59 protein-coding genes and 1 tRNA gene (1 of these 60 running past the window's edge) are annotated in these 57671 nt (G+C 45.8%); 30 read left to right on the top strand and 30 right to left on the bottom strand.

Going from position 1 to position 57671, the window contains the following annotated elements:
- The 6 genes in view from purQ to QW087_06590 are tightly spaced (at most 49 nt apart) and all read right to left on the bottom strand, a layout consistent with a single transcriptional unit that may run on beyond the window.
- On the bottom strand, positions 1–514 hold the 5' portion of the coding sequence (purQ, locus tag QW087_06615) for a phosphoribosylformylglycinamidine synthase subunit PurQ (protein ID MEM2944392.1). The gene continues 323 nt to the left of window position 1, outside the view; the window shows 514 of its 837 coding nt (coding positions 1–514); it begins with the start codon at positions 512–514; its stop codon lies beyond the left edge, outside the window.
- An 11-nt stretch (positions 515–525) separates the two neighbouring features.
- Complete coding sequence (purL, locus tag QW087_06610) at positions 526–2856, bottom strand: phosphoribosylformylglycinamidine synthase subunit PurL (GenBank protein MEM2944391.1); 2331 nt, start codon at positions 2854–2856, stop codon at positions 526–528.
- Between the two features lie 6 nt (positions 2857–2862).
- Entirely contained in the window at positions 2863–3102 is a 240-nt protein-coding gene (gene purS, locus QW087_06605) for a phosphoribosylformylglycinamidine synthase subunit PurS (protein ID MEM2944390.1), read from the bottom strand.
- Positions 3103–3151: 49 nt separating this feature from the next.
- Positions 3152–3805, bottom strand: a complete 654-nt coding sequence (locus tag QW087_06600) for an NAAT family transporter (protein ID MEM2944389.1) — start codon at positions 3803–3805, stop codon at positions 3152–3154.
- Positions 3802–4602 (bottom strand): tRNA (adenine-N1)-methyltransferase, encoded by an 801-nt coding sequence (locus QW087_06595; GenBank protein MEM2944388.1) that lies wholly within the window; start codon positions 4600–4602, stop codon positions 3802–3804. The genes QW087_06600 and QW087_06595 overlap by 4 nt, the downstream gene beginning before the upstream one ends.
- A 49-nt stretch (positions 4603–4651) precedes the next feature.
- Positions 4652–5071 (bottom strand): hypothetical protein, encoded by a 420-nt coding sequence (locus QW087_06590; protein ID MEM2944387.1) that lies wholly within the window; start codon positions 5069–5071, stop codon positions 4652–4654.
- Positions 5072–5398: 327 nt separating this feature from the next.
- On the opposite strand from QW087_06590, the gene QW087_06585 reads away from it, so the two are divergent.
- Complete coding sequence (locus tag QW087_06585; GenBank protein MEM2944386.1) at positions 5399–5605, top strand: hypothetical protein; 207 nt, start codon at positions 5399–5401, stop codon at positions 5603–5605.
- 182 nt (positions 5606–5787) lie between these two features.
- Here QW087_06585 and proS read toward each other — a convergent pair whose 3' ends face one another.
- Together proS and QW087_06575 are read right to left on the bottom strand one after the other, a co-directional pair.
- Positions 5788–7185, bottom strand: coding sequence for a proline--tRNA ligase (gene proS / locus QW087_06580; GenBank protein ID MEM2944385.1), 1398 nt, complete (start codon positions 7183–7185; stop codon positions 5788–5790).
- 82 nt (positions 7186–7267) lie between these two features.
- Entirely contained in the window at positions 7268–8119 is an 852-nt protein-coding gene (locus tag QW087_06575; GenBank protein ID MEM2944384.1) for a ribose-phosphate diphosphokinase, read from the bottom strand.
- Positions 8120–8407: 288 nt separating this feature from the next.
- On the opposite strand from QW087_06575, the gene QW087_06570 reads away from it, so the two are divergent.
- Positions 8408–9934 (top strand): ATP-binding protein, encoded by a 1527-nt coding sequence (locus QW087_06570; protein ID MEM2944383.1) that lies wholly within the window; start codon positions 8408–8410, stop codon positions 9932–9934.
- Position 9935: 1 nt separating this feature from the next.
- On the top strand, positions 9936–10232 hold the full coding sequence (locus QW087_06565; protein ID MEM2944382.1) for a DUF357 domain-containing protein: 297 nt from the start codon (positions 9936–9938) through the stop codon (positions 10230–10232).
- Between the two features lie 91 nt (positions 10233–10323).
- On the opposite strand, the gene QW087_06560 is transcribed toward QW087_06565, so the two are convergent.
- The 3 genes from QW087_06560 to tmk are packed head-to-tail and all read right to left on the bottom strand — an operon-like array spanning position 10324 to position 13085.
- Positions 10324–11193, bottom strand: coding sequence for a pantoate kinase (locus QW087_06560; protein MEM2944381.1), 870 nt, complete (start codon positions 11191–11193; stop codon positions 10324–10326).
- Positions 11190–12386, bottom strand: a complete 1197-nt coding sequence (gene coaBC, locus QW087_06555; GenBank protein MEM2944380.1) for a bifunctional phosphopantothenoylcysteine decarboxylase/phosphopantothenate--cysteine ligase CoaBC — start codon at positions 12384–12386, stop codon at positions 11190–11192. Before coaBC ends, QW087_06560 begins: the two co-directional genes overlap by 4 nt.
- Positions 12387–12410: 24 nt before the next feature.
- Entirely contained in the window at positions 12411–13085 is a 675-nt protein-coding gene (tmk, locus tag QW087_06550; GenBank protein ID MEM2944379.1) for a dTMP kinase, read from the bottom strand.
- 239 nt (positions 13086–13324) lie between these two features.
- Between tmk and QW087_06545 the strand changes: the two genes are divergently transcribed.
- Positions 13325–14473, top strand: coding sequence for a mandelate racemase/muconate lactonizing enzyme family protein (locus QW087_06545; protein ID MEM2944378.1), 1149 nt, complete (start codon positions 13325–13327; stop codon positions 14471–14473).
- 311 nt (positions 14474–14784) lie between these two features.
- On the opposite strand, the gene QW087_06540 is transcribed toward QW087_06545, so the two are convergent.
- Positions 14785–15189 carry a Toprim subdomain protein gene (locus QW087_06540; protein MEM2944377.1) on the bottom strand — a complete coding sequence of 135 codons (405 nt, stop codon included), beginning with the start codon at positions 15187–15189 and terminating at the stop codon, positions 14785–14787.
- Positions 15164–15481: a DUF167 family protein gene (locus tag QW087_06535; GenBank protein MEM2944376.1), complete on the bottom strand. Its 318-nt coding sequence runs from the start codon at positions 15479–15481 to the stop codon at positions 15164–15166. The genes QW087_06540 and QW087_06535 overlap by 26 nt, the downstream gene beginning before the upstream one ends.
- 174 nt (positions 15482–15655) lie before the next feature.
- Here QW087_06535 and QW087_06530 point away from each other — a divergent pair, with 174 nt between their 5' ends.
- The 3 genes from QW087_06530 (at position 15656) to QW087_06520 (ending at position 18531) form a co-directional block, all read left to right on the top strand.
- Positions 15656–16063, top strand: coding sequence for a hypothetical protein (locus QW087_06530; GenBank protein MEM2944375.1), 408 nt, complete (start codon positions 15656–15658; stop codon positions 16061–16063).
- Complete coding sequence (locus QW087_06525) at positions 16063–17661, top strand: radical SAM protein (protein ID MEM2944374.1); 1599 nt, start codon at positions 16063–16065, stop codon at positions 17659–17661. The genes QW087_06530 and QW087_06525 overlap by 1 nt, the downstream gene beginning before the upstream one ends.
- A gap of 63 nt (positions 17662–17724) precedes the next feature.
- A complete protein-coding gene (locus QW087_06520) occupies positions 17725–18531 on the top strand; it encodes a hypothetical protein (GenBank protein MEM2944373.1) in 807 nt (268 codons plus the stop codon).
- Here the strand turns inward: QW087_06520 and QW087_06515 are convergent.
- Both QW087_06515 and QW087_06510 read right to left on the bottom strand, forming a co-directional pair.
- Positions 18528–19307, bottom strand: coding sequence for an MBL fold metallo-hydrolase (locus QW087_06515; protein ID MEM2944372.1), 780 nt, complete (start codon positions 19305–19307; stop codon positions 18528–18530). The two genes, QW087_06520 and QW087_06515, sit on opposite strands and share 4 nt — an antisense overlap.
- Positions 19308–19373: 66 nt before the next feature.
- Positions 19374–19865 (bottom strand): CBS domain-containing protein, encoded by a 492-nt coding sequence (locus tag QW087_06510; GenBank protein ID MEM2944371.1) that lies wholly within the window; start codon positions 19863–19865, stop codon positions 19374–19376.
- A 229-nt stretch (positions 19866–20094) separates the two neighbouring features.
- On the opposite strand from QW087_06510, the gene QW087_06505 reads away from it, so the two are divergent.
- Positions 20095–20223: a hypothetical protein gene (locus QW087_06505; protein ID MEM2944370.1), complete on the top strand. Its 129-nt coding sequence runs from the start codon at positions 20095–20097 to the stop codon at positions 20221–20223.
- Positions 20224–20316: 93 nt separating this feature from the next.
- Positions 20317–20700, top strand: coding sequence for a hypothetical protein (locus QW087_06500; protein ID MEM2944369.1), 384 nt, complete (start codon positions 20317–20319; stop codon positions 20698–20700).
- Between the two features lie 62 nt (positions 20701–20762).
- Here the strand turns inward: QW087_06500 and QW087_06495 are convergent, their stop codons facing one another.
- Positions 20763–21170 carry a recombinase family protein gene (locus QW087_06495; protein MEM2944368.1) on the bottom strand — a complete coding sequence of 136 codons (408 nt, stop codon included), beginning with the start codon at positions 21168–21170 and terminating at the stop codon, positions 20763–20765.
- A gap of 173 nt (positions 21171–21343) precedes the next feature.
- On the opposite strand from QW087_06495, the gene QW087_06490 reads away from it, so the two are divergent.
- Both QW087_06490 and QW087_06485 read left to right on the top strand, forming a co-directional pair.
- Positions 21344–21439: transfer RNA gene (locus QW087_06490), tRNA-Lys, on the top strand.
- Positions 21440–21457: 18 nt separating this feature from the next.
- Positions 21458–22222, top strand: a complete 765-nt coding sequence (locus tag QW087_06485) for an ATP/GTP-binding protein (GenBank protein ID MEM2944367.1) — start codon at positions 21458–21460, stop codon at positions 22220–22222.
- Positions 22223–22229: 7 nt separating this feature from the next.
- Here the strand turns inward: QW087_06485 and QW087_06480 are convergent, their stop codons facing one another.
- On the bottom strand, positions 22230–22556 hold the full coding sequence (locus QW087_06480) for a helix-turn-helix domain-containing protein (GenBank protein ID MEM2944366.1): 327 nt from the start codon (positions 22554–22556) through the stop codon (positions 22230–22232).
- A 151-nt stretch (positions 22557–22707) separates the two neighbouring features.
- Between QW087_06480 and QW087_06475 the strand changes: the two genes are divergently transcribed.
- Entirely contained in the window at positions 22708–22866 is a 159-nt protein-coding gene (locus QW087_06475) for a hypothetical protein (protein MEM2944365.1), read from the top strand.
- A gap of 9 nt (positions 22867–22875) precedes the next feature.
- Here QW087_06475 and QW087_06470 read toward each other — a convergent pair whose 3' ends face one another.
- Entirely contained in the window at positions 22876–24093 is a 1218-nt protein-coding gene (locus QW087_06470) for a proteasome-activating nucleotidase (protein MEM2944364.1), read from the bottom strand.
- Between the two features lie 391 nt (positions 24094–24484).
- On the opposite strand from QW087_06470, the gene QW087_06465 reads away from it, so the two are divergent.
- A complete protein-coding gene (locus QW087_06465) occupies positions 24485–24979 on the top strand; it encodes a multiprotein bridging factor aMBF1 (protein ID MEM2944363.1) in 495 nt (164 codons plus the stop codon).
- Between the two features lie 7 nt (positions 24980–24986).
- On the opposite strand, the gene QW087_06460 is transcribed toward QW087_06465, so the two are convergent.
- Positions 24987–25451, bottom strand: coding sequence for a DUF2240 family protein (locus QW087_06460; GenBank protein ID MEM2944362.1), 465 nt, complete (start codon positions 25449–25451; stop codon positions 24987–24989).
- A gap of 318 nt (positions 25452–25769) precedes the next feature.
- Between QW087_06460 and thsB the strand changes: the two genes are divergently transcribed.
- The 6 genes from thsB to QW087_06430 all read left to right on the top strand — a co-directional run bounded on the left by thsB (position 25770) and on the right by QW087_06430 (position 33258).
- A complete protein-coding gene (gene thsB / locus QW087_06455) occupies positions 25770–27413 on the top strand; it encodes a thermosome subunit beta (GenBank protein ID MEM2944361.1) in 1644 nt (547 codons plus the stop codon).
- An 84-nt stretch (positions 27414–27497) separates the two neighbouring features.
- On the top strand, positions 27498–28088 hold the full coding sequence (gene grpE / locus QW087_06450) for a nucleotide exchange factor GrpE (GenBank protein ID MEM2944360.1): 591 nt from the start codon (positions 27498–27500) through the stop codon (positions 28086–28088).
- Entirely contained in the window at positions 28063–29925 is a 1863-nt protein-coding gene (gene dnaK, locus QW087_06445; GenBank protein MEM2944359.1) for a molecular chaperone DnaK, read from the top strand. The genes grpE and dnaK overlap by 26 nt, the downstream gene beginning before the upstream one ends.
- Positions 29926–29951: 26 nt before the next feature.
- Positions 29952–31127, top strand: a complete 1176-nt coding sequence (gene dnaJ / locus QW087_06440) for a molecular chaperone DnaJ (protein ID MEM2944358.1) — start codon at positions 29952–29954, stop codon at positions 31125–31127.
- Between the two features lie 125 nt (positions 31128–31252).
- A complete protein-coding gene (locus tag QW087_06435) occupies positions 31253–32473 on the top strand; it encodes an MFS transporter (protein MEM2944357.1) in 1221 nt (406 codons plus the stop codon).
- Positions 32474–32511: 38 nt separating this feature from the next.
- Positions 32512–33258, top strand: a complete 747-nt coding sequence (locus QW087_06430) for a hypothetical protein (GenBank protein MEM2944356.1) — start codon at positions 32512–32514, stop codon at positions 33256–33258.
- On the opposite strand, the gene QW087_06425 is transcribed toward QW087_06430, so the two are convergent.
- The 5 genes from QW087_06425 to purH all read right to left on the bottom strand — a co-directional run bounded on the left by QW087_06425 (position 33248) and on the right by purH (position 40405).
- The gene (locus QW087_06425) at positions 33248–34771 is read right to left on the bottom strand and encodes an AMP phosphorylase (protein MEM2944355.1); all 1524 of its coding nucleotides are present in this window, start codon (positions 34769–34771) and stop codon (positions 33248–33250) included. The genes QW087_06430 and QW087_06425 overlap by 11 nt on opposite strands.
- A complete protein-coding gene (locus QW087_06420; GenBank protein ID MEM2944354.1) occupies positions 34768–36012 on the bottom strand; it encodes a RuBisCO large subunit C-terminal-like domain-containing protein in 1245 nt (414 codons plus the stop codon). The genes QW087_06425 and QW087_06420 overlap by 4 nt, the downstream gene beginning before the upstream one ends.
- The gene (locus tag QW087_06415) at positions 35999–36943 is read right to left on the bottom strand and encodes a ribose 1,5-bisphosphate isomerase (protein MEM2944353.1); all 945 of its coding nucleotides are present in this window, start codon (positions 36941–36943) and stop codon (positions 35999–36001) included. Before QW087_06415 ends, QW087_06420 begins: the two co-directional genes overlap by 14 nt.
- A gap of 155 nt (positions 36944–37098) precedes the next feature.
- A complete protein-coding gene (polX, locus tag QW087_06410; protein ID MEM2944352.1) occupies positions 37099–38811 on the bottom strand; it encodes a DNA polymerase/3'-5' exonuclease PolX in 1713 nt (570 codons plus the stop codon).
- A gap of 40 nt (positions 38812–38851) precedes the next feature.
- Complete coding sequence (purH, locus tag QW087_06405; GenBank protein ID MEM2944351.1) at positions 38852–40405, bottom strand: bifunctional phosphoribosylaminoimidazolecarboxamide formyltransferase/IMP cyclohydrolase; 1554 nt, start codon at positions 40403–40405, stop codon at positions 38852–38854.
- 221 nt (positions 40406–40626) lie between these two features.
- Between purH and QW087_06400 the strand changes: the two genes are divergently transcribed.
- Positions 40627–41403, top strand: coding sequence for a dihydropteroate synthase (locus QW087_06400; GenBank protein MEM2944350.1), 777 nt, complete (start codon positions 40627–40629; stop codon positions 41401–41403).
- Between the two features lie 237 nt (positions 41404–41640).
- Here QW087_06400 and QW087_06395 read toward each other — a convergent pair whose 3' ends face one another.
- The 5 genes from QW087_06395 to QW087_06375 are packed head-to-tail and all read right to left on the bottom strand — an operon-like array spanning position 41641 to position 46652.
- Positions 41641–42558: a methylenetetrahydrofolate reductase gene (locus tag QW087_06395; GenBank protein MEM2944349.1), complete on the bottom strand. Its 918-nt coding sequence runs from the start codon at positions 42556–42558 to the stop codon at positions 41641–41643.
- Positions 42555–43262: a methylenetetrahydrofolate reductase C-terminal domain-containing protein gene (locus QW087_06390; protein MEM2944348.1), complete on the bottom strand. Its 708-nt coding sequence runs from the start codon at positions 43260–43262 to the stop codon at positions 42555–42557. The genes QW087_06395 and QW087_06390 overlap by 4 nt, the downstream gene beginning before the upstream one ends.
- Entirely contained in the window at positions 43259–43681 is a 423-nt protein-coding gene (locus QW087_06385) for a hydrogenase iron-sulfur subunit (protein ID MEM2944347.1), read from the bottom strand. Before QW087_06385 ends, QW087_06390 begins: the two co-directional genes overlap by 4 nt.
- 5 nt (positions 43682–43686) lie before the next feature.
- Positions 43687–45420, bottom strand: coding sequence for a 4Fe-4S binding protein (locus tag QW087_06380; GenBank protein ID MEM2944346.1), 1734 nt, complete (start codon positions 45418–45420; stop codon positions 43687–43689).
- Positions 45417–46652, bottom strand: a complete 1236-nt coding sequence (locus QW087_06375; GenBank protein ID MEM2944345.1) for an FAD-dependent oxidoreductase — start codon at positions 46650–46652, stop codon at positions 45417–45419. Before QW087_06375 ends, QW087_06380 begins: the two co-directional genes overlap by 4 nt.
- Positions 46653–47046: 394 nt before the next feature.
- Here QW087_06375 and QW087_06370 point away from each other — a divergent pair, with 394 nt between their 5' ends.
- Together QW087_06370 and QW087_06365 are read left to right on the top strand one after the other, a co-directional pair.
- Positions 47047–47886, top strand: a complete 840-nt coding sequence (locus tag QW087_06370) for a polysaccharide deacetylase family protein (protein ID MEM2944344.1) — start codon at positions 47047–47049, stop codon at positions 47884–47886.
- 25 nt (positions 47887–47911) lie between these two features.
- Positions 47912–48523, top strand: a complete 612-nt coding sequence (locus QW087_06365) for a DUF3786 domain-containing protein (GenBank protein MEM2944343.1) — start codon at positions 47912–47914, stop codon at positions 48521–48523.
- A 138-nt stretch (positions 48524–48661) separates the two neighbouring features.
- On the opposite strand, the gene QW087_06360 is transcribed toward QW087_06365, so the two are convergent.
- A complete protein-coding gene (locus tag QW087_06360) occupies positions 48662–50419 on the bottom strand; it encodes a formate--tetrahydrofolate ligase (protein MEM2944342.1) in 1758 nt (585 codons plus the stop codon).
- Between the two features lie 236 nt (positions 50420–50655).
- On the opposite strand from QW087_06360, the gene folD reads away from it, so the two are divergent.
- From folD to QW087_06320, 8 genes are all read left to right on the top strand, one after another.
- Positions 50656–51543, top strand: coding sequence for a bifunctional methylenetetrahydrofolate dehydrogenase/methenyltetrahydrofolate cyclohydrolase FolD (folD, locus tag QW087_06355; protein ID MEM2944341.1), 888 nt, complete (start codon positions 50656–50658; stop codon positions 51541–51543).
- A complete protein-coding gene (locus QW087_06350; GenBank protein MEM2944340.1) occupies positions 51528–52541 on the top strand; it encodes a formate/nitrite transporter family protein in 1014 nt (337 codons plus the stop codon). The genes folD and QW087_06350 overlap by 16 nt, the downstream gene beginning before the upstream one ends.
- Positions 52542–53015 (top strand): hypothetical protein, encoded by a 474-nt coding sequence (locus QW087_06345; GenBank protein MEM2944339.1) that lies wholly within the window; start codon positions 52542–52544, stop codon positions 53013–53015. It abuts the gene before it with no gap.
- A 104-nt stretch (positions 53016–53119) separates the two neighbouring features.
- Positions 53120–53758: an RNA 2'-phosphotransferase gene (locus QW087_06340; GenBank protein MEM2944338.1), complete on the top strand. Its 639-nt coding sequence runs from the start codon at positions 53120–53122 to the stop codon at positions 53756–53758.
- Between the two features lie 101 nt (positions 53759–53859).
- Complete coding sequence (locus QW087_06335) at positions 53860–54756, top strand: DUF2797 domain-containing protein (protein ID MEM2944337.1); 897 nt, start codon at positions 53860–53862, stop codon at positions 54754–54756.
- Between the two features lie 21 nt (positions 54757–54777).
- Positions 54778–55746: a DUF1743 domain-containing protein gene (locus tag QW087_06330; protein MEM2944336.1), complete on the top strand. Its 969-nt coding sequence runs from the start codon at positions 54778–54780 to the stop codon at positions 55744–55746.
- 22 nt (positions 55747–55768) lie between these two features.
- Positions 55769–56608: a polyprenyl diphosphate synthase gene (gene uppS, locus QW087_06325; protein ID MEM2944335.1), complete on the top strand. Its 840-nt coding sequence runs from the start codon at positions 55769–55771 to the stop codon at positions 56606–56608.
- A gap of 74 nt (positions 56609–56682) precedes the next feature.
- Positions 56683–57671: cobalamin-dependent protein (locus QW087_06320; protein ID MEM2944334.1), on the top strand; the 989-nt coding region annotated here is incomplete at its 3' end.

Here is a 57671-nt window from a genome sequence, read left to right as displayed (position 1 = left end):
CGTGTGCAGAGGGGAACATTACGATATCCCCTCGTTTCATCCTTCTTGTGAAAATACATCTGCCACTGCTTTCAACTCTAAGGAACGTCGGCAAACACTCAAATCGACCTGAATCGTTTGTGGCGAGGGCAGCCTGGGCCTGTTCACTCATGATCTCGTCAACTGCGGGAAGCATGCCGAGTTCTACGAGCACCTGGAATCCATTACAGATGCCAATTATGGGCTTTTCGGCCGATACAAATTCTTTTAAGTCGTTTGCAAGGGTGCTCTTGACTCTGGCAGCAAAAATTGCACCCGCCCGCACATAGTCTCCAGCGGAAAATCCACCAGGTATCGCCAAAATGTGGTATTCCTCTAGGCTTCTTCTTAAAGAGGACGGACACGGACCAGTGAGCTGCTTGAGATGGACTATCTCGGGCGAAGCGCCTGCTAACCTAAATGCCATGCAAGTTTCGTGTTCGCAGTTCGTCCCTTCGATTCTTAATATGCAAACTCGCACCTCTTCGCTTCTCATGTTATTCACTCTCATCCGAGTAGCTCCCAAAATGGTCTCTGCCACCACTCTCTAAGCACTTCTACTTCGACGCTGATCATTTCCTTTTTGCAATCAATAACGAGCTCTTTCTCTCCCACTTCCCCGATTCTGATCGCTTCGCTTCCAGCAATTTTTTCCCAATCTCTTTCTGCCCACTTGCTGATCTCCACAACCCATCGCGAGTTCGATTCCGAGAACAATTTCACCAAATGATCATCATTGCAGACCTTATCCACATTACCCGAAAAACCGATGTCTCCACCTATACACATTTCGGCAATGGAGACCGCAAGACCTCCATCGGAAATATCATGACAAGCACGCACAAATCCCGATTCGATGCATTGTCTTAATATCTTCATACGCCTGTCAAGCGATTGGAGGTTGACCCCTGGCACGATACCTCCCTTACCACCAAATATGCGGTAGAGAGCAGAACCACCCATCTCGTTCCTCGTATCGCCGACGATGTACACCGGATTGCCTTCCTCCTTGAAATCAGAGGTGACGCAATTCCGTATGTCATGAATAATACCAGTGCCGAGGATTGTTGGGGTGGGGAGTACAGCACCCACAGGAGTCTCGTTGTAGAAGCTCACGTTTCCTGACGGTGCTGCTATGCCTAACCATCTTAGCGCATCGCCAATGCCTCTGACGCATTCTCTAAATTCCCACATTCTTTCCGGCTTCTCTGGGTTGCCGAAATTAAGGCAATCTGTTATTGCATGGGGTACAGCACCTACTGCTGTGAGATTCCTGCATACTTCGTCTACCGCACTCATGCCACCTCTATAGGGATCAATGGCAGTAAACCAAGGATTTACACCGACTGCAACCGCAATTCCACGATTGGAGTGATGAAGAGGCTTGATGACAGCTGCATCGCCGTGTCCTCTCAGCCCTACTTTTCCCTGAAGCGGTTTTATCACTGTAGAAGCGCGAACCTCGTGATCGTATTGTCTGATCACCCACTCCTTCGACGCGATATTTGGATCGGATAGCATCCTCAGCAGAGTCTCATTGAGACTCGATGGTAATCTTGGAGCTACAGCCTCTATTTTGTCGGCATGGTGTCTTGCCTTAACTGGGCGGCAGTATTCAGGGCCTTTTGTGAAAAAATCGAGCTCAAGTTCAAATACCTTCACGCCTCCATAAAACAAACGAACAACTCTTTCAACTATTGCCTTTCCAATAACGGTTGCTGGTACGTCCCATAAATCAAAGAACTTGATGATCTCGTTTGCATTTTTAGCCGGCGCAGAAATCATCATCCTTTCTTGGGATTCCGAAACCCATATTTCCCAGGGCGCTAGTCTTTCCTCCTTCAGTGGCACCCTGTCGAGATGCACCTCGGCGCCACATCCACCGGCGAGTGCAAGTTCTCCGACCACGCAGGACAGGCCCCCACCCCCCAGGTCTTTCATCCCGGAGACGAGACCCATGGCGTTGACCTCGAGGCACGCATGGATTAACGGCTCCTTCATTATCGGATCTCCCAGCTGCACTGCCCCCCTTGATTTTTCTTCTGAGCGCTCGTCGAGCTCTGCTGAGGCAAATGTCACGCCGTGAATCCCGTCCCTGCCTGTTTTGCCGCCGACAAGTATTAGAACATCACCTGAATCCTTCACTGCATTTCTCAGGATTTTGTCTTTTTTTACAATTCCGAGGCAGCCAACATTCACGAGGCAGTTTCCAATGTATCGTTCATCAAAAAAAATCCCGCCGCAGACAGTCGGAACTCCTATTCTGTTGCCGTAATCCCTAATTCCAGCGACTACCCCGCCAAGCAAGTATTTTGGGTGTTTGATCCCCTGCGGCAGTTCCCCTCTAAAATCGAGGGGGCCGAAAAAAAGGGGATCAATAAGTGCAATCGGCCGTGCTCCCATACAGAGAACGTCTCTCACAATCCCGCCAATGCCTGTCGCAGCTCCGCCATATGGTTCAACCGCCGATGGGTGATTGTGACTCTCGATTCGAAGCGCGTACGCATATTCATCATCAAAAGCCATGACGCCAGCATCGCCTCTTGCGAGAATATCAGGGTGCTCAAGTCCAAAGATGTGCTCTCTCAGAAAGACCTTTGAACTCTTATAACAGCAGTGTTCACTCCATGCTTGGGCAAGTGCCTGGAGTTCGACGTCTGTAGGGTTCCGCCCCTTTGCCTCGAAATACCTTTGGATGGTCTTCATCTCGTCGAGATTGAGATTCAGTCCCATCACGCCACTTATTTCGATGAGATCTGAATCAGAAGCTCTAGTCAGATCAACTTCCGAGAGCTCAAAAGGCACGTCCTTTTTTATTATGAGAGCATCTATTGCCATAACAACTCACTTCAACTCAATTCTGTAATTGTGAATAACTGGATTTGCAAGCAGGCGCCGGCACATATCTTCGGCTATGCGCCTTACTTCGCTTTCAGGAGCGTCGATGTCGACCTCGAAAAGTTTGATGCTCCGTACTTTCCTGACGTGTTCAAACCCGAGCAGTTGAAGGGCTTTCTTCGTATTTTCTCCTTCTGGGTCAGCCACGCCAGATTTGAGCTCGATTCTGATTTCGACCACAACCATCAAAGCACCGTTGGGACATTTATTGTTGCGTACTTAATTCTGTTCACAACTAGACCAAATGGTGGGAGTATTCTTCTATTGCCTGGAAACTCCCTGATAATATGAAATTCACCGCGACAGCTGCTAGCAGAAGACCCATTATCCTGGAGAACGCCATGGCACCGCTTCTTCCCATTTTGTCAAAGAGCGGCTGAGAGTAAGTGAGCAAAAGATAGCTGAGACCAACAGTAAGCAATATTGAAATGAATATTGAAACGGTATCCATAAAAATATCACTCGATTTTGTCGCTTCAGAAATGAATATCATTACGGTTGTGATCGCGCCTGGACCAGCGAAAAGCGGGATACCAAGAGGCACAATGCCGACGACCTCCTTCGACATAGCTTCTTCTTGATCTTCATCGCTAATCTTGGCTCGAGAGCGCTGACCGTGCATCATTGAAAATGCAACAGTGAAGAGCAGCAGGCCACCAGCAATTTTGAAAGCTGGGATGGTAATGCCGTAAAGGGTGAATATCCATTGACCAAAAATGGCGAATATAAAAAGTACACCAAATGTGACCGTGCAAGTCTTTTTGATTATTTTCTTTTTCAACTCTTTTGAATAACCCATTGTGATCGCCTCGAAGACAGGGATGTTGCCGATTGGATTGACGATGGCAAAAATAGTGGCGAAGGCGCTGACTGCAAACTCAAGACTCATGCGACTCCCTCGGATCTTTTCCGGTAATGAGCTTGTTGTCTTATGACCTTTCTCGCAAAGATAAGGTACCCTGTATGGCCGAGCATTTCGAAGGAAGGCCGTGTCCCTCCATCATGGACTTCCATCGAACGTTGCAGATTTTCAAATGCGCGAATTTCAATAAAATCCATGGCGCGGAGCTTTTTTACCGTGTTTTCCAATTGATTGACGTTCGGCACATAAGCGCAGAACCTGCCGCTACCCTTGAGCATTTTTGCGATATTTTCCACCGCTTCCCATGGATCGGGAATGTCTAGGACGACTGCATCTGCGGGGCATTCCAGTTGGGCTGTTTTAATATCTCCAATTCTTAACTCCCACCAGCTAGCGAGTTTAGCTCGGTTGACATTCATCCTCGCTTTCTCCGCAAAATCACTTCTGACTTCATAGGTAATAACACGGCCGTGAGGTCGGACGACGTTCAGCAATGCCATCGTAAGACATCCAGATCCAGCACCAGCTTCAATGACGACGTCACCGCTTTTCAAATCAAGATAATGTATGATGCTTGCTGCATCCTTGCCTGTGACGATCTGTGTGGTGCGTTCGATCGATTCCATAAGTTCTGGAATCCCTGGTTTCATCAGAAAGAATTCCTTATCCATTATCTTTATTTCAGCTCCAGGTTCGGCGTTCAATATCCTATTTCCGTCTACTAATCCAAGTCCTTCTATTCTAATTATCCCCTCATCAAGTACAAACCAAAAACGGCGACCCTTCCTGTCTAAAAGATAAAGCAAATCTCCTCTTGACAGCATTCATACTCGTTATATGGGAACTAGGCATAAGAATTTTCCATTAGGTAAATTAATACTTTAGCTTCTTTCCGCATGAGGGGCAGTTCCAGTCATGAGCAGAGATGGCGGCGCCGCAGTGCGGGCATCGAGGTATACCTTCAATTTGGCGTACCGGTGTTTTCTCAGCTGTTGGCTTTTTCTCTTTTTCAACTTCTTCTTGAGATGACGGCGATACCGCCTTCTTTTCCTCGAATTCATACTTGGGCGCCTCGTATGCGGGCTCAGGTGGGTACTTGGATTCTCTGATAATTCTCTGCTTTGCGGCATAACTATAAAGTAGCGCTCCTATGATGCAAAGGAAAAAACCTGCAACAACCCAATCTTTTGCGACCTTTCCAAACTTCTCTTTTGAATCTTTGTAGATCCAAAGAGCGATCGCTGCACCTAATGCAAACCAAACTACCGCAAATACAATAATTTCGAGTGCCATCCCATCTCCCAGAAGACAATTGACAATTCATTATTTAAATATTGGCTGGCTTGCGCTCCTTAAAATGTTCCAAAGGTTGAATTTTTACCATCTTTTGATCATCTGCAATCTTCTATCTGCTTTTCAATTATCTGTCAATCATGGCCTAATGAGAAAAAATGTGAAAGCTTACGACCAATATTAGCAATATCGCGCAGAACACTATGGATTCTTCACATGAAGGAGAGAATGTTTTCATTGAGTTTCTGAGAACCATCAGATTTTGCCTGAAGCCAGCGAATAATTGAACCTAAACAATTTTATATAGCAAAGGTATTGGGCATTCCGATGGTAGAATCCCAGTTTCCCAGGAAATTAAAAATGGCATTTTCCATCCTGCTCATTGTTGCAGGGTTTTCCATGTACTGGGCATGGGGTCTTCTCTATGGAAGCTGGAACATCTTTGAAAGAGAATTCATTGGGGTATATTCTATTGTTGTCCTGCTATTCGGATTTGGAATTCTCGGCTTGATTCTGTCTCTCAAAGGAAAGTAGGTAGCTTTGTGCATGAGCTTCTGTGTATAAAATCATCACACTGCATTTGTTTTATGCTGTTTATCAATCCAATATGCAGACCGTATTGCGTATTAGACGTCAATTGTGCTCTGAGATTTTGGTCGAGATCCAATCATCATCATCCGAGTGCTAATTGTTATTCGAACATCTTCTGAGTGGATCTACATCGCCTTCGCTGCATAGGCAACAGTTTCTGTGTGCTTGCCGCAAATGATACATTTTCCATCGAATTGCTCGTGGTGATAGGGTGTCCCAAGTAGTTTTAGGTCCGTTACTTCCTCGAAGTGCTTACCGCATTCCTGTGAACCACACCATCCAAATCGTACGATTTTCTTTGGAATGTTGTCAAACGAGTCTATCGTTTCTATCGATCTTATCAAATTCTCCCTTGCTTTTCCCAAGAGAGACGCCGATATCTCTGACAGAATATTTCTGACGCTTTCAACAACACCAGATCTCGATATCCTGCCGCGATCTCCGCGATCCCGTCGTGCGTATGTGACCACACCTTGTTCAATATCTCTAGTCCCGATTTCAAGACGCAATGGAACACCTTTGATTTCCCAATCAAAGAATTTGCTCCCTGGCCTATCATCGCGATCATCTAGTTTCACTCTGATACCAGCATTTGCCAGCTCATTTTTGAGCGTGCACGCCTCATTCATGACCACTTCACTTTTTCCCTTTGCGAGAATTGGAATAATGACTACTTGGAATGGTGCGATGTCAGGTGGCAGGATGAGCCCCCGATCATCTCCGTGGACGCCGACAACAGCGCCTACTAGTCGCTCGCTCATTCCAAAGGTTGTTTGATGAACATAGCGAATATTTCCATTCGGATCTTCATATTTAATCTCGAACGGACGTGAAAAATTCTCTCGGTAGTGGTGAATGCTTCCGAGCTGCAGACTGCGTCCGTCGGGGAGAGCCGTGTCGACACCAACTGTATAATACGCACCGGGAAACTTGTCCCACTCAGTCCGCTTCAGAAGCAAGTAAGGCAAGCAGAGACTCCGTGCAACCTTCTCCAAAATCACAAAGTCCTCCTCTATTTGTCGCTGTGCATCCTCTTCGTCAATGTGACATGTATGAGATTCAAAGAAGTGAATTTCCCGGACTCTGATAAATGCCCTTGTTTGTTTTGTTTCGTATCTAAACGTGTTGACGATTTGATAGACCTTCAATGGTAAATCGCTATGCGATCTGATCCATAAGGAAAAAATGGGATACATTGCCGTCTCGCTTGTGGGTCTCAGCAATAACCGGATGTCAAGAGGGTTAGTGCCTGCGTGCGTGACCCAATACACTTCAGCATCAAACCCTTTAATATGCTCCTTCTCTTTTTTGAATTCAGTCTCGGGAATGAGCAGCGGGAAGCACACTTCTTCATGACCTGTCGCATCGCATTCCCGTCGAATGATTGAATCGATGAGAAGCATGATTTTCCAACCATAAGGCGTCCAGACATTCATTCCCTTAACGGGATACCTCTTGTCGGTAAGATTTGCCTTTTCAACAATTTCGTTATACCATTCGCTGAAATTCTCTTCCTTTCTCATGTCCCCGCCTCTGCGTAAAGACAGAGTGAATTAGGAGCCCTTTCTATAAAGATTTCCAGTGGTAGCTGTCATTCTTGGGGGCTCACTTCATGACAGATGCGATCGCAGGCGCAACGGAAATCTTCGAAACTTCGCCTTCAATAGTGTTTGTCGAAATGATCCCGTCACAGCATTTTCGTAGCCGTTCCAGCGCATCACCAATGAAGAGCCCGTGGGTACATGCGGCAAACACCGATTTTGCACCAAGTCTTTTTAACTCCCTTGCTGCTGCCTCTATAGTTCCGCCGGTCGAAATGATATCGTCGACTATGAGAACCTTCTTATCGCGGGCATCAACGTTGCTAGGCGTGATCTTTACCTCAGTACCGCTAAGCCTTGTTTTGAGGAGGTGATCCCAGCTCGTTCCCAATTTTGAAGCTACCGACTGAGCTCGCGTAGAGGCTCCTTGGTCTGGAGCAAGAACCAGGTCGATGCTTTCTCCGGCAAAAAAATCAGCTATGCACTGCGCAGCGTGGACATCGACGGCTTCCGCTCTTTCAAACCAATCAATGATTTTGCGTGTGTGTATGTCCACGGTAATGATCCTTTCAGCTTCAATCTCCAAGTGTTTGACCATGACGCGAGCACTCACAGCCTCGCCCCTCAAAAAGACCTTGTCCTGCCTGGCGTATCCAAAATATGGAATAGCAACTGTAATGTGTTTTGAACCAAGATTTCTCGCAGCGTCCTGAAGCAGGAGAAGTTCGATGAGCGCATCGTTTGGATATGAATTCTGGACGATGACGGTCTTTTCATCGATTGCATCCCTATCTATGCGGACATAGCATTCTCCGTCCGGAAATTTCTTAGTAAGCGCCTGCACGTGCTCAGCACCGAGAATTCTTGCAAGATCCGATGCCAATTTTCTTGAAGTTGATCCACTAATGACTATCATTTAAGGGAGAATGGGTATTCCTGATTTAATAGCTATTCCTGATAATTCATAATGATTGTCATTTAGATTTTCAAATCGCCATACTGCAAAAATGTCTCCATCCGACTTTTTATCATATCGACAAGCAAATTGGAACCCTATCACGTGATGGAAGAGAGCGTTGTTTGCTGTTGTTTTCAATTGATCGTTATAATACTCGGCTTTGCGTCTGAAATTGAGCAACATATGGCAAAGCTCTCGGAAACTTTTTTATCTTGAACCAGTTATTAGGAGATGGGATGGGGTGCAATGGAAGTTGATTCTGCCGTGGAGACCCTTGAAAACAATACTTCTGAGAAGATTAACAAGTACGCCGATCTTGAGTGTATTGGGATCATCTACGGCAATGTAGGAACCACCACCTTCAACTGCCGAGTAACAGGGGATATGAGGCGACTGCAGTACGTACAGGTTGAACATGAAACGGACGGCTGGGTCCTCGGCGTAGTCTCGGAAATGGAGCGGAAAACGGATTTGTCGCTTGAGAGAGCCAAAATGATTTCTGAAGGTGCAAGTGTTTCGATAGAAGAAAAGGTGACTGCAAAGGTTGACGTGATCGGCTTTCGCGATGAAAGAGGTCTTCTGCAAACTCCTCGAACGCCTTTTAGGGCGGGAGACCCTGTCTATAAAGCGAAGGATACCCTCATAAAAGATGTTATTGGTTTGAAAGAGCGGACCGACACTGGGGCGTATATAGGTCTTCTCCTGGGTCATGATATCCGAGTAGAGGTTGACATAAATGCGATGGTTCAAAAGCACGTGAGCATACTGGCAAAAACCGGAGGCGGCAAAAGCTTCCTCTGCGGAGCGCTCGTAGAGGAGCTCATGAAACACGACGTGACTGTTTTGATCATCGACCCACATGGGGAATACGGGTCGATGAGGGAGAAAGGGACCGTTCCTCATACGGCGAGGAATTTTGAGGTCACCCCAAGAGGATATGCGGACAAAATTATCGAATTCGCCACGGACACGAATGTCAATAAGAAAGCAATTCCATTGAAATTTACATTGGCTAACTTGGAGGCGCGAGATCTTCTCAGTCTCACCAACATCAAGAATGTACGCACATATCTCACTTCATTGAGGAAAGCGATTGACGGTGTTAGAAGCATCAAAAAAGAGTACACTCTGAAAGACATCATAAATGTACTTGAAGCGGATGAAGAAACGCAAAATGCAGCTCTCATCGCCGAGCTTGAATATCTTGATGAGATTGATATTTTTGCAGCTAAAGGAACGAGGATTGATGAGATTGTTGTCAAGGGCAAAACCACGATAATCAATCTAAAAGGCACTCCTCCAGATATTCAGGAACTTGTTGTGAGCAGGCTTGCCACCGCGTTATTCGAATTGAGAAAAATCGGCAAGGTTCCACCGCTTATGCTTGTTGTTGAGGAAGCCCATAATTACTGTCCACAGCAGGGTCTTGCAGCTTCTAGCAAAATTTTCAGGACCATCGCTTCTGAGGGAAGGAAATTTGGGTTGGGTTTGACGATCATTAGTCAGAGGGCTGCGAAGATCGATAAGAATGTACTTAGCCAATGCAATACACAGATGATTCTCAAGGTGACAAATCCCAACGATTTGAAGGCGATTGCATCATCAGTTGAAGGACTCACGGCAAGCTTGGCCGATGAAATCCAGCGCCTTCCAATCGGCGTTGCTCTCGTAATCGGTGGCAACATCCAGATGCCACTTCTCGTTGAGGTGAGACCAAGGGAGAGCAAACACGGCGGCGAAAGCGTCGAAATCATCCCGTCTAAGAGGATATAAAATGACAGGCAATGTTATCACAGAGGTGCATCTCGAACGGTATCTTTCGATCACCAAAAGGGCGCTTGAGAAACTCAAGATCGTCGCGCCACAGAGATCATTTGGAAGGAAATTGGCCGAGGATTTTCTTGTTATGGCAAGATCGTATTACGAAGATGCGCTGACCTTTAGGTCCAAAGGTGATTTCGTCAACGCATTTGCATGCGTGAACTACGCGCACGGCTGGCTTGATTGTGGGGCCCGCCTAGGGTTATTCGATGTTAGGGAAGACGATCAGCTTTTTACACTCTACGAATAATTCAATCGGCAAGCTGCAACACTCGCGATTATTGATGCGGGTTAAGTAAATGGCTTGTGAAATCGCATGGTTCTACTATTGTTACTCAGGATTATTTCTCTACACTTAAGACTCTTGGCCCAATCCAATCAATTTTTACTCTATATATTTTCCCAAACTCTCCGAGGACCTTCTCTATTTCATCGAGCTCACCAGCGGCGAATATAGAATTTCCTAGCATGATCATGCTAGCGGAGCCCAACCCCCTAATAGCCTCGAGAGCTTCTGCAACCTGTTCCGTCATCAGACCTGTGCGCGTGGCAAATTCTTTAGAGAGGGCAATTAAGTTGCCGAGTGTTGGTGATTTGGAAAAGACCTCGACACACATGCTACCAACTGTGTTTATCTTCTCCCTTAACGCTGCATTCCTAAGAATGCTGTGGGTTTCTATTGGTGGACCCACAATACCAATAACCAGTGGGGCATCAGTGTTCACCCTGTCGATTGAGCCGTATGGCGGTAACCCCTCAACTCGTCTGAATGTGACCCCTCCCCTCGAAAGGGCCGCTACATCGCCTAGGCCGGTTCGGTGAAGCACTTCAGCCTCGTGGACGGCTTCATACGCCTTCTGGACAGGAATGTCAAGGAGTGCAGCAAGTGCAAAAGCTGCAGACAGTGCTCCAGATGCGCTCATCCCGAATCCCTGACTGACGGGAAGATCCAGTCGCGTCTCCACAATAGCATCGACTCCCCTGTCAACAATCAGCTTGGCAACGGATTGCCTTGTCACCGGCGCAACTGAAGTCTCACCGTTAATTCTTATTTCAATATTCCCCGTTCCCGGGAATACACTCACATCACTAATTGCGCCCATCGATATGCAAAGACCCGCACCCCTTGAACCAGTTGCGAGAATATTATTATGTTCGCATATCTGGAAAAAGCCTGTAATATGCCCTGGGCAAAATGCAGTTGCCTTCATGCAATGTTCTCCTTTATGATGTCGAGAATGCGATGGGCCACTTCTCTCTTCGAGCCAGCTGCAATACATACTTTTTGCTTTGTTATGATAGCGACTTCTGTGTGATTTGGCGACACCTTCCTCAAATCGTTTGCGACGATAGCATCTAATCCGAATTCAATCATACGCGACCTTGCTCTTGAGACGAGCTCCTCGGTATCGATTCCCGATTCAGCCTTGTATCCAATGAGCATGCAATTCTTTTCACTAATCAATTTTAGAACCTTTGGAGTGCGTTTGAGTTTGAGAATGAGCTCTTCGCATTCCGACGGTATTTTCCCCTCCCTCTTGTCAACAGTGTAATCGGAAAGTGCTGCTGGAACAATGACAATATCGTGATGAATATCTTCCACCATTTGGATAAGTTCCCCAAGAGTTTCAAACCGCCTAACTGGAAGAAATTCGGGAATGACTACCGAACAGCGTCCCATCCATAACTCAACCTCGGCACCTCTTTCATATGCTGCAGTTGCCAATTGGATCGCAGTTTCACCGGTACCTCTATTCGTGATGATTCTCATATCATCTATTGGCTCTGCCGAGGAGCCACCTATAACCAACAGCCGTTTTCCTAAATAGTCTCCCGAACCTAGCTTCCTTATCACGCATTCGGTGATCTCAGTAATGCTCGCAATTCTTGCTTTCTTACCCTCAATCTGGGGTCCAATGAATTCAACACCGAGTTCCTTGAGCGTTCTGATATTCTTCTGAATGATTGGATGATTATACATCGTGATATGCATTGCAGGCGCTATCACGATCGGAACCCCAGTGCCCAATGCAACTGTTGCCATGGTCGTTACCGGGGTGTCGTCTATCCCTGTGGCAATCTTTGAGATCGTATTGGCAGTGCAAGGAGCGATCAAGAGCAGATCGGCCCTGTCTGGGAAGTCTCCAAAGAACTTAACATGTTCAACCTGTCCTCCTATATCTATAATGACAGGATTCCCCGTCGCAAATTCTAGAGCGCAAGGAGTGACGATTTTCATGGCCTCAGGCGTCATCACGGCATGAACCTCGGCGCCGTGTTTGATCAGCTCCCTCGCTAGTGAAAATGCTTCAAGTGCTGCTATACTGCCTGTAACTCCCAGTACTATTCTCTTCCCAGACAATGCACGGCTTTCAGTACCCCTGATGCTTTCTGAGGGATGCATGTGTAGACCATTGGACAACATGACTTAAAGATTCTTTCTTATGAGCTGCATGATCTTGTCGATAACGGCTTCAAGAGGAGCAGTTGCATCGATTATTACGAAAGACTCATCCTTATCTGCGAGCATTTGGTAGATCCTATCAACTTCTTTGAGAAATTCAAGACGTTCAAATTTGCTGAGCTTGCTCCTTAACCTCAGCCTCTCTAGACCTACTTCAGGCGGTATTTTTAACAGGAATGTGAGATCGGGTTTGATAATGAACGGCAAATTTAAATTGATCAACCACCCAACAGCATCGTTTCCAAGCATACGAGAAAGAGAAGCCCCCTGATAAGCGAGTGTTGATGCGTAGTATCTGTCACAAAGTACGACCATTTCCTTTTCCAGCCAGTTTCTTATATCAATAGTATGGACATACCGATCCGCTGCAAATAGGAATGCTTCAACGAAAGGACCGTGGTCTTCTGCTAATGCCCGCCGCACAGCATCTCCCAGCCATGAGGCAGTAGGCTCTGTTGTGAGAACGACGTTTATTGACATCTCAGATTGCAGTCGCTTGTATATACCTTGAGAAACCACGGTCTTACCTGAGCCATCAATGCCCTCAAAAACAAAGAAACGGCCAGTTCTTTTGATATCGATCGATTGCTCGTGCATATCAACAAGTCCTTTCGTGATTGCTGGGAGCGCCGTTGTCATGATTATGTAATGACGATGTGATGTCTTAAAGTATTGAGATGCATTAATTCGAATGAAAGAAAACCCCCATCGTCCTGGTATAAAATCTTACGGTAGGTTCCTTTCAATTTTCATCTAGAGAACACAATTGGATTTATCCTACATGTCAATGGCAGATTCGAAGAGGGCGGAATTTTGCCTTCCTGAGCTCAAATTAGAAGTCTCAATGGGTGAGGAAGTGCTTCTTTATCGGAAAAAATATGTTAAAGCTCAAGCATACGAGTATCTCAGGAGGGGATTTTTTGAAAATCACCGATGTGAAGGTAATTACGATTGGGCAAAATGTTCCTCCAAATGGTTGTTCGCGAGGACGGTCAATAACCTTTCGTGGTACAGCGCTAATAGTAATCGACACCGATGAGGGTATCCAGGGGATCGGTGAAGGCTATGGACCTGAGTACTTCATAACGCGCACGATCGTTGAGAGAAAATTCAAACCATGGCTCATTGGGGAAGATCCGCTAAATATAGAGAAGCTATGGCGAAAAATGCTGATGACAACGGTCTATTGGGATCAAAAGGGGCAAGGGGTATCGGCGGCAAGCGGCGTCGACATGGCATTGTGGGACATAGCTGGTAAATATTACGGTGTACCGGTCTACAAATTGCTAGGAGGAGATGCAAGAGGGTCAGGAAAAATACAGGCGTACGCGAGCGATTTGTTTTGGGATACACCTGAAAAAATGGCTCAAACTGCGAAACGTTACGCGAAAAAGGGATTTCCGCTAATAAAAACGCATCTGGGAAACGGTTTGAAGGAGGATGAGAAGCGGGTTAAGGCAATCACAGAGGCTATCGGAGATGCGCAGCTGATGGTCGACATGAATTGTGGCTATGACCGCGTTGAAGCTCTCAAGGTAGGCAGAATGCTCGAAAAGTACGGTGTTTATTGGTATGAGGAGCCGCTTTCACCGTACGATGTAGACGGCTATGCATGGCTGAAGCAGAAGCTCGACATCCCTATAGCGACCGGTGAAAACGAATATACGAAGTGGGGGTTCAAGGAATTGTTCCTGAAGAACGCAGTCGATTTCGCGATGCCAGATATTATGAGATGTGGCGGAATTACCGAGACGAAGAAGATTTGCGCGCTCGCGGAGGCATTCGATGTGGTATGTTCACCTCACAACTACACGACGGGTGTTGGTCTTGCGGCAACCATCCAGGTAATTGCCTGCACACCAAATTGTGATCTGTTGGAGCTCGACATGACGAATTACGCCCTCTATCACAGCTTGCTGAAAACTCCGCTCGATATCGACAACCATGGCATGATCAAAATACCGAGAGATCCTGGCCTCGGGGTGGAACTGAAAGAGGAAATCATTAAAAAATATGCCGTTGAATGAAACAGTTTAGCTTGATCGGAGCGTCACGAACCCACTCACAGACGATTCCGATCCCGAAATTGCAGTGCGATCTGCAAATGTGATAATCGACGATGAGAACTATCTGCAGGTGTAGCGAAGTAGCTATCTTGACTAACAGTAAACGATCCGCGCCTTATTTTCCACATTTTAATTTTTTTGCCTCTTATTCCATCTATGCCTATAAGACTCATAAGTAACTCAATTATGAGCTTCGTGCTTGCAAAAGTGTGAAACTTCGCTCCATTGACAGGATGTGCGCTTTGCATTTCTTCATTAATTCACACTGTAGTCTATTTCCGCCTTGCCTCTGCAAGTAGCTTGAGATACAGCGAAGGCAACCCCTCGATATCCTTCACGTCCTTCTTTGCGATGCGGACGAGTTTCATTCTGATCGATTCATTGTAGGATACTCCATTGGCCTCCAACGCGCTTCGTAAAGCTTTGCAAAGTTGACCCCCCTTCCTATCCCAATCGGTGAGGATTATTGCAGATTTCATTTTATGCGCAAGTGCTTCAGCAACGCTGAAAATCGAGTTCCCTCCCTTTATCTGCCAGACTTCGCCCTCAATACCCAATCTGAGGAGCGCCTCCTTGTCTTTCTGTCCCTCAACAAGGATCACTATATCTTTGGGCCTCTCTCGTAGCTCATCGATGATCGAGAGAAACTCTTCAAGGAGCTCGACCGGATCTGTCATCTAATCCCTTCAACTTCGATTTCACGCCATCCAAATCGCTCTTCAGCAGAACGGTCTTCATTCTGCTCTTATGCCCCTTTGTGATCTCCACATTACACTGGAAAAACTTTGAAAGCATCGTTACCAGCTCTTCATTTGCCCTTCCTTTCTCGGGTGCTGACGCAACTTTAACGACCAGGCGATTGCGCCACATGTCGACTCCGTCAATTTTAGACATCCCGACACCTGGGGAAACGATCAGATCGACTTCTACGCCATCCTTTGTGATCCTGGCAATGGAATTATTTTGCATGCATTTCTCCATTGCTTGATCTCCATATATCTTTTCCTTCAAGTTCTATCGAACAAGCTGTGTCGGATCAGCAATCAAATCGCCTTTCTATTTTATCACTGCTTTTTCGTTTAAAGTCGGTTTATGATTTAAAAACTGATATATTAATATACCAGTTATTCGATCTCAATCGAGATGAACGTTCCTATTCAGATGGAAATAGTCAGTGAAATATCGAACCACGAAGGAGGAATATCGATCAATAGACTTGTGCAAAAAATGCAGTATAAGGTCTCTCGAGTAACATTGCTCAAAGAACTGAGGAGATTGATCGAAAACGGATATGTCTTGGTTAAGAGTGATCCATCTCACAAACAAAGGAAACTTTTGCAGCTCGGAGAAGAAGTTCGCAGAGTCGCTGAGGAAATTAAGGCGCTTGAACTTGACATATTGGGAGATCCTTTGCAGAATCTAAGCCAAGCCATTCGTGCATATATTGAAAAACTTCAAAAAATAAGGGACGGATGGATAAAGGAATTTGCAAGAATGCGGATGAGACATAATCTCAACAAAATGTTGGAGATCGTCGAGGAGGTGAAATAATGGCAAGAGTCATCCTAACGTGCGACGAGACTCTCACGAGCACTTATAGAAATATTCCGTTGCTGGATTTTTTTGGATGTGCTCCTGCCGAGAAAATTCCTAAGGTGATTTATCGACTACTTGACGCTCAGCTTCCACATGAGAATGGGATCTTGGCCGTTGCGCCATATTCGCTCAGGAAAATCGAGGCAGCACTCGCCCGAGATGGTTACAACGACGTCGCCGTTGTGCACGCCCGCTACGTTAGACACTTTATTACAAAGGAGACAAAGGTCATTGGCATATCCACGATGGATCCTATGGGACTGGGTCCCGTGTCGATGATGTTCACGAACGGAGGGCGCCTCACAGCCTTTTCAAAAAAGAAATTCATGGATCTCATAAAGTTCCTGGTTGAATACAGAAGGGCAAAGAGGTTCCAATACAAGATCATCGTGGGCGGTCCAGGCGTATGGCAACTGATGATTTCAGAAGCCTGGAAGGAAATGGAAATTGATCACATTGTTATAGGTGAAGTTGATGCCGTAGCAAGCGAAATAATAACTCGAGTTGAATCTGGAGCTGCGGATGAGGTGATCCGTGTCAACAAATTCCCTTCTGAGTCTGAAATACCCGCCATCATCAGACCTTCGTATAAGGGAATGGTTGAGGTTACGAGAGGGTGTGGCAGGAATTGCAGATATTGTGATCCGAATATGCGCAGGGTGAGATGCATCCCCGACGAGACTCTTAAGAAAGAAATCGAGATCAACGTTTCGGCTGGTCTGAAGACAGCATGGCTCCATAGCGATGATATCTTCCTTTATAAGCTAGAGGATCGGAAATATTTCTATCCAAATGCGGAGGAAGTCGTCCGTCTCTTTGAAAGGGTTATGTCTATACCGGGAGTAAAATTCTCGAATCCCACGCATGGAACTCTAGCGCCAGTCGTCGCCTGTCCTCACATGATCTCCCGCATAACTCAGATTGTTGGCGCCTGTCCATCCAAATGGGTGGGAATACAGATGGGCCTCGAAACGGCATCTCCCAGCCTTATTGGAAAATACATGGAGAGCAAGGTGAAACCGTTCAGTCCTTCTGAATGGCCGGAAATAATAGTCGAGGGCACTCAAATCCTCAATGAAAATTACTGGTTCCCCGCATACACGGCGATCATAGGTCTTCCTGGTGAAACCGCGGAGGACCTAATGGATACTGCAAGGTTGATTGTTGCAATGGAAAAGACGCTGAAGGACCGCATTGGCAACAAGGCGCATTTCACAGTCACACCTCTTGCATTTGTTCCTGCTGGCTCCCTGAGGGAAGGGAAGGCATTTGATATCGAGAATCAAATGTCAGAAGAGGCTTTCCTTTTGATTTACCATTCATGGAGGCACCTTGCTAGGGAGGTAGCCTCATTCGTTCCAGGTGGTGTCGATGATGTGAAAACTGCAGCCCTGTATCCAATACTTAAAGGCGGACTGACTTTCATTCTCGACTTCATGAGGCGGTGGGGCATCCGCATGGGCTATGATCCAGATATACCGCTAGAGCCATTTGAGCTGGACTCGCATCATGTTGTAACCAGGTCAGAGGCCCTGGGGCACATCGCGAATTGAAGGAATAGTGATACTTGTTAGGAATTGGCAACAATCAAATAGTCTCTCTCGAATTTGTTAATGATGCCCCCTCCTTCTCAGCCTTTAACGTACGACGAGGTTACGGAAATCTATCGCAGGGAGCAGAAGAACAAAAACGTCACAGAAATCCGCAAGGATTTTTATCCAGCGATAAGGGATTTCGTAGAAAAATTGAGAAATGAAACTGAAAACGAGATGGCAATCGATCAATATTCACCAAGGGCTACATTGCTCAGGAACCAACTGAAGAAGGTGTGTGATAAGGCAATCCAGATTTTTGATTTTCGCGTTGAGAAGATCATTTTGGCCGCGTTGCGAGCTGCAGGTGGCTCGAAATTCGACATAGAACGCCTAACACCAGAGGAGCGTGAACTATACAGTAGGGTGTACGCATCCATTATTGAATGTCGTTCCAGTGCGGTTGGTTTTGATCAGCGATCTAAGTGTGGATCAATTCAACATCGAATCGATGCCACGGAAAAGGCCGTGAAACCCGAGCAGTCTGAGAGCAGGGATGATTTAACGACCCATGAGCAATTAGGCTCTCCTCTGAGGGGAACAGCAGCTGCAAGCGAGTCCCAAGAAGTATTGGAATCTCGGCCAGAGGGGGCAACGGGACTTCGCGCTCAAGAAGCAGAAACTTATCTCCCGCCGATAGGAAAGCAGAATATTATTTCTTCGCGAGATTGGGTGCTAGTGAGAATCTTGGAGGATCTTCCTACGTTTGCTGGTCCATCGCGAGACTATACGTTGCGAAAGGAAGATGTCGTAACGCTCCCGTCATCGATTGCGCGATTACTTATTGACAAAGGTAAAGCTGAAGAAATCATTCCCAGACTGAATCTTTAATCAACGATAATGCTTCTAATTTCCCCTGGCGTCTCTATGCAATCAATGTAATGATTGCACCTCAATGCGTTCGAAACAGTATTCTTGGCGATTTCTGGAGTATTGTTTATTTGGCTAAGATGCGCAAGAAATATTTTTCTTTTCTTCACGTCGATCGTCTTAAGCGCTTGTGCGCAGTCATGATTTGAGAGGTGGCCTTTCTCGCTCATGATCATCCTTTTGAGAAAAAGGGGGTATGGACCAGATAGGAGCATATTCCTGTCGTGGTTTGATTCAAGCATTATAAAGTCCGCATTCGTCATTGCGGAAAGAACTGGTTTTGTGACCTTTCCGAGATCTGTTGCAATGACCATGTCTTTGTTGTTTGCTTCCACGTGATAAGCAACGGGCTCCGCTGCATTGTGAGATGTAGGAATCGCCTCGATCTTCATCATGCCAATATAAAATGGCTCGCGATTTTCGAATACTACCGTTTTATCCATTCCATGGATACCTGTTGAAAGCAGAGTCCGGTAATTTCCTGCTATTGGTATGTTGCATCTTCTCGAGATTCTCAGAGCCGAACGCGAATGATCGACGTGCTCATGCGTCAAGAGGAGTGCGTTTATATCGAAAATATCAACGCCTACGGTGTTCAAGAAGTGCTCTGTTTTTCTGATGCTCAGACCGGCATCTATCATGATTGCGGCATCATCAGACGCCAATACAGTGCAATTTGCATCACTGCTGCTAGCAAGAATATGAACTTCTAGTGCACCATTTCGCGTAGAGCGCACCCCAGTAACCTTATGCTTTACACTCTAAAAAACTTGGCGGCCAAAACAGATAATCACGTAATAATTTTAGACTTTTGAAAACTTGTCTTTGTATAGTGCCCAGATGATATCTCCTTTCGTAACGATACCGACTATCTTATCGTGTTCGATTACAGGCATCCTGTTTACGTCTTTTTTCATCATTATGTCGATCGCTTCCATTATTCCGGTATCGGGCGATACTGTAACAACATCTTTTGACATGATTTCAGAAATTTTCTTACCCGAGATTTCCTTGTACAGTTCCGCAAGCTTTTCGTTCTTGAGTATTTCTTCAAATGGAACTGAAATAAATGAAACGGAAGGTTGTTTCTTTCGAATCTCCTCCTGAAGTTTCTTTACGAAAGCAAGAATATCCGTCTCGCTCAGAATTCCGACAAGTTTTCCATCATCGTCGACCACAGGGGCCCCAGAGATACCATTAACGGCAAATGTAATCGTTGCATCGTGCAATGTTGCATCGGCTTTGATAGTTACAACGGTCGTCGTCATTACATCACGCACACGCAAGTCAGGCATGAGTGTTTAATTGCCTGCCGATTCCTTAAGCGTTTTCATCTAAGAGAAAGCGATTGCAACAGCGGTCAAGAACATAAATCGAACTCGACCAGCATATTACAAGTTTGAGCTTGTTGTGATGTTTTCACTATATTTGAGAGTGTGTTTCGATTCCTTCGCAACACACACTCTTCATCTTGCTTTACTTGCGAGCACCGTCGGATTAGTAGCATTTTTCTAGTGCGGGTTGATGCAAGAAAGGAAGGCTAAGCTGGCTGGTGCATGTGGACATATAGAGCCTTGGGGAAGAACAGCAAGGAGACGTACCAGTGAGTTGCATGATATTACGGACTGGAAGAGAGAGGTGGCAAAAATATGATATGTGAAAAATGCATGTATTGATTCACATGTGAAAAATTCCAAGCATATGTTTTCGATTGGTGTGATCTCAATCAGTTGAATGGTGAAATAGATGATGCCTAGGTTCATAGATATGCCGTTCGCTGATGATATGGCCGAGGCGATCGTGAACGGCGTCGAGATGCCTGATGGGAGGAGAGTATTCAAGCGCTGGACCGCACGGTATAAGCCAAAAGGGAGACCCGGGGACATCTTCGACGTGCGCTTCCAGTGCTACCGGATCACCCGAGTCTTCAGGATGAAATTGGGTGAGGTCGCGGACCACTACGAGCTTGAAGGCTTCAAAAGCAAGCAGGAGTTCATAGAGCGCTGGAAAAGGATCCATCCGGAAAAGGGCTTCAATCCTGAGGACTTCGTCTGGGTGCATGAGTTTGAAATAGAACCGCATGCAAGGATTGAGAGGTTCACAGGGTACGAGAAGAGCGAGGAGATATAGAATTAAAAAATCATATCTAAGTGACAACTTACGCCCGTAATCCGTCACTTCTCTTTTTTTCTTTAGGTATTTAAACAACCCCCGGTTTTTTCGGGGGAGGTATTCCGACATTCCCCTTTTGTCGGAATTTCGACACCCGCGCGCAGCAGGTGCTCGCGCAGGGTAGAGCGCGGGACCTTGAGGATCCTCGCGACTTCTGCGAGAGGCTTGACCTTGATCATCTCTGCGGCGAGCTCGATATTGATGTCTTTCCTCTTCTCCCTCCCCCACTTCCCGTATTTTTTCTTGTACTTCGCTATCCCTTCCTTCGTGCGCTCGAGGATGAGTTTTCTTTCGAGCTGCCCGACGGCGAAGATCACAGCGAGCATGAACTCGCCCATGGGCGTGCTCGTATCCACCTGCCCGAGGAAAGCGTCCTTGACGAGTATGAGGCTGCAACCCGCCTCCTGCAGCTTCCTGCAATAGTACATCCCTTCAACTATGTCCTTCATGAAACCTATTGCGCCCAGGGCAGACTACGGTACATAATCTGGATTAAAGATCGCTCTGATGGATGAAAAATAGCAAAAAGTGCTTCTGGCGAGCTGTGCCTAGAGCCTATGCAACCATTAAATTTATTTATAATGACCTATATGGCGCCACGGGGCCCGTAGCTCAGCTAGGTAGAGCAATCGGCTCTTAACCGATGGGTCGAGGGTTCGAAAGATTCGTCAAGAATCCGAATTTCCCTCCGGGCCCGCCTTTCTACGGTGGCACCATGCAATATATATATTTCATCGGCACGGCAGGCAGTGGGAAAAGTACTCTTACATATGCTTTTCATGATTGGCTGGAGCTTCAGGGGCTTGATTCTATAATCGTTAATCTTGATCCAGGTGCAGAGGCAATACCCTATGTTCCAGATGTGGACATTAGAGACTGGATTCGTTTGAATGAAATCATGAATGAATATGGTCTTGGACCTAATGGTGCGCAAATCGTCTGTGCCGATTTGATAGCATTGAACATTAAGGAAGTTGTTTCAACCGTGCAGGAATTCAAGACAAACTACGTGCTTATAGATACGCCTGGCCAGATGGAATTATTTGCATTCAGACAATCGAGTAATGTCGTCGTCAACGAATTTGGAAGGGAAGATTCATTCCTCGTTTTCCTGTCCGATCCGCAGTTAGCGAAGACCCCCTCTGGCTTTGTATCAGACCTCATGCTGTGTGCCATCACCCATTTTAGATTCGCCATCCCCATCCTCAACGTTCTTTCAAAAGTCGATGTACTGACGGATGAAGAACTCGAAACGATCCTCAACTGGTCAAGAGATCCATACGCATTGAACATTGCACTTGAGGGGACGACCGGTACCTCTCAGACGCTTCTCAGTCTAGAGCTCTTTAAGGCGCTTGAGAGCATAGGTATGTACAGGGAACTAACCCCAGTTTCAGCAGAGCTTTCTTACGGTCTGGAAGATATTTATAACACCATTCAACAATACTTTTCAGGCGGGGAAGATTTGACGAGGGATTAGGTGTGATTTACTTGCAATCGAAAACTAGATTCTTTTCCTCGCCGTTGATCAGCTTAATATGTGCTTTGATCTTGCCATTTTCGTAAAGTATCCTTGCCTCTTCGAGTAGAGATTTGTAAGCCGCAGCGTATTTGCCATCCAACGTCGGCTTCTCTTCAATGCAACGCAAAAGTCCCGCCTTTTCAAGCATTCTTATCTTTCTATAGCACGCCGCAATGGGAATGTTCATTTCTTTACTGAGCTCGACTGCAGTCTTAGTCTCTAAAAGTGTTGCTGAGAGTATTCTCGCGCAGTACTGGTCTGTAATAATTTTTGATATCTCCATTGCATGCATCAATTCTTGAGATTCGGGGACTTGTACTTAATACCCGTGCTACGGTTATAAAATTTGATCATGAGAAAGATAATGTTGTGACTATCGAGAAAACTACTCGTATGTGCTCCGCATATATTCCTCCTAAGAATTCTGAGCACAGGAATGAATGATGAAAAGAAAGATTCTACTTTGCCCGCAATGCGGATCTTCGGATTTGTACTATGAAGCTGGGTTATTAACGGGGTACAAATATCACTGCAAGCGCTGCGGATATATCGGCGCGCTTGTTATCGAGAAGGAATTCAATTTCGAGGCACATGGCGACTAATTCTTTCGGTCAGGCAAACATGACACCGGATTCTACGAACTTTGTCTCATCAGTCTCAAGGACTTTTGCGACAGCCCTCTCGAAGTCGATCATTGTTACATAATCGCGATTGTCCCTTATTGCGAACATTCCTGCTTCTGTACAGATTGCTTTGATGTCAGCTCCTGTTGCGGATTCGCACTTGGCGGCTATCACTGACAGATTCACATTCTTGTCGAGACTCATTTTCTTCGTGTGGATTTTGAAGATTTCAACTCTTGCCTCGTAGTTTGGCATGGGAATCGAGATGATACGATCAAATCTCCCAGGTCTCAAAAGCGCCTCATCAAGAATATCAGGTCTATTGGTCGCACCTATGATCTTCACATCACCAATGGGGTTGAAGCCGTCGAGTTCTGCCAAAAGCTGCATCAAAGTTCTTTGCACTTCTCTGTCGCCGGAAGTGGCAACTTCCAATCTTTTCGCGCCTATTGAATCGAGTTCATCGATGAACACTATACTTGGCGCTTTCTCTCGTGCTAGCTCGAAGAGCTCTCTGACGAGTCTGGCACCTTCACCAATGTATTTCTGCACCAGCTCGGAACCAACCATCCTTATGAAGGTTGCCTTCGTCTGGTGTGCGACCGCCTTGGCCAAGAGGGTCTTCCCAGTGCCCGGGGGACCTACGAGCAGCACACCCTTTGGAGGTTCAATACCAACTTTCCTGTACAGTTCAGGTCTCAGAAGAGGATCTTCTACCGCCTCACGAACCTCCCTTATCTGCTCATCCAAACCTCCGATTTCATCGTAACTCACATTGGGCTTCTCAATGATCTCAGCGCCCACAACTATTGGATCAAGGGAAGGCGGCAATACGCCCATCACTGCCAGAGTCTGCTTGTTCAGAGCTACTCTTGCTCCAACGATGAGGTCTTCAACTGGCACATATTCCGATGTGCTCACAATGAAGTCAGGACCTGTTGAACTTTTTACGACAACTCGTCCATCTGAAAGCACATCTTTGATGATACCTATTATGAGTGGCGGAGACTTGAGTCTCTCCATCTCAGTTCTCATTCTCTTTATTTCCTTCTGGAGTCTGAAGAGCTCGCTTTCGATGTATCTTTTCTCGCCTTCCAATCGACGGGTCTCTTCCAACAGTTCACTATTCCTGCGTTCGAGGAGCTCGATTTTTTCCTTCATATCAGCAATAAGCGCTTCCGTTTGCTGCTCCCTCAAATATGCCACCTTGTGTTTGCTTTATTAAAGCTAGTGGGTATATGATTCTTTCGCATTGAATATGCGATTGATTGATGGGGTTTCGTGTTTGCATCATGCTACTTTGGTGGAATGTTGGAAGGGAGTGGCTTTCTGCGATGCGTGTTCGTTCGAGATATGCTGGCTTTACATTCTATTCTCGATGTTTTTTATCATGATCAACGTGTAAAAATGCGGTTGTATCCAAGATGCCACATCCGAGGTATGTGATGTAAGCGACGTTTTATCGGGATCATATTATTCCTCAGAATCTTCTTGACATAACAAAAATGCGTATAGAAAAGAAAAGGTGGATATTATGACGGTGAGCTATAAATCCATTTAGTTGCATAATGAAGATGTAGAGCATGGGATGATTATCATGATATGCGAACTCTGCGGTAAGGAAACTGAGCGCACAACTCGCATCTTCATCGAGGGGACTATTTTGAGCGTGTGCAGCAGTTGCGCCAAATTCGGGGAGGTGCGCAAAAAAGGACAGGAGAAGTCAGCGCCGCAGAACATCATTGCAAAGCGTCTGGAATTGCGAGAAAAGCGAATGAAACCCAAGGATCTTTATGCCTTGGAAGAAACAACTCTTGAGCTCGTTCCAGATTATCCCAGGATCATTAGGGAGGCCCGGATGGCTCGCGACTGGAAACAGGAGACTTTAGCAGCGAAGATCAATGAAAAGGTAAGCGTGATTAATAAGATAGAAAAAGGAGATATGAAACCAGATGACGCGCTCGTGAAGAAGCTCGAAAAGGAATTGGGAATTAAGCTCATGGAAAGGGTCCCGATTGTGAAGACCGAAGCCAAACCATCCCAAAATAAGGGTTTAACGCTTGGAGATGTCATCAAATTGAAAGAAAGGTAATGATCCATTATCTCTCGATGATTTCCTTTTCGACTTCGTCGATGAGATCGTCGACGCTCACGCCAATTTCCTTTGCGTAAGCGACGGCAGCCACTTCTGCATCGACGCCGATTTTTTCCTGAATTTTATTAATTTTTGCGACTGCATCTCTTTTTGAAACGCCCGATGTTACAATCTTATCAAGTATCTTCGAAAAAACAGAATCATTCTTTTTCCGCTCTTCTAGGATTTTCTTATCGGGTTTGAAATTGATGGATATTTCAATTTTCTTGTAATCGAATGTGGGTTTAATCATGTCATCGACGCGCTCTAACAACCCATTCCTGAGGCCGAGATCAAGCAGTCTCTGAGCCTCCTTTGGAGTAAACCAGCGGAAGTCCATTGAAACCGAGAAAACCAACTCCCTCTCGGACAGGATCCCTTTTCCTTTCCGCTTGAAAACGAGAGCTAGACAGTTTCTTAGCTCATCCATGTGCGTTGCCCCAAGCCTGGTTAATCTATATTCCCTAATAATATTTCATCATATGTGCGTTATGTTCATTCGTTAACAGCATGTATTCTATATGTTGAGGTACATGTCCATCCGCGTTTACATCTAAATAAACATTTTTTAGTCTGTTTTGACTTCAAATCTTTATCTTAAATAATCAGTTTATAGGCAAAGATATCATTTTTTATTCCAGATCATTTGGTGTTGTCAATGTATTCAGTTATATTTATATAGAAGAACAAACATTTCGAACCAACAACCTTATTGTGCAATTGAAACTGTGCAAAGGAGGTAATAGATATGGGAATGGGAACAACGCCAATTCTTATACTTAAAGAAGGAACCCGCAGGGACAGGGGTAAGGACGCCCAATACAACAATATAATGGCTGCTAGAGCAATTGCAGATGCCGTCAGAAGCACCCTTGGCCCGCGCGGTATGGATAAAATGCTCGTTGACAGCATGGGTGATGTGGTTATCACAAACGATGGTGTAACAATCCTAAAGGAAATCGACGTCGAGCACCCAGCTGCAAAAATGCTGGTTGAGGTAGCAAAGACTCAGGATGAAGAATGCGGTGATGGCACAACGACAGCTGTCATTTTGGCGGGCGAACTGCTGAAGAAAGCTGTCGATCTCATTGATGCCAATGTACACCCGACGATCATCAGTGGCGGTTACAGGCTCGCAGCTCAGAAGGCGATGGAGTATTTGGATGAGATTGCCATGCCTATTTCTGTCGACGATAAGGAGACCCTGAAGAAGATTGCAATGACAGCTATGATGAGCAAGGCAGTTAGTGGTGTGAGAGCTCACATGGCCGACCTAGCCGTTGAGGCAGTAACATCTATCGCTGAAAAGGTGGATGGCAAGTGGGATGTCGATCTCGACAACATTCAAGTGGTGAAGAAACAGGGCGGTTCGATGGAGGACACGCAGCTTGTCAAGGGTGTGATTCTTGATAAAGAGCCTGTCCATCCAGCTATGCCCAAGAGGGTTGAAAAAGCGAAGATCGCCTTGGTTGATGCCGCTTTGGAAATCAAGAAAACGGAGATCGACGCGAAGATTGAAATCCGTGACCCGTCCCAGTTGCAAGCATTCCTCGCAGAAGAGGAAAATATGCTGAGAAAAATGGTGGAACAGGTCAAAAATGCCGGCGCGAATGTGTTGTTCTGCCAAAAGGGAATTGACGATCTGGCTCAGCACTTCTTGGCAAAGGAGAAGATCTTTGCATTGAGGCGTGTGAAGAAGTCGGATATGGAGAAACTCGCAAAGGCAACAGGTGCGACGATCGTGAGCAAGCTTAGCGAACTCAGCAGCAAAGATCTCGGTCACGCAGATCTGGTTGAAATGAGAAAATACCAAGAAGACGAGATGACCTTTGTGACGGGTTGCAAGAATCCCAAATCTGTCTCGATTCTAATCAGAGGTGGTACTGAACACGTGGTCGACGAAATCGAACGCTCGCTCGAAGATGCCATGAGCGTAGTCGCGATCGCTATTGAGGATGGGAAGATCATTACTGGTGGAGGATCTACAGCTGTGGAGCTCGCGATGAAGCTCAGGGAGTTTGCAGCTTCTGTCGGTGGACGTGAACAGATCGCAATTGATGCCTTTGCAAGCGCTCTCGAAGTTGTTCCGACTGCTCTCGCTGAAAATGCTGGTCTCGACCCAATAGATGTATTGATTGAGCTCAGAAAAGCTCACAAGGCAGCCCAAAAGACTGCGGGCATTAACGTCTTTACAGGTAAAGTAACGGACATGTACAAGGAAAATGTCCTAGAGCCGATTCGCGTGGGTAAGCAAGCCATTAGCTCTGCCACCGATGCTGCCGTGATGATTCTAAGAATCGATGATGTCATTGCAGCTAAGGGAGGATCCAAACCTGGTCCAGGTCAACCAGGTGGTCCCACTGAAGCAAATTTGAAACCTGAAGAAGACTGAGCAATTCGGGCGCAGTTAACGGCTGCGCTCTTTTTTCAATATACCTTTATTCTTCTTTTTTCGATGATTGATCGAGGTGATGCCATGGGAAACGAGGAAAGCGAATTGACCGCAAAGAATGAAACCCTGCCTGCGGAAAATTCAGCTGATCTGCAGTCTTTGAAAGACGAAATAGAAGCGCTGAAAAAGAAGCTCGATATGGCAGAAAGGGAACTCAGAAAATATGAGGAGCTATCGAATCAATACCTCGATCTTGCTAAGCGAATACAAGCTGATTTTGATAATTATAAGAAGCGCATTCAAAAGGAAAAAGATGAAATTGTAAAATGTGCCAATGAAAATCTTATTTGCGAGCTTCTGTCAACGCTTGATGACCTCGAAAGGGCTTTAAGCACCAGCTGTAGTTGTGACGAACTAAAAATGGGTGTTAATCACATTTATAACAATCTGATGTCTCTCCTTCATTCTTATGGTCTCAGGGAAATAACTTCCCATGACAAGTTTGATCCTCAGTATCATGAAGCAATGGCTATTGAACAAGGAGAAGATGGAAAGATTCTAGAAGTTTATCAAAAGGGATATCTCCTTGGGTCAAAGGTAATTAGACATTCAAAGGTGAAGGTGGCAAAGAATCAATCGGGAGGTGATGATGGTGCCAAAGATAATTGGAATTGATTTAGGTACGAGCAACTCAGCTGCCGCTGTGATGGAAGGCGGTAGACCGACGATAATTCCGAGTGCAGAGGGTACGAGTTTGGGAGGTAAGGCTTTCCCATCATATGTGGCGTTTACAAAAGATGGCCAACTTCTTGTAGGTGAACCTGCAAGGAGGCAGGCTATAACAAATCCAGAGGGAACGATAACTGCAATTAAGAGGAAAATGGGAACGGATTATAAGGTTAAGGTTTTTGGCAAAGAATATACGCCCCAGCAAATCTCAGCATTTATCCTTCAGAAAATCAAGCGAGATGCAGAGGCCTACTTGGGTGAGGAAGTGAAAAAAGCCGTCATAACTGTGCCGGCATACTTTAACGATAACCAGCGACAGGCTACCAAAGATGCTGGTGAAATCGCCGGTCTCGAGGTGGTAAGAATCATCAATGAACCGACGGCGGCAGCGCTCGCATACGGTCTCGATAAATCAGGAAAGTCGCAGAAGATAATGGTATTTGATCTCGGTGGCGGGACACTTGACGTGACTATCATGGAATTCAGCGAGGGCGTATTCGAAGTCTTGTCAACAAGCGGGGATACACAGCTCGGCGGTACGGATATGGATGAAGCTCTCATCAAGTATGTCGTCGAGAACTTCAAGAAAGATACTGGGATTGATTTGACTCAAGACAAGATGGCGCTGTGGAGGGTTAGGGAGGCGTGCGAGAAGGCGAAGATTGAGCTCTCCAGTACGATGTCAACTGACATAAATCTCCCGTTCATCATTGCAGATGCTTCAGGTCCAAAACACCTTTCAATGACGATTACGCGGGCAAAGCTCGAGGAGCTCGTTACCCCCATTGTAGAGCGGTGCAAGGGACCTATGATCAGAGCAATGGATGATGCCAATCTTAGACCCGATGATATAGATGCCATCATACTTGTCGGCGGACCAACAAGAATGCCAATCGTCCAGAGACTCGTTGAGAGGGTAGTTGGAAAGAAAATACAGCGTGGTATCGACCCGATGGAATGCGTGGCCATGGGAGCAGCTATTCAGGGTGCCGTGCTTGCGGGGGAAATCAAAGATGTTCTCCTGCTCGATGTGACCCCTCTATCTCTAGGCATTGAAACGCTTGGTGGTATTACAACAAAACTAATTGAGCGCAATACGACCATTCCGACCAGAAAGAGCCAGATATTCACGACAGCTGCCGACAATCAGACGAGTGTCGAGATCCATGTTGTGCAGGGCGAACGAGAAATGGCGCGGGACAACGTGTCACTTGGCAGATTCCACCTGACTGGAATTCCGCCGGCGCCTCGCGGGGTTCCGCAGATCGAGGTTACCTTCGACATCGATGCAAATGGCATCCTTCATGTTTCAGCGAAGGATCTAGGAACAGGTAAGCAGCAGAGCATTACCATCACTGCTAGTACAAAACTCTCCAGAGAGGAGATTGACCGGATGGTCGCAGAGGCTGAAAAATTCGCAGAACAAGATAAGAAGCAGAGGGAAAAGGTGGAGACAATAAACCAGGCCGACTCTATGATCTATAATGCAAATAAGACTTTACAAGAACTCGGAGAAAAAGTGACAAAGGAAGAGAGGGAAAAAATAGAAAAGGCGATCGAAGAACTGAAGACCGCGATATCGGGCGGTGAAACGGCCACGATTAAATCGAAAACAGAAGCGCTGATGAAAGAAGTGTTTCAAGTATCCTCGAGAATCTACCAGACTGCAGGCCAGCAACAACAAAGTAGTGGGGGCACTACATCTGGTGGGAGCAAAGACGAAAAGAAAGGCGGTGAGAACGGTTTCGTAGACGCTGATTATAAGATTGTCGACGAAAAGTAATCGGTTGAAGCAGGTTATTTGATTCTATGACAAAGAAAGACTACTATGAGGTGCTCGGCGTCAGCAAAGACGCTACTGTCGATGAGATCAAAAAAGCGTACCGAAAGCTAGCAAGACAGTATCATCCAGACGTGACGCAGCTGGATAGAAAAACTGCAGAAGAGAAGTTCAAAGAAATATCTGAGGCATACGAAGTTCTCGTTGACGAAAACAAGAGGCGGCTTTATGATATGTACGGTCATGCGGGCGTCAGCGGGCAATTCAGAGACGGCCAGTTTACTTGGAAGGATTTCACGCACATGTCAGACCTTCGCGACATCTTCTCTGACCTGGGCGCCTTTGGGTTCGGTGATTTTTCGTTTGGCGATATGGGGTTCGGAGAAAGCCTCTTCGATTTTCTTTTCGGACGCAGGGATGCCTTCGATCGATCAAAGCAGGCTCATAGAGGACGGGCACTAAGATACGACATCGAGATCACATTGCAGGAAGCGGCAAATGGGGCAACAAAGGAAATATCAGTTCCTCACAGCGTCAAATGCGAAGCTTGTGGGGGTACTGGTGCGAAGGATGGAAAGATCACTATGTGCCCAGCATGTGATGGGAAAGGCCAGAAGAGCACCGTTGAGAGGAGAGGGTATACCCAATTCATTTCGATCACAACGTGCCCTCGATGTGGCGGTAGCGGCAAGATCGTCGTAGATCCCTGCCCAAAATGCAGTGGGGAAGGTGTTACGCGGAAAATTTCGAAGATTAGCATTAATATCCCAAAGGGAGTAGAGGACGGAACCCGTCTGAGGATACCTGGAGCAGGAGAAGCAAATCTATCCGGCGGATCTCCTGGGGATCTGTACGTTGTCGTCCATGTGAAGGAAGATGAACTCTTCAAGCGCAACGGTGCTGACATTTGGATTGATTGGCCGATTACATTTCCGCAGGCAGCGCTCGGAGCGGAAATCGAGGTACCGACGCTGTGGGGAAAGGCTAAGCTAAAGATACCCCCCGGCACGCAGGGTGGTACAATATTCAGGTTGAAGGGTAGCGGTCTCGATCGTATTGACGGATCGGGAAGAGGCGATCAATACGTTAGGGTAGGAATTGAAGTCCCTCAAAAATTGACAGAAGAGCAGAAGAGCCTCCTGAGGAAGTTTGCTGAGTTGGAAAACGAACCAAAGAGCAAATTCGGCAGATTCCGAAGAGGATGAGTTTTGTCCTTTTTTTCAGTGAAGGGTTTATCAGTAATAGAGGGTCAATGGTGTTCGAAAATTCTTAACTAGAAAATCGCATTTCTCCTCTCATCTTTACGATCTGAATTTCGAAGGCATTTCGTATGTCGAGTTTTAGAGGTTATGATGAAAGGGTATGGATTCTCTTCATAGGCAGAACGATTGCGGCGGCTGGATTCTCAATCGTGATGCCATTTCTAGCAATTTATCTTCATGAAAGACTAGGGGTGCCGATGTCGGTAGTCGGCGCAATTTTTCTTATTTCATCGGCGATTGGTGCCTTTGGTCAATTGGCAGGAGGCGAGGTGTCGGATCGTTTCGGCCGAAAGAGCGTGATGTATCTTTCAATAGGCGCGCGTGCGGTGATTTTCGTGATGATCAGTGCCGTCGTTGCCATTGATTCTAGCTTTTTGATCATCGGATTACTCGTCGTCATTAGCAATTTCCTTGGCTCGCTTTTCGAACCAGCTTCAAACGCCATGATTGCGGATATCGTTGAGCCAGCTAAGCGGTTGGAAGCGTATGGGTTGTTAAGGATCGGAATGAATATCGGATGGGCGCTCGGCCCCCTCATTGGAGGGTTTCTCGCAGCATTTTCATATTCTTCACTTTTCCTGCTAACGGCCCTTACGAGTGCTACCGTTGCGTTACTCATCCATTTCAAGGTAAAAGAATCGATGAAGACTGGCGAATCGCTTCAGCGTTTCGGTGTGAGAGATTTAGTAAGACTTAAGAATGATCGCCGATTTTTCGCATTTTGCATCTTCTCATTAATACTGTGGATTGTTGTCGCTCAGATGTCGTCGACTTTGTCTGTGTTCTCGACTTCAGAAGTAAGAATATCTGTTGTCGAAATCGGCTACCTCTATACTATTAACGGATTGATGGTTGTCTTTGCACAGCTTCCCGTTGCAAGACTGATTTCTCGATTCAGTATGTCTGGAACGATTGCAGTCGGCGCTATCATTTACTCGCTGGGCTACTTCATGGTCGGTTTTGCAACCGGATTCGTATTTCTGGCGATGTGCATGGTTGTCATCACTGTTGGAGAAATTGTAACCTCGCCATCTTCAATGAATCTAGTCGCGAATATGTCCCCTGAGCGGGAGAGGGGACTTTACATGGGATTTTTTGGCCTATTCACATCATTTGGATGGTCACTCGGACCGTTTATCGGAGGTGTATCGATAGATGCCTTTGCACAATCGCCTGTACTCATGTGGGGAATTCTTTCTTCCTTTGGCTTGATAAGCGCGATCGGCTATTTGATACTCGGAAGATTCATTCCATCTCGTGTTGACCGGGTGGACACCCCTCCACGATAGCAAGAATTAAAATGTTTTTTTTCTTTGATGCAATTGAAATGAAAATTATCGGCATAATGACGGAAGATTTCAAATTCTTTCACGAGCTCGTATGTCGATTGAAGGAAAAGGGCGAACCTTTTGTTTCTTTGGGGTTTTCTGATGTTATTCCATCGGCGGTTGGAGTGATCATTACGACAGAACACGAGATTGACAAAGTTGAATTTTCCTCGATTGTCGCAAACGATGATCCACATCAGGCAATCGATATAGCGCTTGGGAGACTCAAAGGAGGAGAAGAGTTTGGTACCCTTGTAATCGGTATTGATCCCGGTAGCCGCCCAGGCATCGCTGTGTTCGGCGATCGGAAATTGATTTTCTCAGAGGTTGTGAGCTTCCCAGAACAAGTCGCAGGGATTTTGGATCATGTACTGTCTTGCTATCCACATTCGCGATCCGTAGTCAAAATTGGTCATGGGGACAGAACGAACCGCAACAGGGTCATCCGCGCGATCTGGGAGAAGGTTGATGAAGTCTATGTCGTCGATGAATCGAACACTACCCGCAGGACAGACTCACCAGATGTCGATGCAGCCGTTTCCATAGCACTCTCTGTTGGAAAAAGAATCTGCGAAGTGCCAGAGGTTACCCCGACTGCTGGCGAGATCAGGGACATTCAAAGGCTTTCACGACTTCATAGTCAGGGTAAAGTCACCATATCATCTGATCTTGCAGAAGCCGTTGCAAAGGGGTTGATGTCTCTCGATGAAGCGGTGGAATTGCAGGCACGGAAACTTAGCCGGTAACTCTCGAAAATGACGGAACTCGTGCGAGGACCATCCCCTCAATTGCCATTGGTTCGAGTCGCCTTGCAAGTCCGATTGCCTGCTCAAGTTTCGCTTCATTCTCGGCATAAATCGTGAACAGCGTCTCACCAACGTCAACTTTGTGCCCCCGCTTCTTGTTTAACAGGATGCCAGCACCTTTATCTTTTGGAGCCCCAGCAGCTCTTGCAATTCTCACCATGTCCTTATTCTTTATTCCTGCGATATAACCAGATTTTTTGGCTTGAACTTCGAATTTGAACTTTCCAATAGGTATATCTTCTGACTTGATATCGGGATTACCGCCTTGTGCATCGACGATCTCTCTGAATTTCTCAAGCGCCTTTCCAGACTCAAGGATTTCGCGTGCTCTATCCACCCCTCTTATAATCCCTCCCATTTCAAGCAGCATACCAGCAAGTTCACATGCCTTTTCAACAACACTGCCTGGAAGCTTTGACCCCTCGAGAATCGCTATCGCCTCCTTAGCCTCAAGTGCCGGTCCAATGGCCCTTCCTACGGGCTGTCCTCCATAGGTGATAGCGCACTCAACTCTTATTCCTAGTCTCTCACCGAGGTCGATGAAGTCACGCGCGTATGCTTTTGCCTCTTCAATAGTCCTTACTTTTGTACCCTCTCCCGTTGGTATATCTATTACAACATAGTCAGCACCCACGGCTTTTTTCTTTGACATCACTGAAGCGAGTAGCTGTGCGTGGGGGTCGACTCCCAAAGGATACTCGACACGGATAATAAGATCATCGGCGGGAGCAAGGTTCATTGCACCGCCCCAGACCATGGTTCCACCCACTCGTTCGGCTATTCTTTTGAGTTCGAAGGCAGTGAATTCTACCGGTGCAAAAACCTCAACGATGTCTGCAGTCCCCGCAGCACTGCTTATTGCTCTAGATGAGGTCTTTGGTATTAGAAGCCCTGCTGCAGCAACAATCGGAACGACGAGAAGAGTTACCTTATTTCCGGGCACTCCACCAACGCTGTGGAAATCAAATACTGGTGACCTGTCAAATTCTATTCTATCCCCCGTCTCAACCATCGCCATCGTAAGGTCAGTAGTCTCTCTAATATTCATGCCGTTGATGTGCAACGCTGTAACATATGCTGCTAGTTCTATGCTTGAAAGATTCCGATTTGCAATATCGTTCACAAGCGTCTTGATTTCCTCCGTTGTTAGTTCAAGACCGTCCATTTTTTTCTTGATGTATTCAATCGATTCTGGTTTTCCCGTTGCTATGACATCGACATCTTCTCCTACATCGGCACCTAAAATTTCAAGCGTTTTTCCGAGAATCCCAACCTCTCCCCGATTCACTATCGAATCAGTCGTCTGTACGATTGCGGTTATCGTCGTGCTCTTCTCGTGTGTTATCTTTATACGATCCTGCTCTCTCACTCCAAGGTCTTGGCAATCCTCTTCGTTGAGCAGGGCCGTATATTCGCCAGTGTCCATATCGATGTACTTCACCTTGAGTTTCATCTCTTTTTCCACCTCTCTAGTGCTTCTCTCAATTCAACGTGATCTCTTGCATACTCCTCAAGTGAGATTCCCTTGAACGAAGCGTCAACTGCCTGGGACATGGCTCTTGCTCCTGCTCTTATTCCCTTTGGATGCCCAGCGACGCCGCCTCCCGCTTGTATCTGAATATCGTTTCCAGCAATCTTCACCAGTTCTGGAACAAGGGCAGGGTAAATTCCTCCGGAACAGACGGGGAGCGTAGGTTTCAATCCATATAATTCTTCTGTGCACGATCTCTGGGAAGCTAGATCTTCCTCCGGAGATCCCTTCATCTTGCCAACGCCAAAAGTACCTACGTGTAATGCGTCCCCTCCGCACATACGAACTAGCTTTGCAAGCGGACTCATTGCAATTCCGTGATTTTCATTTCTTGTAAAGGCTGCGTGCATCGTACGGTGCACGTGGATCGGTATTTTGATCGATGGATCCTCAGCCACTGCTTGCAGGGCTGCAAATCCGCATGTGAATATGTCAATCATGATCTCACTGGCCCCAAGCTCCTGAGCTCTCTCGGCAATCTCAACAATCCGGTCGGCTCTCGTAGAAATGTTGATTGCATGTATCATTTTGTGACCACTTTCACTTTCAACCTTATCTAGCGCTTCTGCGATTGCAACAACCCTATCTTCAAGGGGACAAAATCTCTGGTTGACGAGCGTTTCATCATCCTTGCTGTTTGTAAGCCCCCCCATCCCTGCCTCATAGACATACGACGCCATTTCATCTGGATTAAGTCCTATCTTTGGTTTTATAATCGTTCCGACGAACGGCTTTTGCGGTCTTTTGAGAATGTTCCTCATGCCATCAATTCCAAATTTAGGTCCCTTGAATGCCCTCACCATCGATTTAGGGAATTTTGCATCTTCCAGTCTGACCCCCTTCAGAGTTTCTAATCCAAACAGATTTCCAGCTATTACACTGAGAATTTGCGGTACACCGCCGATATCTAGGCTGAAATCCTCAATAGGGAAAGCAATAGTAGCTATATTTCCTTTGATATCGATGACCCTTCCACTGAGTTTCAGGAAGATATCATCCCTCAGCGTCGTTATGTCAGTCCATGTACCTGTGGATTGCTCAGTTGCAATGGCTGCTGCTGCATCTTCCATTGGAATGCTTGTGTCTATTTTGTACCGGCAAATGACATGATCCTCAGGATCGATCTCCTTGCCTAGATGTAGATATTTTCTAGAATATTCCATATTTTTCACCCCGTTCAAAAATAAATTCTTCTCCTAATTCTCTCACAATAATTTCGTAGGCCGCATATGGCGAAACTAAGCCAATTTCTGTTACGATGGAATCAATATATTCAGGTGGTGTTGCATCGAATACTGGATTAAGAATTTTAACAGCGCTCGGTACTTCATCTCGAGCAGCAACTTCCGAACCATCCCTTTCCTCGATTTCCACAAGTTCTCCAAATAAGGTCTTCGGGGAAAATTTATACGTCTCAGCGCACACCACGAACGGAACTCTTGCTTCCTGAGAAACAAGCGCGATCTGCGAGGTGCCTATTTTATTGATAACTGCACCGTTCGATGCAACAGTATCTGCGCCGACAAGAACAAGATCAACTTTCTTCATCGCCCATCTAACCGCGCTGTCTACAATAAGCGTCGTGGGTATACCGTGTTGTGAAAGCTCTGTGACCGTGAGGATGCCTTGGCGCCAGGGTCTTGATTCAGTAGCAATGACTTTTACCTCCTTCCCCTGGTCAAAAGCTGTCTTGATAACACTCAAGGCAGCCTTACTGTTGCAGTGTGTGAGAATGCAATCGCCCGAAGAGATCCTTTTAGCCCCTATTTCACCAATGATCTTGACTGCTTCCCTAGATTTTCTTATGAAATTATCGGCATTTTTTACAATCTTTTCTTTCAAATCGTCAACGCTGCTCGCCGACTCCGTATCTTTTAGAACAGCATGAACAGCATTCCACAGCGATACGGCTGTAGGCCTCGTAGACAATAGAGTTTCCTTTCCTTTCTCGAGTAATGCCTTCAGTTGCAATATGTCCACTCCTTCGTAGGAACGTGCAAGATCTCTAAGGGCGCCTGCCGCAGTTCTTGCAATCTCTCCTGCGCCCCGGATTTTCATACTTTTTATCAATTCTGCAGTCTCTTCGATCCCCATCGTCCTTATCGATGGTATGGGCCAGTATTTATTTCTATCCTTTTGGAGAATGGGATCTATCGATAAGACGATGATATTGGCAAAACTGGGTTTTTACTAAAGAAGCAAATTGTTTTTCAAAAGTCATTGAGCGAGATCAATATAATCATCAGATCCTACAATTTGAGTTTGCTTTCGAGCTCTTCTAATGAGAGTGTGTTCATGACATCTTTGCTTTCCAACCATCCTCTTCTTCCAGTGGCCACGCCGAAAAGCAAGTAATCAAGTTGATCAATGCTATGGGCATCAGTCCCTATAGCCATCACACTGCCCATGTCCTTTGCAAGTTTAATATTCACATCATTCAAATCAAGACGTTCCGGAAGCGCGTTGATTTCGAGCCAAACTCCCTTAGCCTTCGCTTCATCGATAATTTTCTCAAGATCGACTTCATAGGGATCCCTCTGCTCAATAACTCTGCCTGTTGGGTGAGCTAGGATCTTCACATAATCATTTGAGATAGCATTGAGTATCCTTTCTGTCATTTCCCTCTTGTTCATCTTGAATCCCGAATGGATCGCTGCAATTACTAAATCCAGATCTTTTAAAACTGCATCAGGATAATCAAGCTTACCATCACTAAGTATTTCAACCTCGGCACCGGCCAAAATGCGAAAGTCATCCATATTCTCGTTAAGCTTTCTTATAGCGGAAATGTTCATTGCGAGGTCCTTTGCGCTGATTCCACCTGCAATCTTCAATGTCTCTGAATGGTCTGTTATAGCAACATATTCATATCCGCGGCGTCTGCACTCATGAGCGATTTCTTCGACTGTTGCACTGCCATCACTGAATCTTGAATGCACATGGAAATCCCCTTTAATCTGATCTAACTGAATTAACTTTGGGAGCTGATGCTTTGCTGCTGCTTCAATCTCGCCTCTGTTTTCCCGCAATTCTGGTGGTATGAACTGCAATCCCAGAATCTCATATATCTCTTCCTCAGTCTTCCCACCAATTTTTTCGCCAGTGTCTTTGTTGAAAATTCCGTATTCGCTGATCTTGAGACCTTTATCGCCCGCTAGTCGGCGTAGTTCGATATTATGTTCCTTTGATCCAGTAAAGTATTGAAGTGCGGCACCATAACAATCCTCGCTGACGATGCGGATATCTATCTGGACGCCATCTTTTAACCTCACACTGCCCCGGGTCTCACCTCTTGCTATCACCACTTCAACTTCGGGAAATTGGATAAATGCGTCCATTACGGCCGAGGCATTATCACTGCCAACGAGGATATCGATATCTCCTATCGTTTCCTTCATTCGACGGAGGCTTCCAGCCACACTTATTGTCTTGAGACCAGTGGTTTCCATCATATATCGTTCTATCTTTTTTCCGTAGTAGTGGGCATAGCCCAGTAACATGCGACCGCTCCGCTGTTCCAGTATTCTTATTCCAGTTAGGATATTTTGCTCGGATTTTTCACCAAATCCCTTAAGTCTCCGGATCCTATGTTCTTCCGCTGCCTTTTTCAGTTCATGGAGATTTGTTATTTTCAATTCTTGATAAAGGCGCATAGCTGTTTTAGGACCTATTTCCGGAATATCCATCAACTGGAGAAGACCAGCGGGTAGCTCTTCTCTCAGTTGCTTCAAATAGTTGAGCTCACCTGTTTCAATGATCTCTTTTATCTTTTTTGCAATCGCCTTGCCTACGCCAGGGATCTCCTCAAGTTTATTTTCCTTATAATACTTCACTACGTCATCGCCTAGAGTTTCAATGCTTCTTGCTGCCCTTCTGTATGCCCGGGGCTTGAACTCGACTCCTTTCAGCTCCAAAAGATCCGCAATCTCGTAAAGAATTGCGGCAATCTTGGCGTTACTCATACCATGATGTTGATTTACTTTCTTCAGGATTAAAATGTTCCTAGTGCCTGAATACGCGGATGCCTGTAAAGACCATCGCCATGCCGTGTTCGTCGGCAGCCTTTATGACTTCGTCATCACGTATGGATCCTCCTGGCTGAATGATCGCCGTTACGCCAGCTTTGGCAGCCTCATCAACTCCATCTCTGAACGGGAAAAAGGCGTCGGACGCCATTACGCTCCCCTTCGCTTCCTCTTTGGCCTTGAATGCTGCTATCATCGAGGAATCAACTCTGCTCATCTGACCAGCGCCGATCCCCACCACTCGTTCATCTTTTGCAAGCACGATAGCATTCGACCATACATGCTTAACAACTTTCCATGCAAAAAGCATGGATTTCATTTCAAATTGAGAGGGACTTCTCTTCGTAACTACTTTGAGATCTTCTGGCCTGAGTTTGCAATATTCATAAGTCTGCACCAATAGTCCGCCTTTTACTTTCTTCATTCTAAGTTCAGGTCTCTCATCTGGCACGATTGGCGCATTTGTTCTGAGAATCCTAATGTTCTTCTTCTTTTGAAGAATTGAAATTGCTTCTGGAGTATAGGAAGGCGCGATAACTGCTTCTACAAAATGCTTGCTAATCTCTTCGGCAGTGAATTCATCCACCTCCCTGTTGATCCCAATGACGCATCCAAATGCGGCCACTGGGTCTACGTTATACGCAGTTACGAAAGCTTCTCGAATATTATCTGCGCTTGCAATTCCACATGGATTCGTGTGCTTTAAAACTGCGACAGTCGGTCTATCAAAATCTCTCAAGATATCCAGGGCTGCCTCGAGATCAAGAATATTGTTGTAAGAAAGCTCTTTTCCATGAAGCTTTTCAGCGCGTGGAATGCACACCCCTTCTGCAAATGGATCTATGTAAAATGCAGCCGATTGATTTGGATTCTCACCGTATCGGAGATCAATGGACTTTTCAAAACCCATTGCGAGGATATCTGGGAAGAGCTCCTGTCCAAACTCTTGTCCAAAGTAGCGAGATATCATTGCATCGTATACAGCCGTAGTCCTGAAAGCCTCGACCATAAGAGCCTTAAGGGTTTCTTTGCTCAATATCCCCCCATTTCTCTTCAACTCTTCCAGAACAAAACTGTACCTCCGCGGGTTTGTAATCACAGCCACAGATTCATAATTCTTTGCGGCTGCCCTGATCATGCTTGGGCCACCAATATCGATATTTTCTACGATTTCATCAAGCGTTGCGTTTATCTTCATCACAGTCTCCTTGAACGGATAAAGATTAACAACTACCATGTCGATTTTCTTAATTCCTCTCTCAGCAAGCTGTTTCATGTGCTCAGGATCATCTCGACGGGCAAGAATGCCAGCATGTATGAAAGGGTGAAGAGTTTTTACCCTTCCATCAAGCATTTCTGGGAAACCAGTAACTTCCGAGATTTCAGTGACGCGGATATTGCTTTCCTTTAGAAGACGTGCCGTACCCCCTGTGGAAATGATCTCAACATTGAGTTCTTCTAATCCTCTAGCAAAGTCCACTATCCCGCTCTTATTCGACACACTTATGAGCGCTCTTTCGACCCTTGTCAACCGATCTCCTCCGATACCATTTACTCCTATTCGATAAAATGCGCCATTCCTAAATGCCTTCGGGTCACATAAAAATACTCATTCTTACCGTTACATCATTCTCTCGGATATGCCGTACTATGTTAACAATTTCTCGGCGTAAATGAGGATAGGGCAAATCCGTTTTTCAAGTCAAAAAAGATTTTAAATCGCTAGCTGTCGTTCCATGACGGGGCAATATTATGATTATTATCGGCGAGAAAATAAATGGACTCTTTGCATCTGTGGCAAAGGCAATCGACAAACGCGATACAAACTATATCCAGGAACTTGCGATGTCGCAGGTCAAGCATGGAGCGCAAATCTTGGACATCAACACGGGACCTGGAAGAGAAGATGCGCCCGCGGTAATGGAATGGCTTGTGAAAACTGTTCAGGACGTCGTCGATGTCCCGCTTAGCATTGATACGCCGGGACCTAAGACGATGGAAGCCGGACTGAAGGCTTGCAAAAACAAACCAGTCATGAATTCGACGACTGCAGAGCGAAAGAGAATGGAGAAGTTCTTCCCGCTCTGCAAAGAATATGATGCCGAGATTATTTGCTTGACCCTCGATGAACGTGGCATACCAAATGATGCTCAATCACGTGCTGAGATGGCAATGTTGATGATGACGACTGCAATGGAATATGATATTATGCCAGAGAAGATCTATCTCGACCCTCTTGTCTTGCCCGTTGGTGCAGCTCAGGATCAATGCAAGAAAGTCATTGAGGCCGTTCGGATCTTTCAGACATTGAATGAGCCACCACCGCGCACTGTGGTTGGTCTGAGCAATGTCTCTAATCTAACGAAGGAGCGCAGTCTTTTAAATAGGACTTTCCTGGCCATGCTGATGGGTGCTGGTTTAACCGCCGCGATATGCGATCCGCTCGACGAAGAACTGATGAAAATCATCAAGGCGGGAGAAATTCTACTTAACGAGCGATTATACTGTGACGACTTTCTTAGGGCTTAAGCCTTTACGCCAACACCTCTTGGCAATAGCGCCAACATGGTAGATATAGTTAGAACAATACATGGAGTGCCAGGCACGCAAAAGATCGTATGAGAATTATAGAAACATTTACTGCCATTGGTTCGCTATTGGATGCCCCTCTAGCCTGTGAAATCAATTAGCTGCGAGATTGCTAGGCCACTCGCAGCTATGCATGTCATCTCAAGAGATATTGAAAGCGTGCATTGAATAACTTCGTTACACTTGCGGTCTTGGATACAGCCCCGCCTCTCTTACGATCTCTGGTACGATCTCTTCCCATGCAATAGCCATTATATGCACACCGTGAACGCCTTTGACAGTCTTCAAATGCTCAATCTGTTCGACGCATATTTTCACGCCTTCTGATTTTGGATCCTTTGCCTTTTTCATGCGATCAATGATCTCATCTGGTACGATCATACCGGATACCTTGTTCTTCATGTATTTTGCTGCTCCGACGGATTTGAGCGGTATGACGCCAGCTAGTATGTGCACTTTCTTATCAAGACCTCTCTCCCTAATGCCCTCTATCCATTTTTCAAATCTGTCCATATCGTATATCGCTTGGGTTTGAATGAAGTCTGCTCCGGCAGCAACTTTTTTTGCGAGTCTAATCACCCGGAATTCGAACGGATCGGCAAAAGGGTTCTCTGCGGCTCCCAGAAAAACTTTAGGCGCCTCTTCGAGTTCTTCCCCGCCTGAAATTCTCTTTTCGTCTCGCATTTGCTTAAATATCATGAGCTCTTGGATCGAGTCTATGTCATAGACGTTTTTTGCACCCTTTTCATTTCCAAACGTCTGGTGGTCGCCTGTGAGGCAGAGTACATTTCTGATCCCGAGAGCAGAGGCGCCAAGTAGATCCGACTGCAACGCGATGCGATTCCTGTCTCGACACGTCATCTGCATCACGGGTTCTACGCCCTCATTCAAACATATCAGCGCCGAAGCCAGACTTGATAAACGGACGATTGCTGTCTGGTTATCCGTGAGATTGAATGCGTCTGCGTAACCTTTGAGCATTTGAGCATGTTGCTTGACGATGTTGGAACTCGCAGATTTGGGGGGACCAATTTCTGCAGTCACTGCAAAATTTCCTGATTCAAGAACCCTCTCAAGATTGCTACCAGCCTTCATTTCGGCACCCCCTTTTCCGCTTTTTCTTCAGGTGTGAGCACGGCATCTTGCCTTACAATGAGGCGCGGTCCTCCGCTATGGCTTGTGATCCAATTTTTTGGGGGAATTATCTGCTCCATGAATTCTAATTTACCAAGTCTTTTCAAACTGTGGTATATCTGATCCCATGCACACGGAGTTGAATCTGGATTGACTTCACAGCGTCCATTTTGAGAACCTCCGCAGGGACCATTTAGAAGACTCTTTGAGCACCTAGCAATGGGGCAGATGCCTCCCGTAAGATGCAGAACGCAATCGCCACATCCCGCACATTTTTCGCGCCAAATGCCCTGTTCCTCAGGCGCCCCCATATTCGAGGTATTGAGGCCCGGGACCACCCGTATGTCAGGATAGATTTCCTGCATTACCTGAGCACCAACGCCGCACGCCATAGACAATATCGCATCCTTACTAGAGACGACCGCCTGGATTTCCCGAACCCACTCCTTTTCGCACTGCCTCTCAATAGTGATTTCTTCAATAGTCCATAATTTTCCATGCATCTCGCCGTAAACTCGCAGCGCCTCAGCGACAATGCCTACTTCCTTTTCTCCACCCGCCAGACAGATCGCGACGCACGACCTGCAGCCAGCAACGAGAATATTGCGATGTCCTTCGAGATTGTGGATGATTTCTTTAAGGGGTTTCTGTTCAGCTATGATCATACGTTCACCTTCCTGATCGGGCTGGGGCCCAATTTCTCAACCCTAGATACCATCTCATCAACGATTTCCTTGAACTTCCACACCATGTTTGATGCCACATTGAACATCTCAAGTCTTTCAGGTTCGATGCCAATCTCAGCAAGGATTTTTTTGGCATAATTGATGCGTTTCCTTGCTTCAATGTTTCCGTATTCGTAGTTGCAGTTGCCTTCTAAGCATCCTGCAACAAAAACGGCGTCTGCACCCTCCCTAAAAGCCTTCAAAATATGAATTACGTCGATTCTGCCAGAACAGGGGACCCTTACAATCAAAACATCTGGTGAGTACTTTATGTGATTTAGCCCGGCAAGATCCGCAGATGCATAGCCACAGTAGTTGCAGCAGAATCCTATGATTCTTTTTTCTTGTACTCCAAACATTTTCATCACCCGCGCATAATCGAGCTCACCTGTGCATGCAACTGGGCATCTGAATAACAGTACATTTCGATGGCTTTGCTTGGGCAAATTCCAACGCAAATTCCACATCCCATGCACTTTTCTGTCTCAATCTCAGCCTTGCCGACTTCGCCTATAAATGGAGCATCGTATGGACAGCTCCTTACGCATGTGAGACAGGCAGAACATTTCTCTGGGTTAATCTCTGCAATCGCTCCACCTATATCAACATAGCCTGATCTTATCAACGCGACGGCCCGCGATGCACCAACTCGCGCATCGAGGAATTTTTCGGGCGCAAAACCTGATTCGACGGCGGTTCCACAAAGGAATATTCCCCTTCTAATGGAGGCAGCCGGCTTCAACTTCACCTGGGTCTTCTTGAGAAAGCCTTTTTCCGTAAGGGGAAGTCTGAACGCTCTCGCAATTACCTCCGCTCCTGTAGGAACTGCTGTCGGAGGCACGATGACATCATCAGCTCTTATTCTCAATGGAGCGCCTAGAACAATGTCATCTACAATCACAGCGAGAGAATCGCTCCTTTCAATCACGGGCTCTTTCTCAGTTCTGATTATCCTAATGCCTTGCTCCTGTGCATCCCTAAAGGTCAACTCATCGAATCCGTAAGTGCGCACATCCCTGACTATAACAGTGATTTCGGCATCTGATCTAAGTTTTTTGATATTGATCGCATGCGTTAGCACTTCTCCATCTCTCAATCCGCAGGACTGTTCTCTATCTCTCTGCGGCGCAAGTATAATCACAATTCTCGAAGGAATGCTTGATTTACCAGACGCCATCTCTTTCATATGATGCCATGGGTGTATACTCAGTGTATGATAGCTCTCGCCGCTTTCTTGTCCGATGATCGAATCGAAGGCGATAATAATTGCCCCGCATTCAATCTCCACGGTTTTGTCGTTTTCCATCGCAAGAACCCTGAAATTTCCAGCGAACCCCAAGTACTCAACCGGTTTTGTATTATTTAGGATCCTTACCAAAGGGTTTGCCTCAATTTTCCTCAGTTGATTAGACGTATATTCCCCAGAAGTTGAACTGCTTACCAATTTCAATTCTGATGACGAAAATCCCTCTCCGGGGTTGAGGAGCGTCACTTTGATGCCTTCCCTCGCCACGGACTCGGCCGCCGTGAGTGCGCTGATACCATTTCCGACAACTAATACTTGCTTATATGTAATTGGCACCCTATCGTAAGGTGGCGGTAGGAGAAATCGGCATTTTGAAATTGCCCCCCTGATGAGTGCCCTTGCCTTCGCCATCGTGTCAGTTTCGTCGTGCACGAAAGCACATTGCTCTCTAATGTTGGCCATTTCAAACATGAAAGGATTTAGGCCTATTTCGAGTGCTAACTCCCTAAAAAGTAGCTCGTGTGTCTTTGGCGAACATCCCGCAATCACGAATCTTGTGCTACCGATTTGCTGCAAAATTCTTTTTATCTCAGTTCTGCCGTTGGCCGTGCAAGCGAAGTCAAGAACGTAGGTGTCAATATTCTTCTCACTTCGCAACAACTCATCTCTTATCATCTCAAGGTCGATCCTGTTGCCTATAGCACCGCCACATCGGCAGAGAAAGACCGCGATACGATCATTCACTTCGCCCCTCTTCCTCTCTCTTGTAGCGGATCGGGGCCTTGATGATCTAGTTCCAGTCACAAGAGTCACCATTTCATCTCCTCTGCCAAACTGAATATCGAAACTCATTTCAATCCCCCAATAAAAGCAGCAACACGCCCCGCGGTCGCAATACCCTCCATAAAACTCTCCTCGATGTCTTTTGGACCTGTGCAGCAACCGGCCGCAAAAATTCCCCTTCTTTCACCATCATCAAGAATGAAGCCGTGTGGAGAGATCTTCATATCCAAAATATTTGAAAGCCTCCTTGCATCAGAAGGTGGCATGATACCAACCGATAGCATTATCAGATCGAATTCTTCCTCCTCAACCGTGTTTTCGCTTAAGGAGACGTATCTTACGATAGGTTTGTCGGTTTCAGATTGAATGATTTCCGCAGGTCTTGTCCTTATGACTTTAACTCCCTTGTTCTTATTTGCCCACTCCACCAACTCGTTATCTATTGAATCATAAGGTCTCCAGTCCATGAGGAAAAAGGAAATTTCCAGATCTGGGTTTTTCAGTTTTGCAAGCTGTGCAATCTTGAGAGCATATTTGCAGCACACCTTTGAACAGTACGAAGCCCCCATCCTGAGGTCTCGCGATCCAACACACTGAATGATGGCGAGTTTCTTGCACGGTAGGCTCGTCGGGAAAACAACTATTTTCCCGATGGAATTAATCATTCTCTCGATCTCAAGAGAAGTGAGCACATTCTTCAGCGTTCCGTAGCCTAATCTCCTATCGAGGGTCGCATCAAAAGGCTCAAATCCGCTTGCCACGACAATCGCTGATACGTTCAGATACTTCTTCGAAGCAGGCGCATCAAAATCTATGGCACCGTTAGGACATATTTCGGCACATTTTGTGCACTGAGATCCCTTCCATCTGATGCATTTGTTTTTGTCAATGTAATACGTCATCGGTACGCTCCGAAAATACCTAGGATTGATCGCGCTGCCTTCAACAGGACATACTTCCCGGCATGCGCCACAAGCAATGCACCTATCTTCTCGAACCAGCTGAGGTTTTCTCTCAACAGTAACTCTGTACGATCCAGGTGCGCCGCTTACCCTTTTTACTTCAGAATTTGTAAGTATGCGGATATACTTAGATTGAGCCACTTCAGGTAATCTATCGATCGAAAGGCAAACGTCGCATTTCGCGCACTTGATATCGCCTTTGCAGCACAATTCTGATGCCATTCCTCCAATACTTGATTCCTTTTCTACAATATTAACAAAAATACGGCGTTCAGCAAGGCCAATCGCCGCAGCGAGGCCAGCAGTTCCACCGCCAATAATGAGCACCTGAGCCAGCAAATCACCCCCCTTAAGTCTTCAATGTCGAATCTGACGTATATCTCACGCGCTCTCTGTTCATTGGTGATGCCTTTGTGAACAGGAGATCACCTTCTTCGACAATTCATGAAGACTATTTATAAATTGAGAGGAAGATGTTGGAATAATTGGCGGGAGCAAATTGCACTGCTTTTATTCTTCATCTCCGCATTCGACAATATTTGTTTTTTGAAAAAGAACTCGTTGATTATCGATGAAGTAATTACTGTCAGGATCTCATTTTTTGGGGGATAGTGCCGAAATATCCGAGATGCAAATCGATATGCTCGACTCCTCTGCAATAAAGCATGCAAAATACTCTTTTGAATTTATGCAGATCGATTAGTATAATATTTGTCATTTTATATATCATATCATGCCTTTGGGACATGCTGCGATTACTATAGATGTTGATAGAGATGTGAATCTAGCAGAGCAGGGAAAGATTGAGGGTGTCTCCAAGCCTAGGGACAGCGATTCCACGCCTCGCTTCGAATCCGCTGCACGCGGATTGAAATTAATCTTGTCTGTATTAAACGATCTGGGAATCAAAGGCACTTTTTTCATCGAGGCAGAAACCGCCAAGAGAATAATGAGCAGGATAAATCTTAAGGAGCTTTTGAAAGTTCACGAGGTTGCTTGCCACAGCTGTAGGCATGAAGACCTCACGGGAGAATATTCTGGTATAAGACTCACCGACGACCAGATCAATTCAATTCTGGATGAAAGCGTATCGGTGATAAAGGAAGTATTCAATAAGAAACCTGTCGGATTCCGAGCACCGTACCTGCACATTGATAACAGGATTCTGGCGATATTGGCACAGAAGGGATTCATGTATGATTCCTCGATAGTGAAACGAATTGACAGGGGCGAAATTCATCCATATAGGATCTACGGAGCGCTCATTGAAGCACCAATTGCATCTGGGCTCGATCGTGAAGGAAAGAAGATCATTTCTTATCTTTGGCCATTGCATGAGGGACAGAGAAAAATCAGCGACTACGAACACTTCCTATCAAAATTTTCGTCCGGTTTGTTCATACTTGCGACCCATAGCTGGCATGTGGTTGAAGGCTATGAGTGCGGTATTCTGCCGGAAGAAAGAATTGCGGAAAACGTGACGTTTCTCCGTTCCATACTGAAAACAGCGATCGACCTTGGGATCGAATTCTGCACCATAGAAGATTACCTCCTCGGAAAAGCGGGTGACTAATCTGTATGGACAAGGTTTTCCGAACTTGAAAAAAATCACTTATGAAGACGCCTTGAAAAGAGCCTGGGATGAACTTCAAGAAAGGGATCTTAGGGAACTCTCAGCTTTTTCTTTCAGCAAGTTAGAAAATGATATCATCTTTTTGAAATTCATCGATCGATCTTACTCCGTTGATATCTCTCAACGGATCGTTGCAGGCGAGGGTCAACGTCTCGAGCCGTTCTTATCTGTCTTAGTACTTCATTATCTCATTGGATGTTCTAGCCTAGAGCCCACAGGCGAGTTGATTACCTTTAGAGAGGTGCCTTATGGCGAGTTATATTATCCTGCGTTCAAATCAAGGGCGATAGATCCGCTTGTTTCAAAATTCGGAACTAACGCGAAGCTGTTACTTGCTATCGGCGAGAAATTAAAAGCTCGAAGGGTCGATTTGGGATCTGCTGCAATCTGTGTAGATGTTTTTCCGAAATTGCCAGTAGTTATCATCATCTGGGAAGGAGATGAGGAGATTCCTCCATCGGCAAACATACTTTTTGATAGGATTGCCCCGTCGATCATGGCGACAGAAGATCTCGCTGTGATAGGCAATCTGATATCATCCCGCGTACGAAAGATGTGCGAAGCTGCTGGCAAGTGAAATTCCTTTTTCTTACTTTAATAGAGAATGTGTTACAAATCGAGACTTTTTTTTCATAATATACGCTAGTTGCGCCAGGCGCCAAAGCTTCTGTTGCCTAATCGGCGAAGAGATCAAAAAAAGGGAAGAAGATAGGCTCTAGAAGAGCCCTTTCACGTTTCCTTTTTCGTCTATGTCGATGTCCATAAAAGCGGGCCTGCTTGCCAGCCCGGGCATTGTGCTCATCTTGCCGATTAGCGGATATATGAAACCGGCACCAACACTTGCTCTAACTTCTCTGACTGGCAGAATGAATCCCTTGGGGGCACCTTTGAGATCGGGATCGTGGCTCAAACTCAGATGAGTCTTTGCCATGCAGATAGGCAGTCTGCCGTATCCAGCCTTTTCAAATGCTTCGATTTGCTTCTCGGCGACCGGCGTGTAGCTCACACCATCGGCGCCGTAGATATTTTTGGCGATGCATTCGATCTTTTCTTTTATTGACCACTCGAGCGGGTATAAGAACTTGAACTTTGATGGCTTCTTGCAAGCTTCGACAACGAGCTGCGCCAGCTTCTTTGCGCCCTTTCCACCTTCCGCCCAGTGTGTGCATTTTGCGGCATCCTCAGCACCTGCTTCCTTGGCATATTTCCTGACAAGCTCAATTTCCGCGTTTGTATCCGTTTCAAATGCGTTGATTGCAACTACAACTGGTATGCCGAATAGCCTTGCATTTTTTATATGCACGCCGAGGTTAACAAGACCTTTCTCCAACAAGTCGAGATTCTCTTGCGTATAGTCTTTATCAAGAGGCAGTCCCGGTTTTACCTTCGGTCCTCCACCATGCATCTTGAGAGCTCTGATCGTTGCAACGATGACAACGCAGTTAGGAATTAAGCCACTGTATCTACATTTGATATTGAAGAATTTCTCCATACCGATGTCGGCACCAAATCCGCTTTCCGTAACGACATAATCGGCGCACTTCAATGCAATCTGATCAGCCACAATACTGCTGTTTCCGTGTGCGATATTTGCAAATGGACCTGCGTGAACAAAAGCAGGTTGCCCTTCAAGGGTTTGCATCAAGTTCGGCATGAGCGCATCTTTCAATAAAACCGTCGCTGCACCAGCTACCTTTAGTCTTTCGAGCGTCACTGGTCGCCCCTTTTTGTCCATTGCAACTACGACACGACCGATTCTTTCTCGCATATCCTTAAGGCCGGTGGTGAGTGCTAATATGGCCATCAATTCGCTGGCAACACTTATATCGTAACCAGTTTTTCGTGGGAATACAGGGCTTGGGGATCCATCAGGCAAGGTCGCATCGTTGAATCCTATCTGTATCTCTCGCAAGCTTCGGTCGCATACATCGACTACACGATTCCACATGATTGTCTGTGGGTCGATGTCGATGCGCTCGAGTCCACGCTTTGCTAGCTGCTCATCGGTCAAAACACTTTCGTGGTACATTCTGCTGTCAATAGCCGCAGCAATGAGGTTATGAGCAACGGATATCGCGTGAATATCGCCGGTAAGGTGCAGGTTGAAATTCTCCATAGGAACTACCTGGCTATAACCTCCGCCCGCGGCTCCGCCTTTTATATTAAATGTAGGCCCCATGCTTGGCTGCCTGATGCAAGCAACCACTTTCTTCTTCAATTCAGAGCCAAGTGCCTGCGTGAGTCCGATTGTAGTCGTGGTTTTCCCCTCACCCAAAGGCGTAGGTGTTATTGCTGTAACATCGATATACATACCTTGAGGTCTGTCCGCAAACTTCTCTCGCACGTCCAAGTGAACCTTCGCAACATACTTCCCGTATAGCTCGATATCATCAGGCGTGAGATCTATTTTTGCTGCGATGTCAAGGATTGGCTCCAAAGTTGCTTCCTGAGCTATTTCCAAATCGCTTTTCATTCAGAATTTCCCCCTCGTCTATTTTTGTCGATTCTTTCGGATTAGATTTGAAGGGAAATATCAAGTAGAATATAAAACAGTTCCCAGGACTCACCACAGTATTGGTCACGAAACACAAGTGTTAGAATTTGAGAATTTGGTGAAGAAAATACAGTACGACAAATGACGAATCAAACGACGAGTGACGAAGAATTAAATAAGATACCGCTGTTATCGCTGAGAACAAGGTGGTGAGGATGGTTGCCAAGTTAATCGATGGTAACGAGATTGCCGGTCAAATTCGAGAGGAATTAAAAAAGAAAATTGCAGACCTCAAGTCTAAAGGGGTCACTCCTGGTCTTGCTGTAATTCTTGTAGGAGATGATCCGGCTTCCCAGGTCTATGTGAGGATGAAAGGCAAGGCTTGTGAAGAGCTTGGTCTTTATTCTGAGACGATCAGACTCCCAGCAAACTACCCTGAAGAGGCATTGTTGAAAATGATAGATGACCTCAACGTGAACCCAAAAATCCATGGAATTCTGGTTCAGTTGCCTCTTCCCGATCACATCAATGAGACGAAAGTTCTCAACAGAATCGACCCTGAGAAGGATGTTGACGGATTCCACCCCGTTAATGTTGGGCGAATGCTGATCGGTGATCCAGGATTTTTGCCTTGCACTCCCCACGGAATCCAAGAGCTTCTTATGAGGAGTGGAAACAGCCCAGAGGGGAAGCATGTTGTGGTTGTTGGACGCAGCAATATAGTCGGAAAGCCAGTAGCTGCGATTTTGATGCAAAAGAAACCCGGTGCGAATGCGACGGTTACTGTGTGTCATTCAAGGACGAAGAACCTTCCGGAGGTTACTAGAATGGGAGACATACTCATCGCGGCGATGGGTGTACCTGAATTCATAAAAGCCGACATGGTCAAGGAAGGTGCGGTGGTGATCGATGTCGGTGTGAATAGGGTTGATGACCCATCATCCAAAAAAGGTTACAAGCTTGTCGGCGATGTAGATTTTGACGCCGTCAAACAAAAAGCATCTGCGATTACTCCTGTGCCGGGCGGCGTTGGTCCCATGACGATTGTCATGTTAATGAAGAATACAGTTCTCTCAGCTGAAAGAGCATTGGCTCGCAAGTAACATCTCTCGTTACAATTTGGATATTTGGTGGGGGGATTCCAACGACTAATAGGCCATGCGATATTGTAGATTTAGCAGGAAAAGCCGGCGTCTATAAATCAAAACTGTCAGCTGGCAATTTGCTCCTTCGCGGATTCATGGCAGGTCTTTACATTGCTGTCGGTGCAGCGCTCGCTACTGTGTGTTCAACTGGTGTTGCAAATTATCTCGGTGCGGGTATTGGAAAATTGGTCGCGGGTGCAGTTTTTCCTGTTGGGCTCATAGCAATTGTTCTTACTGGCATGGAACTTTTTACGGGAGACGCGATGCTAGTGCCCATGGCTGCTATGATGAAAATGGTTTCATGGAAGCGTGTACTATACGTCTGGGTTTTTGTTTACATAGGTAACTTCGCAGGTTCACTTTTCTGGGCGTTCCTCATGGCAGTTGGACCGCTACAAACTGGCGACATTTCAGCGGTTTCAGGGAATTCGGTATCCGCGAGCGGATTCTACCTGAATGCCTTTGGTGTTAACGCCATTAACATAGCTGCATCGAAAACGCTCACCTATAAGGCCGCCGGTGGGCTAATGGGCATGACTTCCGTATTTATGAACGCCATTGCCTGCAACCTTCTCGTCAATGTTGCGATCTTGCTGGCTCTCTCATCCAAAGAAATGATAGGAAAATTTTTCGGTATTTGGTTCCCGATTATGGCGTTTGTTGCGAGTGGTTTTGAACACTGCGTCGCTAACATGTATTTCATTCCGGCAGGAATGATGTCGCTTGCATTGCATCCAGAGTACTCAATACCTGCAAATACGCTCCTAGCTCATTACGGAGGAATTTCTATCGGCGACTTTCTCATTTGGAACCTCTTACCCGCAACAATTGGAAATATTATTGGTGGATTTTTGTTCGTTGGAGTAGTATATTATTACTGCTTCAGAAGCGAACTTCCAGGAGTATGCCCATCAAACCCGCCGGAGATCCAATCTAAGAAAGGAGAGCAGAAGTAAATGATGCAAGTATCCAGGATGGCGCTTGGAGTGGTTCTACTCTGGGCGCTCCTGGTCATTTTTGTTTTTCTTGTTACAATGAATTTCGTTATCTTGATACTCGGCGCAATGATGGTGGCAATGCTTTACCTTATCCCTTTATTAATTGGCAGAATGAATCGTTCTACGTTTTATCAGCTTGCAAACGAGCATAGAAAAACGGCTGCTAAAAAGATGATTCGAGACATCTCGCTGAACGATTTGGGATTGGTCATATCGATAAAGGGAAGAATCCAAAGACAGCGACTTAATTGGCTCGCAAGGCCTTATTTTGTCATCTCCGATGGAACTAGGCAAATCGCTGCAAGCATGTTATATTCACCATCGGAAAGGCTGCAAGAAGGGGATTATGTAAAGATTCTTGGCGTAGTGTCCAGGCGATTGACAAGATTTGATGAGATAACAATTACAATCCTTGAAATCATCAAATTATAAAGTTAGTACACTATCGATTTCAAGAGGTGTCATTTCTCATTTCGCTTTTTGACATCTTTTAAATGGGAAAAACTTAAACAATGGTATCGGATTCGTCATCTGTCATGTTAAGAGAATGTAAATCTCATGGCTACTTTCGCGGCGAGGCTTGCCCTGTTTGTGGTGAAAAAGGCAAATTTTTGATGAACGAGAAGGAGCTTGACCAAATAGGCAGAACTATGGCAGGCGCCCTTCGACATTTTCCAGAAAAATTTGGTTTGAAGATGGATTCTCAAGGATTTGTGAACTTGAGAGATTTTGTAAATGCATTAAAGCTTCATCAAAGGCGATATCACTGGCTTCGACCCCATCACATCATAGCGATTATCGAAACCGATCCTAAGGGTAGATATCAGTTAAGCAACGACATGATTCGGGCAACATATGGCCACACGATTGAAGTTGATTTGAGGTTGCCAACAGACGAAATCCCGGAGAAACTTTATTATCCGACAACGCCGGAAGAAGCGGACATCATTCTCGAAACGGGTATAAAGCCGTCTGATAGGAAGTTTGTGCACCTCTCGAAGACATATAAAGATGCCGTGATTGCGGGATCGGTACGAACGGATACTCCGATAATTTTGGAAGTAGATGCAAAGAGAGCTATTGCAGATGGAATCGTCATACAGCGCGCTGGAAAGACTGTTTTTTTGGTGGATGGGATACCGCCTCATTATTTGAAGCGAACATCAGAAACCTAATGAGTAGCGTGGAAATTTCGGTATTCTTCTTTTTTAATAAATACTAACTTCTGAAATCATTTAGGTAAAAATAATCATTACCGAATCAGCTATACAGTTTGATGTTCATAACGGCTGACAAGCTTCTCGACGGGCGCTGCGATCCTATGGCAATGTGGCACGTCATATCTTTCTATTGGGAAGATTTCGCTCCACATTTGGAAGTGTTCGATTTTAGAGAAAAAGAGTTGCTCGAGCTCAAATTGGAAAGCTTATCATTCGTTGCGAGCGAAGAAAAATACTGTGTGGGGTATTTTAGAGGTTCCGAGTATTTGCCATGTCCAACGGCATCGCGCGTTTCGGCCTTCAGTCAGTGTCCTTCATGCGCTTCTTCGTGGATTCCGTACCAGGAATGTCTCTTTGAGCCGAAATGTGACGGAGGACTCTGCTCAATCGATTTTTGCAGACGACCGCATGTTGTTTACGCAGCTGCAATTAGGGAAAGTATCAAAATCGGAATGACTGGTGAGACGAGGTTGAAGGAAAGAGGAATAGAACAAGGCGCTGACGCCATATTGCCACTTGCGACTTGTCGCAACCGTCTTGAGGCACGAAATCTTGAAAAGAAAATTTCCTCGATGTTAAGATTGCCGCAAGCGCCAAGTTCTTCTGATATATCAAAGTTTTTTATGAAGCCGCCAAGTAAAAACCGGATTGCTGACTTATTGGCTTCCGTAAGATATCGGACATCTCGATTCCTGCGAAAAGTTGATGGTGAAATCTTATTCCTAGATGAATATCCTGTGAAGCAATATCTTGACAAACCCGTTAATTTGAAACCATGTTATGGTGAGCATGTCGGGGAAGTTATTGGAATCAAGGGGCGATATCTTTTATATGAAAGTGAGAGCCAGAAAAAGTATGTTATTATCAATGTTTCAGATCTGCTGGGAAGATATCTCTATTCTGCTTTAGAAAACGATAAAAAAGAGCACAAGGATTTAGAAGGAGTTCTATAAGGAACTGTGGGGGCTTCACAGATGACGATCAGGTTAACGCCAAAAGAAGTTAAGGATCGTTTCGGTCCGCTGTTTTGCAAGAAATATATTACGATGGTGGATGAAGAGAATGGCATCGCTAGAATCATCGATGATTGTATTGCCAAAGGACCCGTGGAATGGGATGCTGTAAATAGAAAAAGAGCTGGGGGTGTCATCACCGATGTGCGTGTTGAGGGAACAACCCTGATTATTGACGCGTTGATAGGTGAGAAAGAAGTAAAGTTTGGTCCTGCATCTAAAGATCTAGGTGGTCAAGGTCTAAAATCTCTGAAGGTGGAGGAAGACAAGGTCAAAACTACGTGGGTCGGTCTGGCTGGTGCAAGTATCGGTGTGGGCGCTTGCCTTCCGCAAGCATCAGGGACGATCGAAACCGAATATCCTGATGATATTAAAATCGGCGGGGCCCACAGGATCGAGGTGACAATAGTAACGCCGAAAATGATTAGAATGGTTTATGCTGTGGATGATACCGATACAAAGGAGAAGGGAGCATCTTGGGCTATGATGCTCAAGATGGCGAATTCCGCACCTGTTGGTCAGTTCCTCGAACACAAGATCATACAACTCAATCCGAATGTTCCTAACAAAACAACGAACTGCGTATCTGTGGGAGTTTCATTTGCGGTCGAGGAAAAGGATGCGAGCAAGCTGACTGATTATGTTGTAGACTATGTCAAGAAGAATACGCTCTCACAAAACACGACTTTGGCTGTATTCAAGGGATTGAAGATTCCCGGAGAATTGGTCGATTATGGTCTAAGAGCAAAGAAAGAAATACTTACAGTAGCTCATGCCAGGGATATCGCTATGAGAAACAATGTGAGTCTCATCGAAATCACTGGTGAAAGGGGAGCTATTGGCGCGGTGGCTGGCATCGGCTGCTTTGATCTGGGGATAATTTCTTCCTCGTTGCCAGAAGATTTTGAAGGTCAGAACATCAACTTATAATAACGGCTCCGCATGAATATACTTGGAAAGCAGCTCTCCGATCTCTGCTGGTGGATCTAATGAAGAAGGGGGCATAGAAATTAGAGAAGAAATTTCAAGAATCATTTCCAATACAGCTTACCAGGCGTACGAGAGGAAGCTTCTAAAAGAGGTGCTCCAGCATGAAATACCTCGTCATGTAGCCATAATTATGGATGGAAACAGGCGATTTGCAAGAGAATTCGGCCTCCATCCTAATGAGGGGCATATAAAAGGAAAGGATAAGCTCGAAGAAGTGATGGAATGGTGCCTTGAGCTCGGCATCAGAATACTTACCGTGTACGCTTTTTCAACAGAAAACCTACAGCGAGGAGAGGAAGAAGTCGGGTATTTGATGAAGTTGTTTGAAGAGAATTTTTTCAAATTAGGAGATGATGAAAGGATACACAAACACAAGATAAAAGTTAGGGTTTTGGGCCAGCGGGAACTTTTGCCAGATTCTGTCAGAAGGGCTATTGAATATGCGGAGAAGCGCACGGCGGGTTACGACCAATACTACTACAATATAGCGGTTGCCTACGGAAGTAGGCAAGAGATTATCCACGCAATCAGACAGATTGCCGATAAGGTGAAACGGGGAGAATTGGAAGTGCATGAAATCGACGAAAAAGTCTTTTCAAATTTCCTTTATACTGCTGATTTTCCCGATCCCGATCTTATATTGAGGACTTCTGGCGAAGAAAGAGTATCAAACTTTTTACTATGGCAGCTCGCTTATTCTGAGTTATACTTCACAGATGTATATTGGCCAGGATTCAGAAAAATTGATTTCTTGCGAGCCATAAGATCGTATCAACTTCGCCAGAGACGCTTCGGCAGGTGAGATGGCAATGTATCTTCTATTATTCTCTGATTTCGAATTTAGGAGGTAATCCACTGGCTACTGAGGATCTCATATTGATTCACGCACCAAGTGTTTTCGATTTCAGAAAGGAAACGATTTTCTATGGACCAATAAGCGATCTCATACCTTCAACCCCTGTGTTTGAGATGTATCCTTTCGGATTCGTTACGATTTCCACGCATCTTCACAATGCTGGATACAAAACTAGAATCGTAAACTTGGCTACGCTCATGCTTGAGGATGAGAATTTTGATGTGGGAAGATTCGTAAGGAAACTTTCATCAAAGGTCTTTGGAATAGATCTTCACTGGTTGCCACACGCTCAAGGATCGCTTGCGATTGCAGATCTTATCAAGAAATACCATCCTGATGCAAGGATCGTTTTTGGCGGGTTCTCTTCGACTTACTATCACAGGGAATTAATATCTTATCCCCAGGTCGACATGGTCATGCGCGGAGATTCGACTGAGGTCCCCATGGTATCGCTGATGGATGCGCTCGAAAAAGGGGATGACTTGAGTAAGATTCCGAATCTCCTATGGAAGGAAAACGGAAAGGTCATTGAAAATCCTCTAAATTTCGTTCCTAATGATCTAGATTATCTTGATGTTGATTATGGTTGGGTAATTAGGTCAGTAATTAGACATCTCGATCTCAATGGTTTCAAACCATTCAGAGATTGGGATAGATATCCGCTTACGGCCGTTTTTTCCGCAAGGGGCTGCACCATGAATTGTGCGATCTGTGGCGGTTCGTGCAGTGCTATGAGGAGTGTGTTCTGCAGAAAGAGGCCAGCTTACAGGTCGCCAGAACTGCTTGCTCTCGATGTTTACAATATCTACTGTCATTTGAAGTCCCCAATCTTCATTGTCGGAGATCTACGCCAAGGAGGCAAGGATTACCCTGAGAGGTTTTTCAATGAGGTGAAGAAATTGGGGGTGGAAAATCATATCGTACTCGAGATATTCACGCCCGCCCAAAACGAATTTTTTTCCATGGCATCGAAGTCTCTCGGCAGTTATTCTGTTCAGTTTTCTCCCGA

It is taken from the genome of Methanomassiliicoccales archaeon (genome assembly GCA_038850735.1).
Taxonomy (GTDB): Archaea; Thermoplasmatota; Thermoplasmata; order Methanomassiliicoccales; family JACIVX01; genus JACIVX01.
The sequence above is the reverse complement of the archived record's forward strand: the minus strand, read 5'-3'. Positions and strand labels throughout refer to the sequence as shown.

Excerpts from the sequence above, each read along its gene's own strand:
- QW087_06520 (MEM2944373.1), top strand. The coding sequence starts at position 17,725 with ATGCCCCCTCCTTCTCAGCCTTTAACGTACGACGAGGTTACGGAAATC.
- QW087_06460 (MEM2944362.1), bottom strand. The coding sequence starts at position 25,451 with ATGGATGAGCTAAGAAACTGTCTAGCTCTCGTTTTCAAGCGGAAAGGA.
- QW087_06575 (MEM2944384.1), bottom strand. The coding sequence starts at position 8,119 with ATGATAGTCATTAGTGGATCAACTTCAAGAAAATTGGCATCGGATCTT.
- QW087_06415 (MEM2944353.1), bottom strand. The coding sequence starts at position 36,943 with ATGGGGATCGAAGAGACTGCAGAATTGATAAAAAGTATGAAAATCCGG.
- QW087_06360 (MEM2944342.1), bottom strand. The coding sequence starts at position 50,419 with ATGAAAAGCGATTTGGAAATAGCTCAGGAAGCAACTTTGGAGCCAATC.
- QW087_06590 (MEM2944387.1), bottom strand. The coding sequence starts at position 5,071 with ATGGCACTCGAAATTATTGTATTTGCGGTAGTTTGGTTTGCATTAGGT.
- purL (MEM2944391.1), bottom strand. The coding sequence starts at position 2,856 with ATGGCAATAGATGCTCTCATAATAAAAAAGGACGTGCCTTTTGAGCTC.
- QW087_06370 (MEM2944344.1), top strand. The coding sequence starts at position 47,047 with ATGCCTTTGGGACATGCTGCGATTACTATAGATGTTGATAGAGATGTG.
- QW087_06560 (MEM2944381.1), bottom strand. The coding sequence starts at position 11,193 with ATGAAGGCAACTGCATTTTGCCCAGGGCATATTACAGGCTTTTTCCAG.
- QW087_06570 (MEM2944383.1), top strand. The coding sequence starts at position 8,408 with ATGGAAGTTGATTCTGCCGTGGAGACCCTTGAAAACAATACTTCTGAG.
- QW087_06400 (MEM2944350.1), top strand. The coding sequence starts at position 40,627 with ATGATTATTATCGGCGAGAAAATAAATGGACTCTTTGCATCTGTGGCA.
- polX (MEM2944352.1), bottom strand. The coding sequence starts at position 38,811 with ATGAGTAACGCCAAGATTGCCGCAATTCTTTACGAGATTGCGGATCTT.
- grpE (MEM2944360.1), top strand. The coding sequence starts at position 27,498 with ATGGGAAACGAGGAAAGCGAATTGACCGCAAAGAATGAAACCCTGCCT.
- QW087_06510 (MEM2944371.1), bottom strand. The coding sequence starts at position 19,865 with ATGCCTGACTTGCGTGTGCGTGATGTAATGACGACGACCGTTGTAACT.
- QW087_06390 (MEM2944348.1), bottom strand. The coding sequence starts at position 43,262 with ATGATCATAGCTGAACAGAAACCCCTTAAAGAAATCATCCACAATCTC.
- QW087_06600 (MEM2944389.1), bottom strand. The coding sequence starts at position 3,805 with ATGAGTCTTGAGTTTGCAGTCAGCGCCTTCGCCACTATTTTTGCCATC.
- QW087_06425 (MEM2944355.1), bottom strand. The coding sequence starts at position 34,771 with ATGAAACTCAAGGTGAAGTACATCGATATGGACACTGGCGAATATACG.
- QW087_06435 (MEM2944357.1), top strand. The coding sequence starts at position 31,253 with ATGTCGAGTTTTAGAGGTTATGATGAAAGGGTATGGATTCTCTTCATA.
- tmk (MEM2944379.1), bottom strand. The coding sequence starts at position 13,085 with ATGACAACGGCGCTCCCAGCAATCACGAAAGGACTTGTTGATATGCAC.
- dnaJ (MEM2944358.1), top strand. The coding sequence starts at position 29,952 with ATGACAAAGAAAGACTACTATGAGGTGCTCGGCGTCAGCAAAGACGCT.
- QW087_06475 (MEM2944365.1), top strand. The coding sequence starts at position 22,708 with ATGAAAAGAAAGATTCTACTTTGCCCGCAATGCGGATCTTCGGATTTG.
- QW087_06495 (MEM2944368.1), bottom strand. The coding sequence starts at position 21,170 with ATGTACTATTGCAGGAAGCTGCAGGAGGCGGGTTGCAGCCTCATACTC.
- thsB (MEM2944361.1), top strand. The coding sequence starts at position 25,770 with ATGGGAATGGGAACAACGCCAATTCTTATACTTAAAGAAGGAACCCGC.
- QW087_06535 (MEM2944376.1), bottom strand. The coding sequence starts at position 15,481 with ATGCAAAATAATTCCATTGCCAGGATCACAAAGGATGGCGTAGAAGTC.
- QW087_06530 (MEM2944375.1), top strand. The coding sequence starts at position 15,656 with ATGAACGTTCCTATTCAGATGGAAATAGTCAGTGAAATATCGAACCAC.
- coaBC (MEM2944380.1), bottom strand. The coding sequence starts at position 12,386 with ATGCATCCCTCAGAAAGCATCAGGGGTACTGAAAGCCGTGCATTGTCT.
- purS (MEM2944390.1), bottom strand. The coding sequence starts at position 3,102 with ATGGTTGTGGTCGAAATCAGAATCGAGCTCAAATCTGGCGTGGCTGAC.
- QW087_06545 (MEM2944378.1), top strand. The coding sequence starts at position 13,325 with ATGTTAAAGCTCAAGCATACGAGTATCTCAGGAGGGGATTTTTTGAAA.
- QW087_06505 (MEM2944370.1), top strand. The coding sequence starts at position 20,095 with ATGCAAGAAAGGAAGGCTAAGCTGGCTGGTGCATGTGGACATATAGAG.
- proS (MEM2944385.1), bottom strand. The coding sequence starts at position 7,185 with ATGAGAAAGGAAGAGAATTTCAGCGAATGGTATAACGAAATTGTTGAA.
- QW087_06595 (MEM2944388.1), bottom strand. The coding sequence starts at position 4,602 with ATGCTGTCAAGAGGAGATTTGCTTTATCTTTTAGACAGGAAGGGTCGC.
- QW087_06380 (MEM2944346.1), bottom strand. The coding sequence starts at position 45,420 with ATGAGTTTCGATATTCAGTTTGGCAGAGGAGATGAAATGGTGACTCTT.
- QW087_06335 (MEM2944337.1), top strand. The coding sequence starts at position 53,860 with ATGTTCATAACGGCTGACAAGCTTCTCGACGGGCGCTGCGATCCTATG.
- QW087_06395 (MEM2944349.1), bottom strand. The coding sequence starts at position 42,558 with ATGAAGGCTGGTAGCAATCTTGAGAGGGTTCTTGAATCAGGAAATTTT.
- QW087_06330 (MEM2944336.1), top strand. The coding sequence starts at position 54,778 with ATGACGATCAGGTTAACGCCAAAAGAAGTTAAGGATCGTTTCGGTCCG.
- QW087_06480 (MEM2944366.1), bottom strand. The coding sequence starts at position 22,556 with ATGCATGCAATGGAGATATCAAAAATTATTACAGACCAGTACTGCGCG.
- dnaK (MEM2944359.1), top strand. The coding sequence starts at position 28,063 with ATGGTGCCAAAGATAATTGGAATTGATTTAGGTACGAGCAACTCAGCT.
- QW087_06420 (MEM2944354.1), bottom strand. The coding sequence starts at position 36,012 with ATGGAATATTCTAGAAAATATCTACATCTAGGCAAGGAGATCGATCCT.
- QW087_06585 (MEM2944386.1), top strand. The coding sequence starts at position 5,399 with ATGGTAGAATCCCAGTTTCCCAGGAAATTAAAAATGGCATTTTCCATC.
- QW087_06465 (MEM2944363.1), top strand. The coding sequence starts at position 24,485 with ATGATATGCGAACTCTGCGGTAAGGAAACTGAGCGCACAACTCGCATC.
- QW087_06430 (MEM2944356.1), top strand. The coding sequence starts at position 32,512 with ATGAAAATTATCGGCATAATGACGGAAGATTTCAAATTCTTTCACGAG.
- folD (MEM2944341.1), top strand. The coding sequence starts at position 50,656 with ATGGTTGCCAAGTTAATCGATGGTAACGAGATTGCCGGTCAAATTCGA.
- QW087_06485 (MEM2944367.1), top strand. The coding sequence starts at position 21,458 with ATGCAATATATATATTTCATCGGCACGGCAGGCAGTGGGAAAAGTACT.
- QW087_06540 (MEM2944377.1), bottom strand. The coding sequence starts at position 15,189 with ATGACAGATCCGGTCGAGCTCCTTGAAGAGTTTCTCTCGATCATCGAT.
- QW087_06500 (MEM2944369.1), top strand. The coding sequence starts at position 20,317 with ATGATGCCTAGGTTCATAGATATGCCGTTCGCTGATGATATGGCCGAG.
- QW087_06565 (MEM2944382.1), top strand. The coding sequence starts at position 9,936 with ATGACAGGCAATGTTATCACAGAGGTGCATCTCGAACGGTATCTTTCG.
- QW087_06345 (MEM2944339.1), top strand. The coding sequence starts at position 52,542 with ATGATGCAAGTATCCAGGATGGCGCTTGGAGTGGTTCTACTCTGGGCG.
- QW087_06340 (MEM2944338.1), top strand. The coding sequence starts at position 53,120 with ATGTTAAGAGAATGTAAATCTCATGGCTACTTTCGCGGCGAGGCTTGC.
- QW087_06385 (MEM2944347.1), bottom strand. The coding sequence starts at position 43,681 with ATGTTTGGAGTACAAGAAAAAAGAATCATAGGATTCTGCTGCAACTAC.
- QW087_06525 (MEM2944374.1), top strand. The coding sequence starts at position 16,063 with ATGGCAAGAGTCATCCTAACGTGCGACGAGACTCTCACGAGCACTTAT.